This window comes from Loktanella sp. DSM 29012, from assembly GCF_900110705.1.
Classification (GTDB): domain Bacteria; phylum Pseudomonadota; class Alphaproteobacteria; order Rhodobacterales; family Rhodobacteraceae; genus Loktanella; species Loktanella gaetbuli.
This window is the reverse complement of record NZ_FOEJ01000002.1, coordinates 55,090-112,522: the sequence shown is the minus strand read 5'-3', so window position 1 is coordinate 112,522 and position 57,433 is coordinate 55,090. Positions and strand designations below refer to the sequence as shown.

The window sequence follows — 57,433 nt, the reverse complement described above, 5'->3', positions numbered from 1 at the left end:
TAGTCCGGATCTGGGAAAAAGAGGAGACCGGACATGAACAGACGCATGTTTATCGCAGCGGCACTGGCCGCCACGGCGGCCCCCGCCGCGCTGATGGCCCAGCAGTTCGAAGTGACCCGGACCGATGCGGAGTGGCGGGCAATGCTGACGCAGGCCGAATACAACGTCATGCGCCGCGAAGGCACAGAGAGGGCAGGGTCCAGCCCGCTGGATCAGAATACCGCCGAAGGTGTCTATCACTGCCGCGGGTGTGATCTTGCGCTCTATCCGTCGCGCACGAAATTCGACAGCGGCACCGGTTGGCCCAGTTTTTATGCGTCGTTCGAAAACGCGCTGGGCACCAAGGTCGACCGCAAGATCGGGGTGGCCCGCACGGAATTGCATTGTCGTCGCTGCGGTAGCCATCTGGGCCACGTGTTCAATGACGGCCCGCCGCCAACTGGGCAGCGGCATTGCATCAACGGTGTTTCGCTGGTGTTCCGCGCAGCATGAGCCGTATCTAGAAACAATCTGTTGACGCGTTTCAGATGGGTCATTTCCGGCCATCCGGTTAGGGTGGCCGGAAACATGGATCCTTGACTGTGATGCGCGACCGAATTCTTTATCCGCTGCGTCCTTCGGTGGGCGAACGCCGTCTGTTGACGGCGTGGATCGGCGTTGCCTTGCTGGGCGGGTTTTTGGCCCACATCCTTGTCAGCAACATTTCCTACGAACAATCGATGCTGCGCGTGTTCACCACGTCAGATGGCTGGTTCGTGCTGTGCGGCGTCTTTGGTGCCCTGGCAGGCCTCTATTTCGCGCGACGATGGATAGGATCGACGGGCCGCTTTGGGCCCTGTCGGGCGTTCTGCGGCATGATCATCGTCACCTTCATGGCAGCATTGGTCGGCGGATCGCTGATGTTGCCGCTTTACGGCACGATGTTCGGGCCGATGCTGTTCGTGCTCATGCTGATCGAAAAACCTGTTCTGGCCTTCACATGGATCGCAATGCTGTTGCTTGCGGACAAGCTAATCCGCGATTGGCGGCGAGAGCGCGAAAGCATTTTCGCGCTCTCGTCCTTTCAGGCGCAGAATTAGAGGGTTCCGCGCCTTTGCAGGCTCAGTCCTTTTCGCGGAAGTTGCGGCTGGATTTCAGTTGATCCCAGGCCCAGACGACCTCTGACAATTGTTCTTCCTGGCTGCGGTCACCGCCGTTCATGTCGGGGTGCAGCACCTTGATCAGCGCCTTGTAGCATTTGCGGATCTCGGCCTTGGACATGCTGTCCTTGGCGTCCAGAATTTCGATCGCGCGGCGTTCGGTCGGCGGCAGGCGCCGCGTGCCGCCCGCAGCAGCCACATTGCGACCGGGGTTTCGCGTGGCATTGTCACCCAGCACCTCGTGCGGGTCCTGTACGCCCAGACGCGCCCAGGCCCGTTCCTCGACCGATCGTTTCAACGGCTTGGTCGGCCGTTCCCAGGTGGCGCGGTCCTTGTCCATCTGCGCCATCAACTCGGCCTCTGACGTGCCGTCAAAGAAATTCCATTTCAGGTTATATTCCCGAATGTGTTCCTTGCAGAACCAGATGTAGTCATCCAGCGTATCTGGTGATTTCGGCGCGCGGTACTTGCCAGCCTCCTCGCAACCCTCGTGTTCGCACACGCGCGTCGATGTTTCGGACGCGCCTGACATCCCGCGACGTCCGCGCGGGTTCTTCTTCTTGCTGCTCGACACCGACATGTCGAAACCGAAGGGATCTTTCTTGTTCATGGTGGCCCTTTCCGACTCGGAGACAGCACTCTAAACCAATGGTTCGGCAGGTGAAGAGCAATGGAGAAAATAATGGCCCTTGACGCAGAAATCCGCGCGGCCCTGATGGCGGGATTAAGCCCCGAACGTCTGGATGTCGTGAACGAAAGCGCGCTGCATGCGGGGCATTCCGGTGACGACGGATCGGGCGAAAGCCACTGGCGTGTGGTCATCGCGGCATCTTCGCTGGAGGGTCAGTCGCGGATCGCGAAACACCGCGCCGTTCACGCAGCCCTTGGTCCCGCGATCATCGGTCGCATCCACGCGCTGGCAATCAGTTTCGACTAGGTCGCTGGTTTGGGGGCCTCGGTCGGGGCGTCTGCTGCCGGGGTGTCATCCACCGGGGCAGGGATGTCCTCGGTCTCCGGCGCGTCGTCTGTCAGATCTTCGATCAACGGCAGGGGTTCTGACGGCGTGTCGGGCGCGGGCTGTGAGGGGCGACGGAACACCATCATGTTCTGGAATACTGTCGTGCGGTTCATCATCAGCCCGTCGCGTTCGTCCGACGGCAGCGTGTCGGTACGCTGATATTCCCAGCCATCTGCGGCATGGGCGTTCATCACATCCGACAGCGCCTTGGCAAAGCGTGCCTCGGCACCCTTCAGACCCTTTGCCTTGAGCCCGCGACGCGGGGCGGGGACGACCAGATATTCGTAATGCATCATGTTATCCCTTGTGCCAGCGCCCGCGGTCGTCGGGGCTTACAGCCCCAGTTTTGCCGCGACAAGCGTGTTGACGGCGGCGGGGTTTGCCTTGCCGCCTGTCGCCTTCATGACCTGACCTACGAACCAGCCTGCAAGTTTCGGGTTTTGCTTGGCCTTTTCCACCTGCGCGGGGTTGGCGGCGATGATCTCGTCCACGGCGGCCTCGATGGCACCTGTGTCGGTGACCTGTTTCATACCTTCGGTTTCGACCACCTCTTCGGGATCGCGGTCCTGGGTGTAGGCGATGTCGAACACGTCCTTGGCGATCTTGCCGCTGATTGTCTCGGCCTTGATCAAGCTGACAATCTGGCCCAGCCGGGCGGCTGAAATCGGGCTGTCTGCGATGCTCTTGTCGCCATCCTTTTTCAGACGACCGAACAATTCGTTGATCACCCAGTTGGCGGCAAGCTTGCCATCGTTTCCGGCGGCGACCTCCTCGAAATACGCGGCGTTGGCCACGTCGGCGGTCAGCACGCTGGCGTCGTAATCGGACAGGCCGAATTCATTGATGAAACGTGCCTTTTTCGCGTCGGGCAGTTCGGGCAAGGAGGCTGCAATATCATCCACCCAAGCCTGTTCGATTTCCAGCGGCAGCAGGTCAGGATCTGGGAAATAGCGGTAATCATGCGCTTCCTCCTTGGACCGCATCGACCGCGTTTCGTTCTTGTCCGCGTCATACAGGCGGGTTTCCTGCACGACCTCCTTGCCGTCCTCGACCAGCGCGATCTGGCGGCGGGCCTCGACCTCGATCGCCATCTGGATGAACCGCATGGAGTTCATGTTCTTGATCTCGCAGCGGGTACCCAGGTGGCTGAAATCCTGTGTTTCCTGATATTTCTCGTAATCACCGGGACGGCAGATCGACACGTTGACGTCCGCACGCAGGTTGCCGTTCTGCATGTTGCCGTCGCAGGTGCCCAGATAGCGCATGATCTGGCGCAGCTTGGCGACATAGGCGGCGGCCTCTTCTGGGCCACGGATGTCGGGACGGCTGACGATTTCCATCAGCGCCACGCCGGTGCGGTTGAGATCCACGAACGACATGTTCGGGTCCATGTCATGGATGGATTTGCCCGCGTCCTGTTCAAGGTGGATGCGTTCGATCCGCACGCGCCGCGCGGTGCCGTCACCCAGTTCGACCAGTACCTCACCTTCGCCCACGATGGGGTGATACAGCTGGCTGATCTGATAGCCCTGCGGCAGGTCGGGGTAGAAATAGTTCTTGCGGTCAAATGCGCTGAACAGGTTGATCTGTGCCTTCAGTCCCAGACCCGTGCGGACGGCCTGTGCCACACAGCCTTCGTTGATGACGGGCAACATGCCGGGCATGCCTGCGTCCACGAATGCGACGTTGCTGTTGGGTTCCGCACCAAAGAGCGTCGATGCCCCCGAAAACAGCTTGGCCGAGGTGGCGACCTGTGCGTGGACCTCGAGCCCGATGACCAGTTCCCAGTCGTGTTTCGCACCGGCGATCACCTTGGGGGCGGGGGCTGTGTATTCCAGATCAAGCATGGGGCACCTCTTTCGTTCGCGGTGTTCTAAGCCAGCACAGTGGATGGAACAAGGGGCCGGGACACCCCGTTGATGCAGCAGATAGGAAATGCAGACCCCGACGAAAGGACCGCATGATGACACAGATGAGCGACGCCAAAATACTGATCATCGCAACCGATGGTTTTGAGCAATCCGAGCTGGAATTTCCGCGCGATCAATTGCGCGCCAAGGGTGCCACCGTCCATGTTGCCACGCTGGACGGCCAGCCGATCAAGGGATGGGAAGGCGACGATTGGGGCGATACCGCAGAGGCTGATCTCAGGATCGAGGACGTCAATATAGACGACTATGACGCCTTGGTCTTGCCGGGTGGCCAGATCAACCCTGACCTGCTGCGCGTGGAGGCAGCGCCGATCCAGTTGATCAAGGATGCCGTCAAGGCAGGGAAAATCGTTGCCGCAATCTGTCATGCACCATGGCTGCTTATCGAGGCAGAGGTCGTCGCCGGGCGCGAAATGACCAGCTTTGCGTCCATTCGCACGGATCTGAAAAATGCTGGTGCGCAGGTCGTCAATCAAGAGGTCGCAATCTCGAATGGAATCATCACGAGCCGAAATCCGACCGACCTCAAGGCCTTTGTCGCCAAGATCGTGGAAGAAGTGCAAGAAGGTCGACACCCGCGACCTGCAGCCTAAACCACTGTCATCACATAAGAAGCCGGTGCCAAAGGCACCGGCGGTTTCCGCTGTGGGCGGCGTATTGCCCACAGCTGCGATTCATTTCTTGTGCGATTGATCCGATCTGGGCAGTTTGACGGCCATGCTCAGGGGTGTTTTCATAACTGCGGGTCTGTTGGCCGGTGTCGTCGGGGGGGACGCGCGTGCAGCGACCGAGGCCGCTGTGCTTGCGGCCAGAATTGCCACGGTTGCGCCGATCACGTCAGAGGTGCGTCCCTTTGGTCGCGAGGATGCCGCGGCACAAAGGCAGGCCGCGCGGCTGACGGCATTGCAGTCGGTGCGCCCCTTGGCACGTCCCGTGCACATGATCCGCTATCCGGTAAATGTCATCGCCGGCGCACCACCCCTGCGTCCGGCGATCCGTCCGAATTTCATTCCCGACACCCGCTGGGGCAGCACCAATACGGCCCGCATGTGGACGCGCGCCACGATGGCGGCTGTCGCGACGCACGGTCTGGATACCCAGGTGCCACGCGATATCGCGGCCTGGTGCCCGGCCTATGCCCAGAACTCTCCGACGCTGCGGCGTGCATTCTGGGTCGGCATGATGTCGGCCCTGACCAAATACGAAAGCACACATAACCCCAACGCCGTGGGCGGTGGCGGGCTCTGGTACGGACTGTTGCAGATTCTGCCTGCAACGGCGCGTGGTTACGGTTGCAGGGCAACCACCGGTGCGGCTCTCAAGGATCCGATTGCAAACCTTGCCTGTGCTGCGCGTATCATGGGTCACACTGTTGCTCGCGACCGGGCTGTCGCCGTTCAGGATGGCCGCTGGCGCGGTGTTGCCGCGGACTGGGGCCCGATGAGCAATCGTGCAAAAATTGCCGAAATGTCGGCTTGGACGCGCAAGCAGGACTACTGCGTGGTCCAGACCCGGCCCCGGCCGATGTTGCGGCCCGAATCACGCGTGGTGGAAAACGCAGGCGCGCCGCGTCCCGTGTTACGGGATCTCAGCCCCACGATTTCGACAATGGATACCGTGACATCCGCACCAGACTGACGTTGGGTGCATCGACGCCGCCCAGATCCAGTGTCGCCTTTTTCAGCATCTCGATACCGTCCTCGCTGTTGCGATCGATCTGGTCGGCGGGAATGGGTTCACCGATCGTCACGCGATAAGGCTGGCGGTCCTTGTTCAGCGTTTCATGGAATAGAGTCACGTCGCGCAGTGTCGGGTGCAATTTGTCGAACAGGTAGAACAGTGACGAATTTCGCGCCTGCAGGTTCACGGGGATCACGGGTAGGTCGAATTTGCGCGCCAACATCGCAGCCGATGGCATCCATTCGCGTTCATGCAGTTTCAGCCCGATCCGCTTGGCCAATCGGCCAGAGGGAAAGATGACCCCCAGACGATCCGCGGCAGTTGCTTCGCGGACGTATTGCATGGTTTCACGGGTTTTTTCGCGGGACCGTTTGTCCATGCGCCATTCGACCGGGCAAATCATGTCGATCATCTGCGGCATGACACGCAGGATGTCGCTGTTGGCAAAGAAATAGAGGTCCGGCCGCACCCGTGAAATAAGGTGCCACAGGATGATCCCGTCTGCGATGCCCGTTGGATGGTTCGCCACGATCAGTGCGGGGCCACGCGTCGGGATATGTGACAGACCGGATACGGTGACCAGTTTGGCCAGCCGTTCACCCATCGCGTCCATGATCTGCTGCGATGTTGCATGTTCCAGCGACTCGCCGATCGCGACCGTCTTGTCGTAGGCCAACGCGAGGTGCATCAGACCGCGAATGTATCGCATGCCTGGTATGGGCCGATACATCCAGGGCGCACGTTCCACGATAAGTGGGGTAATGCGATCTCTGATCTCGGTCATGCGCAAACCCCGCAAATAAGCCGATGCCGTGTCGCGAGTGACATAGCCGTTGTGCGCGATTTGTCCACCGGTCAGTGGAACCTAGCCCAAGATCCGCGCGACCATCTCGGTGGTGTCGCGCGACAGGTTGGGGGTGCGTGCGATGCGCGTCAGGGCCGCACGCATCAGTTCCTGTCGGGTCGCGTCATAGCGGGCCATCGCGTCAAAGGCCGTGACCATGCGTGCCGTGGTTTGCGGGTTCAACGGATCGAGTTTGATCAGCCAGTCTGCCAACAGGTCATAGCCCGCCCCGTCCTGGCGGTGAAACCCGGCCATATGCCCGGCGAGGGCCCCAAAAACGCTACGGAATCGGTTGGGGTTTTTCCAGTCGAACGCCGGGTCGCGGGTCAGGGATTCCGCGCGTGTGACCGTCTCGGCCGGATCAGACCGGGCGATCTGCAGGCCGAACCATTTGTCCATCACCAGCCGATCACCCTGCCATTGCGCGCGAAAGGCCGCCAGCGCCTCTTGTCCGGCACCAATGTCCAGCAGACAATCCAATGCCGCGATTTGTTGGGTCATGTTGTCGGCACCCTCATACTGGGCCGCCGCGCGGTGCCCTGCGTCCAGCAGCGTGAGGTAGGACAAAACGGTATTGCTCAATGTCCGGCGGCCTGCGTCCTCGGCCCTTGGGTCATAGGGGCCGGGCACCTGCATTGTCGCAAAGACCGCATCCATCTGCGCATCCAAAGCTGTCGCGATGGCTTGCCGCACCTGCCGACGTGCGCTGTGGATCCTCTCAGGATCGGGCGTTTCGCCCGCGCGCACCAGTGCATCAGCGACGTCCTGTTCACTGGGCAGGGCCAGGATGCGGGCACGAAACGCCGGATGCAGCTGGTCATCCGTTAGTGTCGCGCGCAACCCGTCCAGATAGGCCGGATCGGGTGCCTTACCATCGCGCACGGCGGCCAGCAGCACATCGCGGGCCAGCATGCGTCCGGCCTCCCATCTGTTGAACGGATCGCTGTCATGCGCGAGCAGGACGCCACGGTCCGCTGCGGACTGCGTGTGGTTCAGGATGACGGGTGCGGAAAAGTCGCGCAAAACCGACGGGATCGGCCGCGCCGCGAGGTCTGCAAAGGTGTAGGTCTGCCGCGCCTGCGTCATTTCCAGCATCCGGGTCGGCACGACCTCGGATCCATCGGGTGCCAGCAGACCCACGGCCACGGGAATATGCAGCGGCTGTTTGTCCGGCTGCCCCGGCGTGGGGGGTGTCATCTGTGCGAGCGTCAGGTGATATGTGCCGTCCACGAAATCATCGGTCACGGTGATCTGCGGCGTGCCTGCCTGCGCGTACCACAGTGCGAATTGTGTCAGATCACGCCCCGTCGCATCGGTGAAACATTGCAACCAGTCTTCGATTGTGGCGGCCTGACCATCGTGGCGGTCGAAATACAGCGTCAGGGCCGCGCGGTAACCGTCGTCGCCAACCAGTCGTTTAAGCATGCCGACCAGTTCGGCACCTTTTTCGTAAACGGTCGCCGTGTAGAAATTGTTGATTTCGACAAAGCTGGCGGGCCGGACGGGATGCGCAAGGGGGCCGGCATCCTCGCGGAATTGACGGGCACGCAGGGTCAGCGCGTCGTCGATCCGTTTGACAGCATGGCCGCGCAGATCGCCGGTAAAGGTCTGATCGCGGAACACGGTCAGACCTTCTTTCAGGCACAGCTGGAACCAGTCGCGACAGGTGATGCGGTTGCCAGTCCAGTTATGAAAATACTCGTGTGCGATGATCGCCTCGATCCGTTCGAAATCCGCATCGGTCGAGGTGTCGGATTTCGCAAGAACGCAGCTGGAATTGAAGATGTTCAAACCCTTGTTTTCCATGGCACCCATGTTGAAGTCATCGACGGCGACGATGTTGAACAGGTCCAGATCATATGCGCGACCATAGACCTGTTCGTCCCAGACCATCGACGCCTTGAGCGCGGCCATGCCAAAGGCACATTTGTCCAGATCACCGGGGCGTACCCAGATGTTCAGGGCGACGTCGCGCCCCTCTGTCGTGGTGAAACGATCACTGTGCGCGACCAGATCACCCGCAACCAAGGCAAACAGATATGCTGGCTTGGGCCAGGGATCGTGCCATTCCGCCCAGCCATCGCCCGAGGCGACCGGGTTTCCGTTGGACAGCAGAACAGGCATGTCGCCTTCGATGCGGACGGAAAAGATCCCCATCACGTCAGGGCGGTCGGGATAATAGGTGATCTTGCGGAACCCTTCGGCCTCGCATTGGGTGCAATACATGCCGCCCGACATATAAAGTCCGTCCAGCGCGGTATTGGCGGCGGGCGCGATTTCGACGTCGGCCTCCCAGACGAACGGGCCGTCAGGGACAGGGCAGGTGAGACCCGTGGCGGTGATTTCGGGCGTGACGGGCTGACCATCGATCGTGGCCCCGATCAGTTTCAGGTTTTCACCGTCCAGATAGAACCGATCCTGCGTGCCTTCGGGATTCGGCCGGAACGCGATGCGCGACACCACCCGCGTGGTCTCAGGATCCAGCCGGAATGTCAGATGCACGCTGTCGACCAGCCAACCGGGTGCTGCGTAATCCGCCAGGTAGACGGTTTGCGGTGCGCTGTCTTTCATGACTTTGTCCTGATAATGGGCTGGGTTTTGCGGCCACGGTATGTTCAACATTGATTAGTCGCAAGACGCGCTATTTTCATGCAGAACACGGAATTGAAAGAAAAGGAGCCGGACCATGTCAGCCCCAAAGACGGATCTGGACAAACAAGAAAAACGCCATCGCGGTGCCCTGACAGGGATCGGCACCGTCGTCATCTTCGCGCTGCTGTTGCTGGCGACCTTACTGTTTTTCCTGTCCGCAGACGGAAACGAGCCTGAAGGCGCAGAGGTGCAGATTGATGGTCGCACCGGTACCGAGCTGCCGGCCGAAACCGAATAATGCCCAAGATGCGCAAGAAAACGGATCTGCCATCCAAGGTCTGCGTGACCTGTGGCAGACCGTTTGTCTGGCGCAAGGCCTGGGCCAAGGTCTGGGACGATGTGAAATATTGTTCTGACAAATGCCGTGCGATGCGGCGGACATCCGGCTGAATCCAGCCCAAACATGACAGGAGCTGCCATGACGCAGATCAGCCAGGCGCAGGCGCGCACGATCATCGACACCGCTTTTGCAAAAGGCGATGCCTTGGGGCTCAAGCCGCTGTCCGTCGTGGTGCTGGATGCCGGTGGGCATGTGCTGGCCTTTAGCCGCGCGGACGGTGCAGCACCCGGTCGTTTTGCGATCGCCCATGGCAAGGCCTACGGTGCCGTGATGCTGGGCATGGCCGGAACCGCCCAGATGAAACGGGCCGAGGATCAGGCCTATTTCATGGCCGCCGTGAACGGTGTTTTCGGCGGACAGGTCGTGCCTGTTCCAGGGGGCGTGTTGGCGCGCCATGATGGTGCAGTCATCGGGGCCGTGGGTGTGACCGGCGATACCTCTGACAATGACGCGATCTGCGCGGTGGCCGGTCTGGAAGCGGCAGGTCTGTCGGCCGAAATCTGACGCTGCAGGTCTCGCTTTGCAGTCGCAGCACAATCGCGTTACGCTTTGCAAAACCTGATCGAAAGGATTGCATCGCGTGTCCCGTCCCGTCATCGGCGTTATCGCCAATTCGCATTTGCTGAATGATACCTATGCGGTGCAGGCCGTGGGTGACATGAACCTCGAAGCGATTGCTGCGGTCTGCGACGCCTTACCGATTATCGTACCGGCCCTGCCGGACATCGTCGCCTTGCCTGACCTGATGAACAGTTTCGACGGGTTCATCTTTCCGGGTGGGCGTCCGAACGTACACCCCGAAGAATACGGCGAAGAACCCACCCCGGCGCATGGCGAATTCGACCGTGCGCGCGACAGGCTTGCGCTTCCTTTGATCCGCGCCTGTGTCGAGGCGGGTTTGCCGATCCTTGGTATCTGTCGTGGTTTTCAGGAAATGAACGTCGCATTCGGCGGCTCGCTGTATCCTGAAATTCGTGATCTCCCGGGACGCGACAACCATCGCATGCCGCCCGACGGCACCATCGCGGAAAAGTTTGCCATGCGGCATACCATCAGTTTCACGCCCGGGGGGGTGTTTCACCGGCTGATGGGGGCGGAACAGGTCGTCACCAATTCGCTGCACGGGCAGGGGATCAAGACACCTGGCAGCCGCGTCGTGATCGAAGGCTGGGCCCCGGACCAGACGCCAGAGGCGGTTCATATCGCCGACGCGCCCGGCTTTGCGCTGGGCGTGCAGTGGCACCCGGAATATCAGGCCGGGATCGACCCCGTGTCGCGTCCGCTGTTTGCGGCCTTTGGCGATGCTGCGACAAACTGGGCGAATGGCAAACGCAGTCCGGTCAGGCAGATCGCCTGACCGTCAATCGTTTTCATCTGCGTTTATCGCAGGTTGCCGGCCAAAAGCAGTTGTGCCTCGTGGCGTCGCAGGCAGCGCCGGGCCGTATCGCCGTAGTGATGCACATCAGCACGCAGATCAGGGAACAGGTCAAACAGTTCCGCGCGCGCGCGGTCCGTGATCCCGTTCATGCCGACGTCGCCGGGATGGAAACTTTCGGTGGCCGCGCCGTTGGCGAAAATCACCTCGTGGCAGTCGAACATCATGTGGATGTAGGTGACGTCGCCGCCTGTTTCCTGCGTGACATCGTGACCGTCCAACAAATGCTTGGCGGGGACCAGAACCTCTGACTCACCAAACAGCAGTTCCGCACGGTACCCTTGGAACAGCATCCGATGCTGCGGCGACACGAGCAGATCAGTCTCTTGGCCGGTCACCACCCCGGGACGGATGCGGATCGGCGCAAAACGGCCGCGCGCGGGCACGGTGCGGGACTGGATCCAGCGGATAGGTTGCAGGCCGTGATCGCGGGTCACGACCATATCGCCGACCCGCAGGGTTGCCACATCGCGCGCTCCGCGCGGCGTGGCAATCATCGCACCGGGGGTAAAGCAGATGATTTCCTCGATATCGCTAAAATTCAGCGTCGTGCCGTCGTCCAGCGTCGCGGTGCCGGAATAGCTGCCATTCGCATCGATGGTCGCATCGGCAAGGATCTGGTTGAGGTTGCCAAGGCGGCCCAGCACAAGCCGGTCGCCTGTCGTTTCGTCACCGCCGCCGCCAAAGATGTTGATCGTCTCGGTGCCGGGCTGGTCGGTAATGACAAACGTATCGTCGCCGTCGCCACCGCTGACGTTATCGCCTTCGCCGACGGTGATGATGTCGTTGCCGGCGCCCGCGTCGATGCTGTCACCTTCGGCACCGAGGTCGATGGTATCGTCGCCTGCACCTGTGCTGACCGTCTGGCTGCCAGCATCCCCCGTCACGGTGTCGTTGCCTGCGCCCGTGCTGACGGCCTCGACTTCGGCAAAGGTGGCCAGATCCGGGCCATTTGATACAGTGCCCGATTCCGCCCCGTCAAAGGCAACGGTCACATCCTGCGTCAGGCCGCTGCCGTCCAGGACGTCGCCGCGGGTTTCGCCAGCCTCACCGCCGACGAGGGTGTCGTTACCGAACACGTCGTTCAGCACCAGATCATCGTCGCCGTCGCCGCCAAAGATGCTGTCGTTGCCAGCGCCGCCATAGATTTCGTCGGCACCGTCCTCGCCATAGATTTCGTCGTCGCCCAGCCCCGCGAACACGGTGTCGTTTCCGGCCCCGGCCTCGATCAGGTCGTCGTCGCCTGTATCGCCCGGAATGATTGCGTCGCCTGCGTCCACGCGGTCGCCATCGGGGTCGCCGATATAGGCCGCGTCGATCGTATCATCGCCCGCTGTGCCGCTGACGGTGCCGTCAGGCAGGCGAATGCCGATGGCGGCCAGGGCAAAAGGCGATTGCAGTGTTACCGGATCGACACCCGACAGAAGAACGGTTTCACCGTTGGAGAACGTCAGCAGGGCGTTGCCGCCCTGATCGCTGACGGTCACGTCATTGGTATTGACGGGCAGGCCGTCCGGTCCGGTCAGGCCAGTCACATCCAGCAGATCGCGCCCGGTAAAGGTGCCGTCGCCGTTGTCGATAGGACCTTCGAAATCGAAAACGGTATCGTCCCCGCCACTGTCCTCGAGGACGATGGTGTCTTCGGCCCCGTCGGCGGCCCCAAGGCGGATGGTGTCGTTGCCAGCGCCACCTGCAACAGTATCGGCCCCGGTGCCTGCATCGATGCTGTCGTTGCCGGCACCTGCATTGATCGTGTCGTCGCCCGCACCTGTTGCGACGCTGTCGTCGCCAGCGCTGCCGCTGACCGTATCATTGCCAGCGCCGGTGCGGACCAGTTCCATTTGGGCAAAGGACGTCGTGTCGGTACCGTTTGTGATGCTGCCGCTTTCGGGGGTGGTCAGCGTCACGTCGACATCTTCGGTCAGGGCGCTGCCGTCCAGCACGTCGCCTGTCGTCTCAACGGCCTCGCCACCGGTGATGTCGTCGTTGCCAAAGCCGTTGAACAGCGCAAACACGTCGTCGCCCGCGCCGAGGTCGACGACGTCGTCACCTTCGCCACCAAAGACGGTATCGTTGCCGGACCCGAGGAAAAATTCCTCGATCTCGGTAAAGCTGACGTTGTTCGCGGCCTGCGTCAGGGTGCCGGTTCCGGTGCCGGTCAGCGACAGGGTCGTGTCAGCATCCACGGCAGTGGCATCCAGACGGTCGGCTGTCGTCTGTGAGCCGCCATCAATATTGTCCTGGCCGAAACCGTCATCAAAGACAAAGGTGTCGTCGCCAGCTTCGCCGGACAGGCTGTCGTTGCCAGCACCGCCCGTCAGCGTATCGTTGCCAGCCCCGGATGCGACGCTGTCGTCATCACTGGATCCAAGCACGGTATCGTTGCCGGATCCCAGACGGACGGCCTCGATTTCGGCGAATGTCAGTGTCTGGGCACCGTTCGACAGCGTCCCGCTTTCGCCGTCGGCAGCACCGTTCTGCGTCAGGTCCAGCGTCAGGTTCTGAGTCGTGGCTGTGGCATCCAGAACATCGCCTGTCACCTCTTGCGTTTCGCCACCGATTACCAGGTCGTTGCCGAAATCATTGTCCACAACAAAGGTGTCGTCGCCGCCGTTGCCGAACTGCTGGTCGTCACCGCTGCCGCCGACAAGCGTATCGTTGCCGTCGTCGCCGATCAGCTCGTCGTTGCCTGCGCCGCCGAACAGGGTGTCTGCGTCAGTCCCGCCATCGCCGCCGTCGACGATGTCATTGCCGTCACCGCCAAAGATTTCGTCGCTGCCAGCCTGACCAAAGAGACTGTCGTCGCCCGTGCCGCCGCGGATCGTGTCGTTTCCGGTTCCGGCCAGGACGTGATCGTTGCCATCGCCCGCATCAATGCTGTCGTTGCCGTCACCGGCCTCGATCAGGTCGTCGTTCTGCGTGTCGCCCGCAAGGATCGCATCGTCGGCATCGACGCGGTCGCCGTCGGGATCTCCGGTATAGGCCGCATCAATGATGTCGTCACCGGCGGTGCCGCTGACGGTGCCGTCGGGCAGGGGGATACCGATGGCCGCCAGCGCGAATGGCGAATTCAACTCTGCCGCGGTGACGCCGTCCAGCAGAACCGTTTCGCCATTGGCAAAGGTCAGCAACGCGCTGCCAGCCTGATCGGAGACGGTCACATCGTTGGTGTTGACAGGCAGACCGTCGGGGCCTTGCAGGTCCGAGACATCCAGCAGGTCGCGCCCGGTAAAGGTGCCGTTGCCGTTGTCGATCGGACCTTCGAAGGCGGTGATGACATCATCACCGGACCCGTCCTGCAAAACGACCGTGTCATTGGCGGCATCGTTCAGGCCCAGGTCGATCTGGTCGTTGCCTGCGCCACCGTCGATGGTATCGGCCCCAGCCTCGCCCGCGATCTGATCGTTGCCGGCACCACCGGCCATACTATCATCGCCCGCACCCAAGCTGACGTTGTCATCACCGGCACTGCCGATGACGCTGTCGTCGCCGGTGCCTGTCACGATCCGTTCAATCTGGCTGAACGTGAGGGTGTTGTCGGCGTCCGACAGCGTACCACTGCCATCGGGACCAAGGGTCACGGTCAGATCCTGCGTGACCGATTGCGCCGACAGCAGATCGCCCACTGGCAGCGTATTGTCGCCACCGGCAATGGTCGCATCCCCGAAATTGTCAGAGAGCTGGATCGTGTCGTCACCTTCGCCGGTATCGACGGTTTCGTCGCCAGCCCCGACGAAAACCACGTCGTCGCCGGATCCCAGCAAGATGTTCTCGATTTCGGAAAACGTGGTGACTTCGCCCGCGTAGGACAGGTCGCCGTCCTCGTTTCCGTCCAGAACAAGGGTGGCGTCATCGGTCAGGGCGGTGGCATCCAGCGTGTCACCAGCGGTTTCATCCAGTTCGCCGCCGACAATCGTGTCGTTGCCGCCACCTGCGGTCACGACAAAGGTATCGTCACCCGCGTCACCCGACAGCGTATCGTCGCCCGCACCGCCGTCCAGTGTGTCATTGCCGGAGCCGCCGAAGACCGCGTCATTGCCGAGACCGGCAAACACGGAATCGTCGCCGCCACCGGCCTCGATCAGGTCGTCGTTGCCGGTATCTCCAGCGAGGATTGCGTCGTTATCGTCAACCGTGTCACCGTCGGCGTCGACATAGCCAAGGCCGATCGTGTCGGCCCCTGCGGTGCCGCTGACCGTGCCATCGGACAGCGGAATACCCATCGCTGCCAGAAAGAACGGATTTTGCGCATCCGTGGGGGACACACCGGCCAAGAGCACGGCCTCTCCGTTCGGAAATGTCAGGCGCGCACTGCCGCCGTCGTCGGTCACCACGACGTCGTGATGGTTGACCGGATCACCACCAGCATCCAGCAGCCCCGCCACATTCAGCTGATCGCGCCCAGAGAATGTGCCGTCGCCATTGTCGAGCGGTGCCTCGAAACCCAGAATTGTGTCGTCGCCGCTTCCGTTGGTCAGAACCACGGTGTCGTCCATCAGGTCGGCAACACCCAGATCGATCAGGTCGTTGCCCGCGCCGCCTTGAACGCTGTCGGCGCCGATGCCTGCATCGATCGTGTCGTTGCCGCTGCTGCCGATGACGCTGTCGTCACCGGTTCCGGTTCCAATGCTGATGCCGCTGGCCGACGCCGAGGCATCGACCGTGTCGTCGAAGGAGGTTGTTTCCAGCCGCTCAATTTGTGTGAAATCGACGCTGGCTGTGGTGGCGTTGAAATCAACACGGCCTGCCTCTGCGCTGCTGTAGACAACGGTCACACCGTCGGTGGAGGACGTGTTGTACAGGTTGAGTGTATCGACATCGGTGTCGCCGACATGTTCGCCACCTTGAACCACATTGGAATCGTCTTGGTCGCCGACCGAAAAAAGATCGTTTCCGGCATCGCCATAAAGCGAGTCATTTCCACTACCGCCCAACAACACATCGTTGCCGGTGCCGCCAAAGAGGGTGTCGTTGCCGGTACCACCGGCCAAACCATCATCGCCGGCGTCGCCGTACAGAACGTCATCGCCCACTTCGAGTTCGATATCGCCGATAACGTCGTTGCCGTCACCGCCAAAGACGACATCGTTTCCTGCTTCGCCCAGAATGAAATCCGCGCCTGCGTCGCCGCTGATCGTGTCATCACCTGTGCCACCGGCCATGAGATCGTCGCCGCTGCCGCCGCTCAGCCGGTCATTGTCTTGGCCGCCGTCGAAAACATCGTTTCCATCGCCGCCGATCAGACTGTCCGCGCCGATTCCGCCGTACAGGCTGTCGTTGCCCAGGCCACCGTCAATCGTATCCGTGCCGGCGTCGCCAAACAGCGTGTCGTCGCCTTCCTGTCCATTGATAAAATCGTTGCCGGTTCCGCCATAAACCTCGTCCGCGCCACCACCGGCCCAAAAGATGTCACTGCCCGCGCCGCCGAAAAACGTATCGGCGCTGATACCGTCTTCAAAACCGGGTTCGTCGTCGATGAAGTCATCGCCATCGCCGCCGTAAATGGTGTCACTACCGGCGCGGCCCGTCAGGTTGTCATTGCCGCCGCCGCCATACAGAACGTCGTCACCAGCGCCGCCGTCGATCGTGTCGTCGCCGGGTGTCGGTGCGATGGTCGTGAATGTCACGTCGGACAGGTAAACCGCGTGATTCGTCGTGCCGCCATTCGCGTTGTTGAAGTTGATAACGATCGAGCTGACTGGTCCCGCAACCTGAAAATATGCCGCGCCGTCAGCTTCGTTCGCTTCATCGCTGTCCAGCGACGCCGTGACGGTCTGCCCGCTTTGCGTGTCGTTGCTGCCCGTTGGGCGCGTGATCGTGACAGGCACCTCGACGCCGTCGCTATTGTAGGCCGTGACAACAACCTGGTCATAGAAATTGTTGGTGCCGTCGGAAACGCCGTCGATGTCGGTGATCCAGAAACCGACATTGCTGACCGCATCCGTGACCCCGCTGTTGGGGTCGGCCGCGAAATCAATGGTTGTTGTGCCGGTGTTGCCTGCTTCGCCGCGCAAAAAGACCGAAGAGGTTGTAGAGATACCCGTCGTGCCGGTGAAGATCGGCACGTTCGAAGTCGTCGTTTCGACAAGGCTGCCGTCATCGCGAAAGCTGACAGAGACGTTGACCGACCCGGTGTCCTGAGTGAACCCGTTGCGCACGTTCGTTCCGGACGCAGCCTGTGTGGTCCAGCGTAGCGTTTCGGTCGCGACCGTGGCTGATGCCGGATCGTCGCCATAGAGCGTATCGTTACCGTCACCGCCCAGGATGGAATCGTTGCCAGCCTCGCCATAAACAGTGTCGTTGCCTGTTCCGGCATTGATGCTGTCGTTGCTGTCACCGCCATAGACGGTGTCGCTGCCACCGCCTGCGTTGATCGTATCGCGACCCGCGTTGCCGGACAGGGTGTCTGCGCCGCTGCCCGCGAAAATCGTATCGGCCCCGGTGCCGCCCATGACGGAATTGTTGCCTTCGCCCGCGTCGATGTAATCGTTGCCCGCGCCAGCATCGATGCGGTCATTACCTTGACCGCCAAACAGGCTGTCGGTGCCCATGCCGCCGAGCAGGGAATCGTTTCCGTCACCGCCATAGAGGACGTCGTTGCCACCGTTACCGTTCAGCCGATCGTCACCGGTTCCGCCGTAGATCAGATCGTTGCCCGATCCGCCGAAAACCGTATCGGCCCCGTCACCAGCATAGACGGTGTCGTTTCCACGTCCCGCATCAATGGTGTCGCTACCAGTTCCAGTCTCGTTTGGGGTAGTGCCACCGTAAATGTAGTCGCTTTGTGCTGTACCAATGAGGGCGGTGTCATTGTTAGCGGTGCCGTAATAAATGCCAACGTCTGGGGCCGTCTGAACCGTGGCGCTCTGGAGGCCGGCGGGAAAGGGCGTGTCAGGCACAAAATGTACGCCGCCGTTCGTGCCGATCTGGTAGCTACCCGTTCGCGTGCCGTTACCGCTTGTGGACGTATAGCTTACGGTACCGGATCCCAGAATTTGGGCCGTGTCAAATGTGCTGAACGCAGTTGCGAAATCGCCTGCGTTCAGACGATTTCCGCGAAGATCGAGAACTACGCCACTAGGCATGATAAACCTCAACTCGTACGGCCCAGAGACAGACCGCTTTTCCTTTGAGGAATGAATAATTTTGGGGTTTGTCTGATTTTGGACCCGGCCGTGTTTTATCCATGAACGTGACGGTGATTTTGGGGCAAAAGCCCTGAAACAAGGCGAGACCGACACATTTTCAGGGCGAAAACCGTGGAATTGCCATGATCCACCTGAACAACCGTCCGGTGTTTTCGGCATTGGCCTAAGATGAAAAATAGCTGCGACAATTTGAAACCGGCGATCGCGCGCTGCCGTCGGCTCTTGAAGCTGCTGGCCGGGCTGCATAGTGTCTGGGGGACTTTGAAAGACACCGCCCGCCGGTGTCCCCCAGATAAGGCCTTCCCATGCAAGATCCGATCGAAACCCACATGAACCTCGTCCCGATGGTGGTCGAACAGACCGCACGCGGTGAACGCGCCTACGATATCTTCAGCCGCCTGCTGAAAGAGCGGATCATTTTCGTCAACGGTCCCGTGCACGACGGCATGAGCCAGCTGATCGTCGCGCAGCTGCTGCACCTCGAGGCTGAGAACCCGAAAAAAGAGATTTCGATGTATATCAATTCCCCCGGCGGCAGCGTCGTCGCGGGCATGAGCATCTATGACACGATGCAGTATATCCGCCCAAAGGTGTCGACGCTGGTCTGCGGCCTTGCGGCATCGATGGGTTCGGTCATCGCCATCGGTGGCGAAAAGGGGATGCGCTATGCGCTGCCGAACGCCGAATTTCTGGTGCACCAACCGTCTGGCGGCGCGCGCGGCACGGCGGCTGACATCCTTATTTCGGCCAAAAGCATCGAAAACACACGCGAACGCATGTACAAGCTTTACCAAAAGCACACGGGCCAATCCTACAAGGAAGTCCAGAAGGCGCTGGACCGTGACAAGTGGATGTCCCCCGAAGAAGCCCTCGAATGGGGCCACATCGACGAAATCGTGACAAACCGCGATAAAGCCGAAGATTGATCACGCATCTCGGGTGCCATGATCACACAGACCTGAACAGGGTCACCGATTGCGTCTTTTTGGCGTTGTGACCCGGAACGCGCTGTCCTACTCTGACAAACCAAGGACAGCGCGACACCAAACTGGCCCCGGCGCCAAAGGATACGACATGGCAACCACCACCGGTAGCGACAGCAAGAACACCCTCTACTGCAGCTTTTGCGGCAAGAGTCAGCACGAGGTGCGCAAGCTGATTGCGGGCCCGACCGTTTTCATCTGCGATGAATGCGTCGAACTCTGCATGGATATCATCCGTGAAGAAACCAAGAGCGCATCGCTGAAATCGGGTGACGGCGTGCCGACCCCGCGCGAAATCTGCCAGGTCCTCGATGATTACGTCATCGGTCAGATGCACGCCAAGCGGGTTCTGTCGGTCGCCGTGCACAACCATTACAAACGTCTGAACAATTCCGACAAATCCGACATCGAGCTGGCGAAATCCAACATCATGCTGATCGGGCCGACCGGCTGCGGCAAGACGCTGCTGGCCCAGACGCTGGCACGTATCCTGGATGTGCCGTTCACGATGGCCGATGCCACGACCCTGACCGAGGCCGGTTACGTCGGCGAGGATGTGGAAAACATCATCCTGAAACTGTTGCAGGCATCTGAATACAACGTGGAACGCGCGCAGCGCGGCATCGTCTATATCGACGAGGTCGACAAGATCACGCGCAAGTCCGACAACCCGTCCATCACCCGCGACGTGTCGGGCGAGGGCGTGCAGCAGGCCCTGCTCAAGATCATGGAAGGCACGGTCGCATCTGTCCCGCCGCAGGGCGGTCGCAAGCATCCGCAGCAGGAATTCCTGCAAGTGGACACCACGAACATCCTGTTCATCTGTGGTGGTGCATTCGCCGGTCTGGACAAGATCATCGCGCAGCGCGGCAAAGGGTCCGCCATGGGTTTTGGTGCTGACGTCAAGGATACGGAAGACCGCGGTGTCGGTGAAACCTTCATGGATCTCGAACCCGAGGATCTGCTGAAATACGGTCTGATCCCCGAATTCGTGGGCCGTCTGCCTGTCATTGCGACGCTGACGGACCTGGACGAAGAGGCGTTGATGATCATCCTGACACAGCCGAAAAACGCATTGGTCAAACAGTACCAGCGCCTGTTCGAGCTGGAGGACACCAAACTGACGTTCACCGATGATGCGCTGACGGCCATCGCCAAGCGCGCCATCGAACGCAAGACCGGTGCCCGTGGCCTGCGGTCCATCATGGAGGACATCCTGCTGGACACGATGTTCGAGCTGCCCGGCATGGATACGGTGACAGAGGTTGTCGTGAACGAAGAAGCAGTTGGCCCCGATGCGAGCCCGCTGATGATCCACGACGACGGCAAGAAAAAAGAGAAAGAGACCGCCAGCGCCTGAGGGTTGGCTGGTTCTCGGGATCAGAACAGGGCCGCTGCGGATGCAGCGGCCTTTTTTCATGGGGGTCACATGACAGTCAGACATATCACCACAGGTAGCCCGTTCGAGGCGCAGATCGGCTATTCGCGTGCAGTCGTGGCCGATGGCTGGGTCTATGTTGCGGGGACCACCGGCTATGATTACGCAACGATGAAAATGCCCGACGATATCGTGGATCAGTGCCGCAATGCGCTGGCCACCATCGGGCGCGCGCTGGTCGAGGCGGGCAGCAGTCTGGATGACGTGGTGCGCGTCACATATATTCTGCCTGATCGCGCGGAATGGGAAAGCTGTTGGCCGGTGCTTGCCGAGGCGTTTCGTAACGCGCGGCCCGCTGCAACGATGTTCGTCGCCGGACTACAAAACCCCGAAATGAAGATCGAGATCGAGGCGACAGCGCGCCTGCCGCGCTGAACCTGCTGGACCTTTTCATGCGATTGCGGCATGACGGGATCAGCCACAGACCGGAGACGACCATGGGTATCGCCCGCAACATCGCACGCATTTTCACTTGGTGGGACGGGCAGACCTTTGCCACCCAGTTCTGGACATGGCGCAAGGGCGAGCGTGTTGGTGAGGACGCCGGCGGCAATATCTTTTACCGCAATGCGGACGACAGCCGTCGCTGGGTCATCTTCAACGGTGAGGCAGAAGCATCGAAGGTCGCACCGGAATGGCATGGCTGGTTGCACCGCACCTGGGACGAACCCCCGACCGAGGTGCCGCTGGTGAAACAGCCCTGGGAAAAACCGCATCTGCCGAACCTGACCGGCACGCCGCAGGCCTATGCGCCTGCCGGGTCGCTGCGCCGCGCAGACCCTCAACCCAAGAGCGATTACGAGGCGTGGACGCCCGAATGATCCGCGCACTGGCGTTCGTCTTGGCGCTGGTTCCGATGGGGGCCACCGCACAGCAGGCTGTGTCGCAGCCCGGCGCTGAACTGCGCGTGCTGGACAAGGTGACAGGTCAGGTCGCTGATGTTGCGATGCAGGTTGGTGATGCTGCGGTATCGGGGCTGGTCATGATCCAGCTGAACGACTGCCGCGTGCCTGCGGACAATCCATCGGGCGATGCATTTGCGGAAATGTCGGTCACTTATGGCGATGACGCAACGCCCGTGTTTTCGGGCTGGATGGTTGCGTCAGCCCCTGCACTGAATGCAATGGACCATCCGCGCTACGACGTCTGGGTCATCCGCTGCACAGCCGCCTGATCCAGCGGGATCGGTCCGGGCGCGCCGAAATCTGCGACAATCTTCAACGCGGCGGCCAGTCTTTCCTCATAGGCTTGGCGCGGAATTTCGATGGCGCCAAGCGTTGCGAGGTGGTCGGTCACGAATTGCGTATCGAACAGGATGAACCCACGGGACCGCAGCCTGTCGACCGCGCAGAGCAACGCGACCTTTGACGCATCCGTCCGGGTGGAAAACATGCTTTCGCCGAAAAACGCGCCACCGATGGTTACGCCGTAGACGCCGCCCACCAGCTTACGATCCTGCCAGACCTCGATGGAATGGGCATGTCCCTGAAGGTGAAGTTGACGGTAGACTTCGAAAATCGGGGTACTGATCCAGGTTTCCGCGCGATCAGCACATCCACGCACCACATCGACAAAGGCCGCATCCGCAGTGACCTGAAACTGTCCCCGTCGCAGGGTTTTGCGCAGCGAACGTGACGCGTGGAATTCATCCAGCGGCAGGACGCCCCGTTTTCTGGGCTGCACCCAGAACACGTCAGTCGCGTCGCGGTCCTCGGCCATGGGGAAAACACCGGCCCTGTAGGCATGCAACAACAGGTCCGGTGTCAGCTGTTCCGTCACGCAAGCTAGCCCAGGTTGGTTTCCAACCAGTGTTCGAGCCAGTGAATATTGTAGTTGCCGGTCTGGATATCATCCTCGGCCAGCAGGGCATCGAACAGCGGTACCGTCGTTTCCACACCGTCGATGATCAGCTCTCCCAGCGCGCGGGACAGACGTGCCAGCGCCTCTGGCCGGTCACGGCCATGCACGATCAGTTTGCCGATCAGGCTGTCGTAATAGGGTGGAATCCGGTAGCCCTGATAAAGCGCGCTGTCGATCCGCACGCCCAGTCCGCCCGGCGCATGATATTGGGAAATCGTGCCGGGGCTGGGCTGGAAATTGGGCAGTTTTTCCGCGTTGATCCGCACTTCGATGCTGTGGCCGTCGATCACCAGATCGTCCTGCGTGAACGACATGGGCTGACCCGCCGCGACATTGATCTGTTCGCGCACCAGATCGACGTTGAAAATCGCCTCGGTGACAGGGTGTTCGACCTGAAGTCGGGTGTTCATCTCGATGAAATAGAATTCGTCATTCTCGAACAGGAATTCGATCGTGCCGGCACCGATATAGTTGATCTTGGCCACGGCATCGGCGCAGACCTTGCCGATGCGCGCGCGTAATTCGGGGGTGATGGCGGGGCCGGGGGCCTCTTCCAGCACCTTTTGGTGACGGCGCTGCAGCGAACAGTCGCGCTCACCCAAATGGACCGCATTGCCCTTGCCGTCGCCAAAGACCTGAATCTCGATGTGGCGGGGCGTGGTCAGGTATTTTTCGATATAGACTTCGTCGTTGCCAAAGGCGGCCTTGCCCTCTTGGCGGGCGGACAAAAACGCCTTTTCCATCTCATCCGCGTTCTGCGCGACCTTCATGCCGCGACCACCACCGCCGGCGGTGGCCTTGATGATGACAGGATAGCCGATTTCCGCGCCAATGCGCTGCGCGTCTTTGAGCGTGGGCACACCACCGTCGGACCCCGGCACGCAAGGCACACCCAATGCCTTCATCGTGTCCTTGGCCGTGATCTTGTCACCCATCATGCGGATATGTTCTGCGGTCGGCCCGATAAAGGTCAGGCCGTGATCTTCGACCACCTGCACGAATGCAGCGTTTTCTGACAGAAACCCGTAGCCGGGATGAATGGCCTGGGCCCCCGTGATTTCACAGGCCGAGATGATGGCCGGGAAATTTAGATAAGAATTTGTCGACGACGGCGGGCCGATGCAGACGGCCTCATCGGCCATGCGCACATGCATAGCATCGGAATCGGCTGTCGAATGGACGGCAACGCTCTTGATGCCCATCTCGCGGCAGGCGCGCACAACCCGCAGCGCGATTTCGCCACGGTTCGCAATCAGGATTTTATCGAACATGGGACTGGCCTTTATTCGATGATCATCAGTGGTGCGCCGAATTCGACGGGACCGCCGTCTTCGACCAGGATACGTTTGACCGTGCCTGCGCGGGGGGCAGGGATATGGTTCATCGTTTTCATGGCTTCGATGATCAGCAGGGTATCACCTTCGGCCACGGTCTGACCGGCAGACACGAACGGCTTGGCCCCTGGCTCTGCGGCCATGTAGATCGTGCCGACCATCGGCGATGTCACGGCACCGGGGTGTGCTGCGGGGTCCGACACCGCGGCCACAGGTGCGGCGGCAGGAGCGGGGCTGGCGGCGGACGTGACCTGCACGGGGGCGGGGGCCGCTGCGGGGGCCGCTGGCGCTGTCATGCGGCTGACGCGCACGTTCAGGCTGTCGTTTTCCGCGTAATCCCGCTTGACCTGAAGCTCTGTCAGGTCGTTGGCACGCAAAAGCTCTGCCAAGGCCTGGATAAAGCTGACGTCGCTATCCTGAGAAGTCTTGTTGCCCATGACCAAACTGTCCTTGCCTAATTCTACTTGATCGCGTGACGTTCCGTCACTGCATTGGCAAGACGTATAGGGCAAGGCGCGCGAGGGGGAAAGCGCAAGTGAAACGCTGTCTGCCGTTATGTTGGATTAAAGACGGCGATCGGCGCAAAGACGCGCTGTCGCGGCCGCAAATCCAGTGACCAGCGCGAGCGAGAAGGACGACGAAAGCGCCCGCGCTGATGATCCTGCAATCATGAGCTTGCCTCTGCGGTTCAGCGCAGGCCCCGTTCAGATCGCGAGGTATTCCGCACGTAGTTTTTCGTCATCCAGCACTTGTTGGGCCGATCCGTCGAAAACAACGGTTCCAGTGTCCAGGATCACCGCGCGATCAGCCAGTTTCAGGGCTGCCACGGCGTTTTGTTCGACGATGACCGTCGTGATGCCCTGGTCACGGATGATGTTCAGCGTCTTGGCGATTTCCTGCACGATGACCGGAGCGAGACCCTCGTAAGGCTCATCCAGCAACAACACCTTGATGTCGCGCGCCAGTGCGCGGGCGATGGCCAGCATCTGCTGTTCGCCGCCTGACAGGGTGACGCCTTCTTGCTTGCGGCGTTCCCGCAGGCGGGGGAACAGGTCATAGATGCGGTCCAGCGACCAACCGATTGGTGGGGCGATCTGCGCCAGCTGCAGGTTTTCCTCGACCGTCAGGCCCGCGATGATCCGACGGTCCTCTGGCACGAGCGCGATCCCGGCGGCGGCGGCCTGGTGGCTTTTCATCTGGTGCAGGGGTTGGTGGTCCAGCCAGATTTCCCCGTGCTTCAGTTCGGGATTGTCCAGCCGCGCGATGGCGCGCAGGGTCGATGTCTTGCCCGCGCCATTGCGGCCAAGCAAGGCGAGGATTTCGCCCTCGTGGATGTCAAAGCTGACATTCTGAACGATATAGCTTTCACCGTAGTAGGCCTCGATTTCCCAGACACTGAGGAATTTCGGGCTGGTCGCTGCGTTGTTGCGGTTCTTGTCGAATGGGGCGTTCATCTCTGTTTCCTTCGCGGTGCCGCATTTTCGCGAAAATGCGGGCGGGTCCGATTTTTCGCGAAAAATCGGGGTGTCAGACCTGTGCTTCGCCCAAATAGGCTTCGCGGACCTTTGGGTGTCCCTTGATGTTTTCCGGGGTTTCCTCGACCAGTGGCGTGCCTTGCGCCAGAACGGTGATCCGTTCTGCCAGGCTGAACACGACGTGCATGTCGTGTTCGATGATGCACATGGTGATATCGCGCTTTTCCTTGATCTCTTTGAGCAGATCGATCGTGTTGTTGGTGTCGGCCCTCGCCATCCCGGCGGTGGGTTCGTCCAGCAACAGCAGCTTGGGTTCCTGCACCAGACACATCGCCATTTCCAGACGCCGCTTGTCCCCCCGTGACAGCGCAGAGGCCAGCATGTCGCGTTTCGCCAGCATGTTCACGTCGGCAAGTATCGCTTCGGCCTGCGCGATGATGTCGCCCTCGTTCCTGACGCTGCCGATGGCATGCATGCGGAACGCGCCGTCACGCCGGGCAAAACAGGGGATCATCACGTTTTCCATCACCGACAGATCGGCAAAGATTTCTGGCGTCTGGAACACACGACTGATGCCCATCTGGTTGATTTCGTGTGGTTTGCGGCCCAGCACGCTTTGCCCGTCGAACATGACAGAGCCGGAGTCCGGGATCAGCTTGCCCACCAACACGTTCAGCAGTGTGGATTTACCTGCACCATTAGGGCCGATGATGGCGTGAACGGTGTTTTCGGCCACGCTCAGGTTCACATCACCCAGCGCCTGCAAACCACCAAAGCGCTTGTTGACGCCTTTGACTTCAAGAATGCCCATGATCTTACTCCGCCGGGGTGTTGGTGTTGGCTGTGCCAGCCGTGGTCGCGTCGCTGTCGGATGACTTTGACTTGCGGCTGAACAATGCGCCCAGTTTCTGACCGCCCTGCACCAGACCACCAGGCAGGAAGATGACGACGACCATGAACAAAACGCCCAGTGTCAGGTGCCATCCCTTGCCAACGAACGGGTACAGGATGTTGACCAGCAGGTTGTCCATCCAATCGGGCATGAACGCGAACCAGTTGTGCAGGATGTCGCTGTTGATCTTGGAAATGATGTTTTCCAGATACTTGATGATGCCTGCACCCAGGACCGGACCGATCAGCGTGCCGACGCCCCCCAGGATCGCCATGACAACGATTTCACCGCTGGCCGTCCAGAACATCCGTTCTGCACCGGTCAATGGGTCCATCGCTGACATCAGGCCACCGGCCACGCCGGCATACATTCCCGAGATCACAAAGGCCGCGAGCATGTAGGGTTTGGTGTTCATGCCGGTATAGCTCATGCGGGTCTGGTTCGACTTGATCGCCCGCAGCATCAGGCCAAAGGGCGACCGGAAGATGCGGATCGAGATGTAAAACCCGATGATCATGCAAATCGCCGCAAGGTAGTAGCCGTTCTGGAACACGAACTGCCAGCCGCCGACGTTCCACGTGACGGAACTGTTCATTTCCCAGCCGAACAGGTGTGGCACGACGGGATCACCCGCACTCATCAATACCTGGGGGTCGTCAGCATAGACCTGAAGCCCGGTTTCACCGTTGGTGATCGGTGACAGCACCGAATAGGCGAGGGCATAGGACATCTGCGCAAACGCGAGTGTCAGGATCGAGAAATAGATGCCGGACCGACGCAGACAGACATAACCGATGACCACCGCGAACAGCGCCGCCACGATCACAGAGGCCAGCATGGCGGGGATGATGTTGTAGCTGAGCAGCTTGAACATCCAGACGGCGGCGTAGGAACCGACCCCCAGAAAGGCCGCGTGACCGAATGACAGGTATCCTGTGAGGCCGAACAGGATGTTGAACCCGACAGCCAGCAATCCAAAGATCACGAACCGTTGCATCAAGGCGGGATAGCCTGCGTTGAAACTTTCACCCAATGCGCTGTCCACGGGAAAGGGATTCAGCAGGATGGGCGCTGCGAGCGTCATGAAAATGACGATCATCAACAGTTTGAAATCGCGCGAATTCAGACCGAGCATGTCTTAGTCCTCCATCACGCCCTTGCGACCCAGCAGGCCGCGCGGACGCGTAAGTAGAATGATGATGGCAACGAGGTAGATGATGATCTGGTCGAGACCGGTGATCACGGTGCCAGCGAATGTGCCCTCGAGGCGCAGCAGTTCGACGAAATAACCCTTGAACGCCGGGTTCGAGAAAAAGCTTTGCGTGATGCCCAGCAGGAAACCGGCCAGCACGGCCCCAGGCAGCGATCCCATGCCGCCGACGACCACGACAACAAAGCTGAGGACGAGGAAATCCATGCCGATGTTGTAGTGAGGGGACAGGATCGGCGCATACATCATGCCGGCCAGACCCGCGACCGATGCCGCAAGGCCGAACATGAATGTAAACCGCTTGTCGATATCGATGCCCAGCATGCCGACCGTTTCGCGGTCAGCCATACCGGCGCGGACCACCATGCCAAAGGTCGTGAATTGCAGGAATGCAAAGACAGCGGCGATGATTGCAGCAGAAAAGAAGAAGTAGACCAGACGCCAGGTCGGATAAGCCACTGCGCCTTCGCCAAGGCCTAGATAGCGACCCAGATCGACGGTGCCGACGAATGCAGAAGGCATCGGCGTCTGGATCGGGTTGGCACCGTAAAATGCCTTGATGATCTCGCCGATGACAATGGCCAGACCGAATGTCACCAGGATCTGGTCAGCATGGGGACGCTTGTAGAAATGCTTGATCAGGCCGCGTTCCATGCCAAAGCCGACCAGCAGCATGACGGGGATCGTGAGGAAGATCGCAAGGGGAACCGCCCAGTCCTGAATCGCAGCGCCTGCGACAGGACCGAACCAGTCCTGCACATAGGGCACCTGCGTTTGCAGGGGGTTGCCCAGAAAATCGGTCTGCGTTTCATCCACGACGGTGCGCGACAAGCTGAGGATGCGCTGCATCGTGACAGCGCAAAAGGCCCCGATCATGAACAATGCGCCATGCGCAAAATTGACCACGCCAAGGGTGCCGAAAATGAGGGTCAGACCAAGCGCGATCAGCGCATAGGCAGACCCCTTGTCCAGCCCGTTCAAGATTTGAAGGATAAAGGAATCCAAGTCACCACTCCTCAATGGTTACAGCAGGCCAGAGCGCCGCGTCAGGACAGAATGTTCAGAAGGCCGGGCAGCGCAGACCTGCCCGTGGGAGTGGGGCGGCACGCAATGTGCCGCCCCTGATCGTGTGCTTATGCGCCCGGGTTGCATTCACCCAGCGAACCGCCGGCGAACATCGGGTGATCGGGCTCGTACTCGACCTGTGCGCGCGGTGTCAGCTCGACCAGGCTCAGCGTGTCGTAGCCGACCATGTTGGCGTTGCCGGATCCGGCGACACCCTGCATGACCAGAACGTCCTTGAAGCACTGGTGATCTGCGCCGCGATACAGCACGTCGCCGTTGCCCATGCCGGAGAATTCGAAATCCTCCAGCGCTTCGACGACTGCGCAGGGATTGAACGAACCGGCGCGCGTGACGGCATCCGCATAGAGCAGCGTCTGCACATAGCAGGTGTGCGCGGCGTTCGACGGCGGGAAGCCGTACTTTTCACCAAAGGATTTGACGAACGCCTTGGTGCCTTCGTCTTCGAGCTGCCAGTTCCAGTTCATGGAACCGTAGACGCCTTCGATGTTGGCGCCAGCACCCTTTGCCATCAGTTCCGAGTACAGCGGAACGACGATTTCAAAGTTCTTGCCGTTGACCTGCTTGTCCTTCAGGCCGAACTGAACGGCCTGCGTCAAAGAGTTGACCATGTCCCCACCGTAGTGGTTCAGAACCAGCACATCCGCGCCAGAGTTCAGGATCGGTGCGATATAGGACGAGAAGTCGCCAGCGCCGACCGGCGTCAGCACGTTCTGCGTGGTTTCCCAGCCCAGTGCCTCGGTCGCGGCTGCGATGGATTCCTGCTGCGTCCAGCCCCATGTATAGTCAGCCGTCAGGTGATAGGCGCGGCGGTCTGACCCGTAGGCGGTCTGCAACACAGGCGCGAGAGCCGCGCCGGACATGTAACCGTTGAAGAAGTGACGGAAACCGTTGGCCTTGCGGTCCTTGCCGGTCGTGTCGTTGGAGTGTGTCAGGCCAGCCATAAAGATCACGCCGGCGTCCTGACACAGACCCTGCACAGCCACAGCCACACCGGAGGACGAGCCGCCGTTGATCATGATGCAGCCGTCTTTTTGGATCATGGACTGTGCGGATGCACGTGCCACGTCGGATTTGGTCTGGGTGTCACCGGTGACGAACTGGACTTTCTTGCCCAGGATACCCGTGCCATCGAGGTTCTTTTGGCTAAAGGTGTTCAGCATGCCGCCGTCGCCTTCACCGTTCAGGTGCTGTACGGCCAATTCTTGTGCGCGCAGCTCGTCCAGGCCTTCTTCGGCGTAGGGGCCGGTCTGGGGTACGTTGAAGCCGATGGTGACGGTGTCGCCTGTCGGTGCGTTGGTAAAGCCCTCGTGGGCCGCCGCACGCAGATACGTGGGCATCATCAGACCTGCGGTGCCCGCAACGGCACCGGTTTTCAGGACCCGACGGCGTGAATACGTCGTTTTCGTCATTAGATTCCTCCCTATGAACGCTGTCCGGACCCTCCCGTCTGGACAACTGCACTTTGGTCGTGCTGCCGTCAGTTTGCAGAAGGCCAACCTGCCAAACAACATTCCCTTGCGTCGCCCGGACGAATTTGTAAATTTGTAAACAACGTCGCGCGTTGTTGTGTAAATTGCATTTGCCAGCAGCAGATTAGGAATGAAATGGCATGGATAGGACGGGTGACAGAATCCGGGCACGCCGGATGGATGCAGGCGTCGCACAACGCGACCTGGCGGCTGCGGTCGATATATCGGCCAGCTATCTGAACCTGATCGAACATGGGAAACGCCCCGTGGGCGGGCAGTTGTTGCGGCGGATCGCAGCGACCCTCGGGATTGATCTGGCCTTGTTGGAACGGCCTGCTGATCCGTCCTTGATCGACCGGTTGCTGGCGGCCTCGGCGCGGCTGCCGCAGGTTCCGACCGAAGTAGCCCAGGTCGAAGACCTTGCCGCCCGGTTCCCCGGCTGGACCGGCCTGATTACCGCGCAGGCGCAGGAAATCATGTCGCTGGATGACCGGCTTCAGATGTTGAATGACCGGCTGACCTACGACCCCGATCTGGCAAAGGCGTTGCACGGCGTCATCACCGCAGTGACGGCCATTCAGGCGACAGCGACGATTCTGACGGGCGACGGTCCGGTCGATGCGGATTGGCAGGCGCGGTTCCACGCCAACATTCGTGACGACGCAGGTAAACTGGCGGCCACGAGCCGTGCTCTCGTGGCCTATCTGGATGCGCCTGACGATCTGGAACGCACCCGCCTGTCGCCGCTGGAGGAGCGCGACACGATATTGAATGCGACGGGCTATCACCGGCCGCATCTCGAAGATCCGGCCCTCCTGGCTCCGGTGCCCCCCGCGCGACCAGGGGTCGCGGATTTGCTGGCCCGGTACGACGCCGTCTATGCGGCGGATGCAGAGGCCATGCCGATCGAATCCTTTGTCATGGCGGCCCGCGACCTCGATTGTGATCCTGTCGGATTGGCGGCGCATCTGGGTCAACCGCTGGATAGGGTGCTGCGACGTCTGGCAAGTCTGCCTGCCAAGGCGGGCCTGCCGGATCATGGGTTGATGCAGATCACTGCGGCAGGTGCGGTCCTGCTGCTGAAACAGGCTGCGGGTTTCGACATGACACGGGGCAGCGACTGCGCCTTGTGGCCTGTCTATACTGCCCTCGGACAGCCGGGCCGTTGTGTGACCGCGCGTGTCGCCGTGCACGGGCAGAACGATCGGCATCTGATTTGCCATGCTGTGGCCGTCGCCGCGCCAAGTCCGTTGGGTCCGCATGCGCCACCGGTCATGACGGCAACGATGCTGGTGCGGGCACTGCCAAAGCCGCCGGACCCGCTGTGTTTGCCTGTGGGATTGGCCTGTCGGATGTGCCCGCGTGCCGATTGCGCGGCGCGGCGTGAACCTGCGGTTCCGGCGACCCAGCTCTGACAGCAGGGCTTTGACATGTGACGGGGCGCGGACAATAGTGTGCCGCGTGGCGCATCGGGGAGGGTGGGTCACACACATGGCAAGCGACCAAAAGGGGGATGGGGCGTTGGCAAAACGTGTCTTGTTGATCGAAGACGAGCCAAACATCATCGAGGCGCTCAGTTTCATCCTCAGTCGTGCCGGTTACACGGTCCACACGCACGAGGACGGAACGACCGCCATGGACAAGATCCGCAATCAGCGTCCCGACATGATCCTGCTGGACGTGATGTTGCCGGGTCGATCCGGATTCGACATTCTGCGTGACTTGCGGGCGGACCCCGGCACCAGCGACCTGCCTGTCATGATGCTGACCGCGCGCGGTCAGGCCAAGGATCGGGCGCTGGCCGAGGCGCTGGGGGCAGACCAGTTCATGACCAAGCCCTTTGCCAATGACGAGGTCTGCGCGCAGGTCCGCGCGATGATCGGCGCATGACGGAGGACGGGCGCAAAGGGCAACGTGGATTGTTCCTTGCGCGGGAACGCTATCGGCAAAGACGCTTGCGCGATGGTGCACGCATGTTGCCGATCATCGGTTTCATCCTGTGGCTCCTGCCGATGTTGTGGGTGCGTGACGAGGGTGACACGGGCGGATTGGCAGGTACGGTCGTCTATGTCTTTGTCGTCTGGATGGTGCTGATCGCGGTGGCGTTCGTCGTGGCGCGGCGGATCGATCCCACCGATGATGTCGAACCGCCCCCCACGCGGGAAGGGTCCGACTGATGTCATTCAACGGACTGGTGTTGGCGGCTGTCGTCTATGTCGCCTTCTTGTTCATTGTCGCAGCCCTGGCCGAACGGCAGGCGCGCCGCGGCAAAGGCGATTGGCTTCGGATGCCGCTGGTCTACACGCTGTCGCTGTCGATCTACTGCACGGCCTGGACGTTCTATGGCGCGGTCGGTTACGCCGCGCGGTCCGGTCTGGAATACGTGACCATCTACCTTGGCCCTTCGCTTGTGATGATCGGCTGGTGGCTGGTCTTGCGTCGTCTGGTGCGAATTGGCCGGGCACAACGGATCACGTCGATTGCCGACCTGATTTCATCGCGTTTCGGCAAATCGACAACCTTGGGCATGATCGTGACGTTCATGGCGATCATCGCCTCGACCCCTTACATCGCGCTGCAATTGCAGTCCGTTGTCCTCAGCTTTCAGGTCTTTGCGCAGGCCGGCGGCCAGAACTGGGGAAGTGGTGAGCTTGGCCGCGCCGCGATCCTGGTGTCCACCGGCCTTGCGATTTTCACGATTCTGTTCGGCACCCGTCACGTCGATGCCAATGAACGCCAGCACGGCGTCGTGATTGCCATCGCCATCGAGGCCGTGGTGAAACTGGTGGCGCTGCTGGCCGTCGGTATTTTTGTCGTCTGGGGGCTGTCGGACGGTCCGGCTGCCACATTGGCCGCGATTGAGGCATCGCCGGTTGCGGACTGGACCCAGTCCGGCACGCGCTGGGCGGCGCTCATATTTCTGTCGGCTGCGTCCTTTCTGTGCCTGCCGCGCATGTTTCAGGTGCTGGTTGTCGAAAACGCGGACGAGCGGCATCTCAAGACGGCCTCATGGGCCTTTCCGTTCTATCTGGTGTTGATGAGCCTCTTTGTGGTGCCGATCGCCGTGACCGGATTGCAGGTCATGCCGCCGGGGTCCAACCCCGACCTGTTCGTGCTAACAGTGCCATTGGCCGAAGGGCAGACCGGTCTGGCGATCCTGTCGTTTCTGGGGGGGTTTTCGTCCGCGACCTCGATGGTGATCGTCAGCACCATTGCCCTGTCCACGATGGTGTCTAACCACGTCGTTCTGCCCGTCTGGATGCGCAGCCAGACCCAAGGGCGGGCGGTCATTTCCGGGGATGTGCGTTCCGTGGTCAAGATCACCCGCCGCCTGTCGATTGCAGGCATCCTCGCGCTTGGTTTTCTCTACTATCACCTGTCGGGTGGCGGCGCGGCGCTTGCCGCGATCGGACTGATCTCTTTTTCGGGGGTCGTGCAGGTTCTTCCGGCGCTGCTGGGCGGCATTTTCTGGCGCGGGGCGACGCGCACCGGGGCCATTCTGGGGCTGGTGTCGGGGTCGGTGCTGTGGCTGTGGACGTTGTTTCTGCCCAGCTTTGGTCCCGATGCCGTCCTGTCGGCGCAGGTTCTGACCGATGGCCCTTACGGGATCGGCTGGCTGCGCCCCGAGGCGATGTTCGGCATCGGCGGGATCGATCCGGTTCTGCACGGTCTGCTGTGGTCCTTGCTGGTGAATACCAGTCTGTTTTTTCTGGGGTCCGTTCTCAGCTTTCCGGCACCGCTGGAACGGCTTCAGGGTGCGCAATTCGTCAATATTTTCGAGGGGCCGGGTGGCGAACGGACATGGACGCGGTCCGCGGCCACCGCCGAGGACCTGCTGATCATGTCGCAACGCATCCTTGGCCCGCGAGAAGCGCAGGCGATTTTTCAGGCCGAGGCGGCGGCCCAGCAGAAAACCGGCTTCTTGCCGGACGTGTCGCCTGCATTTCTCGTGGCTCTGGAACGCGAACTGTCGGGGTCGGTGGGGGCCGCCACGGCCCACGCGATGATCGGACAGTTGACCGAAGGTGTCAGCGTGACCGTCGACGATCTGTTCGCGCTGGCGGATGAGACCGCGCAGATCCTCGAATATTCCGGCCAGCTTGAGGCCAAGAGCCGCCAGCAAGAGGAAACGGCGCGCGCCCTGCGCGATGCAAACGCCAAACTGATGGCGCTGTCGGTGCAAAAGGATGCGTTTCTGTCCCAGATCAGTCACGAGTTGCGGACGCCGATGACCTCGATCCGGTCGTTTTCCGATATTCTGATGCAACCGGACCTGAGCGATGAGGACAGCCAGCGCATGGCACGCATCATCAGTACCGAATCGCAGCGCCTGACACGTCTGCTGGACGATTTGCTGGATCTGGCGGTGCTGGAACACGGACAGGTCAACCTCAAGACCGACACGGGCGTGTTAAGCGACTTGTTGGATCAGGCCGTTGCATCCGCAGGGGGCGCCGGGGATGACCTGATCATCAGGCGCGACCGCAAGGCAGAGCAGATCGTTCTGACCACCGACCTTGACCGGTTGGGCCAAGTGTTCATCAACCTGATCGCGAATGCGCGCAAATACTGTGATGCGGCGCAGCCGCGTCTGACCATCAAGGTGTGGCAGTCGCAGCATGGTACGATTCTGGATTTCATCGACAACGGCAGCGGCATTGCACCCGCCGATGCGCAGGTGATCTTTGAAAAATTCTCGCGGTTGACGGATGCGGCGCGTGCAGGCGGTGCAGGTCTCGGCCTTGCGATCTGCCGCGAGATCATGACGCGTCTGGGTGGCGAAATCATGTATCTGCCCGGGCAGGGCGGGGCGGCATTTCGCGTGTCGCTGCCGGCACAGGTCGCCATCGCCGCCCAATAGGTGCACTGATGTTGAGGGAATGTTTACCTCTTCGACGTTAGCTGTGCGCAATGCAACGCGGGGTAGCCAGTATGACGGGCGTGTTGCACAGGATGGTCAGGCGACAACAGGCGGATGCGCCTGATGTGCCGCTGACGGCGTCACGCGCGGTCAAACTGTCGGTCACGCGGGTAGCGCAGTCTAGTGTGGGCCTGGTCGTCGATGTCACCGGGGTGGCGGATCGAACCTGTGATCTGGACAGTGTCACGACCGATCTTTCCCCCGATGTGCTGATGCTGGGCGTGGAACGCGATGGCACCTGCGTCGGCATGATGATTTGTGATGCCAGCCTGATCGCAGCCACGCTCGAGACGATCACGACCGGTGGGGTGTCAGCACAGCCTGCGCCTTTGCGTGCCATCACCGAAACGGATGCTGATCTGGTTCGTCCTTTGTTACAGGCGCTGCTGAATGATCTGGCCGCCACCACACAGGGAACAGTTCTGGACGGATGGGCCGTGGGTTGCAGGCTATCGGTACGGTTTTCCGATGCGCGTGCGGCGTGTTTTGCGCTGCGCGAACAATCTTACCGGGTGATCGTCATCACGGTTTCGGATCAGAAAACGGACCGTCTGCCCTGCGTGACGATTGCTTTGCCGGACACCGTCGGCCCGGTGCCTGAACATGTGCCGCAATCGCAGGTCGCGGCAGACTGGGCCGACCGGCTGCGCGCGGCGGTACTGGGTGCACCTGCGCGACTGGATGTGGTGGTGCACCGCATGCCCGTGCCACTGCGCCGACTGACTTCTCTCGCCGTGGGCGATTGCCTGCCGTTGACCGGATTTGCGGTCGGGTCTGTCCGGGTCGAGGCACCGGGCGGCCAGCTGATCGCCACGGGGCGCCTGGGTCATGTCAGCGGGCGTATCGCCGTCAGGATTGGTGGTGAAGCACCGCCGCACCTTATGGACCTACCCCACGGTGCGCTGGTCCAACTCGGGCGGGACGTGGCAATCAGTGATGCGACCTTGATTGCCTGACCGTCAGGACAGCGTTTCGAGCTGGCTCCGCATGCCGTTCAGATCGTATCCCGCCTGCGCTGCGGCTGCGATGATGTCATCGACCGGCATCTTGCCTGCCTGTCCCAGGGCCCAGACGATGGTCGACCGGGTGCCGGATGCACAATAGGCCAGCGTCTTGCCGGTGGCGGCGGCGTCGGACTGGGCATGCACCATGTCCATGTTCAGACCCTGGTGCGTCACCGGGTTGACGACAAAGGTCATGCCGGCGGCTTCGACCGCGATCTGGATGGCCTCGGCCTGCAAGGGCGGCGGCACCTCGGCATCAGGGCGGTTACAGATGACCGTCGTGAAACCCTGTTCTGCGAGCGTGGCCGCATCGGCGGGCTCGATCTGGGGGGCGGCGGAATAGGCGGGTGTGATCTGATTGATTTGCATGCGGCGCAGACTACGCGCGGCCTGCGGCGCGGTCCAGTGGCAACAGGTCTGGCGCAGGGCGGCATGCAGGTTTAGCGTCGCGGGCATGATCATGGACGAAAACGCACTTGCGGCGGCAGCGACCGTTCTGCACGAAATGGGGGGCACCGTGCGCCTGTTGGTGCTGTGTGCACTGCGTGGCGGGCCCCGGACGGTCAGCCAGTTGCAGGGGGCTGTCGATGTGCCGCAAGCGCTGGTGTCAAATCATCTGCGCCGTCTGCGCGCGGCAGGTCTGGTGCGGTCCGACCGCAGTCCGGATGACGCGCGCATCATTTTCTATTCCATCGCCGACGATCGGATCCATCGCGTGCTGGATGCGCTGTCGCTTTAGCCCAGCAGGATGCCGACCACGACCATCATCAGTCCCAGCATCGCGGAAAAGAACGCGCCGAGGTTGATCGGCATCATGGCACCGATGCGGGCGCGCAGTTCCGCGTCAGTCAGATCGGCACGTTTCGCCCGCGCCACTATGATGATGGAATAGACCACGCCACACAGGCCCAGCACCGATACGACTGCCCCGATCCAAATCAATGTTTGCATGACATACCCCATGATTGCGCCCCGATCCGCTAACCTGACACGGCGCACCTTGCAAGGGTTTGGCAGGCTCGCTAGGACGTGCCCCTGACCCAGCCGCAGGAGTGTTCCGATGTCCGACAACGCCACCAACCCGACCGAAAACGTAGCCGGCGAGGAGTTGCGCCAGTTCATCGAACGCTACGAGCGTCTGGAAGCCGAGAAAAAAGACATCGCCGACGGCCAGAAGGAAATAATGGCCGAAGCCAAAGGGCGTGGCTACGACGTCAAGGTGCTGCGCAAGATCGTGGCCATGCGCAAGCGCGACAAGGACGATCTGGCCGAAGAAGAGGCCGTGCTGGAAATGTACATGGCCGCGCTGGGCATGTCCTGAGGGCAAAACGCCCTATGTCTGACGCCAGATCAAAACTTGAGGCAGACCATGACAGCGACCAGTTCCTCCGGCCGGCAGTTGACCGACGCGAAAATCGCCCTTCTGGGTATCGGCAAGATCGCGCGCGATCAGCACATGCCCGCCATTTCGGGCAGCACTGCCTTTGACCTCGCCGCAACGGTCAGCCGTTCGGGCGGAGTGGATGACGTCGAAAATCACAGCGACATCGCGGACCTGATCGACGCAAGGCCCGATATCGACATCTATAGCCTGACCATGCCCGCGATGCCGCGGTTTGACATCGCGGTGAAATCGCTGATGGCGGGCAAACATACCATGTTGGAAAAACCCCCCGGTGCCACTGTCACCGAGGTGCAGAAGCTGGAAAAGCTGGCCCGCGCAAAGGGTGTGACGCTCTACGCCTCCTGGCACCTACGTCATGCGCCCGGTGTGGCTGCCGCCCGCGCCTGGCTGCGCGACCGCACGGTCAAGGGGATGCGGATCAACTGGCGCGAGGATGTGCACAACTGGCACCCCGGTCAGGACTGGATCTGGGAACCCGGGGGGCAGGGTGTGTTCGATACGGGTATCAATGCGCTGTCACTGATGACGGAAATCCTGCCGAACCCCGTGCATCTGCGCGACTCCGTTCTGAAATACCCCGGCAACCGCGATATGCCCATTGCGGCCGATCTGACCTTTGTGGGGGCAGGTGGCATGCAGGTGCAGGCCCAGTTCGACTGGCGCCACGAGGATCCGCCCACATGGGATATCGAGGTCGACACGACCGAGGGCACTTTGAAACTGCTGGATGCCGCAACCACGATGCTGGTCAACGGCCAGCCGCATGACGTGGCTGAACACGGTGAATACGAAGGTGTCTATCATCGCTTTGCCGAACTGATTGAAACCGGTCAGTCCGATGTCGATGTAGAGCCCCTTCAGCATGTGGCAGATGCGATGATGCTGGCCCGCCGCGAGATCGTCGCGGATTTTCATCAAAAGGATTGATCCCACCGGTTTGACATTCCCCGCGTTCCGGCGCTGCATGGCACCCGACGAAGAGGGAGCGAAACATGCAAGGCGGTCAGGCGCGACTGGGTGTCGATATCGGCGGCACCTTTACCGATGTGGTTCTGGAAACCGGTGCCGACCGGTTTTCGACCAAGGTGCTGACCACCTATGCGGCACCAGAGCATGCGATCGTCGAGGGAATGCAGCGGGTCTGCGCGGATGCGGGTATCTCGCCCGCGCGGATCAGCCAGATCATCCACGGCACCACGCTGGCGACCAATGCGCTGATCGAGCGGCGCGGTGCGAAAACCGCGCTGATCACCACCGAAGGGTTCCGCGACGTGATCGAGATGCGCAGCGAATCGCGGTTCGAACAATATGACCTGAACCTGACGCTGCCCGCGCCGCTGCTGCCGCGCAATCGTCGCTATGTGGTGCGTGAACGTATCGACGCGGATGGTGGTGTGCTGGTGCCGCTGGACGGCGACGCGGTCGCGGCCCTTGCGGATGAATTGCGCGATGCGGGCTATGACAGTGTCGCCGTTGGTTTGCTGCATTCCTATGTGAACGACACGCACGAAAGGATGATCCGCGACGTGCTGGCCGAACGCATGCCTGCGGCAATGGTGTCGCTGTCGTCAGAGGTCAGCCCCCAGATGCGGGAATACGAACGGTTCAACACCACCGTCGCCAACGCCTATATCAAGCCGCTGATCAAATCCTACCTTGGTCGCCTCGCGGACAGTTTGCGCGTCGCCGGTGCGGATTGCCCGGTGTTCCTGATGCATTCGGGTGGCGGGATCATCGATCTGGCCACCGCGGCCGAATTCCCGGTCAGGCTGGTGGAATCCGGGCCTGCGGGCGGCGCGGTCTTTGCCGCCGATATCGCGGCGCGGCATGGGCTGGACCGGGTCCTGTCATTCGACATGGGTGGCACCACGGCCAAGATTTGCCTGATCCGCGACCAGACCCCCAAAACGGCCCGCGTGTTCGAGGTCGCGCGAACCTACCGGTTCAAGAAGGGGTCGGGCATGCCGATTTCGATCCCCGTAATCGACATGGTCGAAATCGGTGCGGGCGGCGGATCGCTGGCCCATGTCGATGCGCTGCGCCAGATCCGCGTCGGTCCCGAAAGTGCGGGGTCCGAACCCGGCCCTGCCTGCTACGGTCGCGGCGGGCAGCGACCTGCCGTCACGGACGCCGACCTGATCTTGGGTAAACTTGACCCCGCGGGGTTTGCAGGTGGTCGCATCCCGCTGGACCCCGCGCAATCAGCGCAGGCGCTGAGCGATGCATTGGGTGCGCCACTGGACATGTCCGTTCAGGACGCGGCGCATGGGCTGGCCGAAGTCGTGGATGAGAACATGGCCAATGCCGCGCGTGTCCATGCCGTCGAAAACGGCGAGGATCTGGCAGGCTACACCATGATCGCCTTTGGTGGAGCAGCACCATTGCATGCCGCGCGATTGTGCGAAAAACTGGGCATTGACCGCTGTCTGGTCCCCAGTGGTGCGGGTGTCGGTTCCGCCATCGGGTTTTTGCGCGCGCCCTTCAGTTTCGAGGCGACGCGGTCAGTGTTCATGCGCCTGTCTGCGTTTGATGCGGATGCGGTGAAAGGGCTATTTGCTGATCTGACGGCGCAGGCGACGACCTTTGTCAGGTCTTGCGATGCAGACGCGCCGATCACCGCCGATTACAAGGTCTACATGCGCTACAGTGGGCAGGGCTGGGAAATCCCCGTGACGCTGCCCGCGCAGGATGCCGAACACCCCGATCCCGACCGTTTCCTTGCGCTGTTCGAGGCGGCCTATGCGGCCCTGTTCAGTCGGACAGTCGCCGGGATGGAGGTCGAGATCACGGTCTGGGCCGTCAATGCCACCACGCCCAAGGCTGCCGTCGATCCCGCAACGCCCGTGACGGTCGCATCGCCTGTCGCAGCGCGCAACCAGCGCGACCTGTTCGACGCGGCGCAGGGCATCAGCCAGATTGCCGGGGTGCATGCACGTGCAGACCTCGCATCGGGGACCACCGTCATCGGTCCCGCCGTCATCACCGAGGATGAAACCTCGATCATCGTGCCAGCCAGTCGCGACGCCGTGGTGCTGTCCGACGGCTGTATCGCATTGCAACGCAAGGAGTGATCATGCCCGGTCAGGTCGCCTATCAGATCATGTGGAACCGCCTGATTTCCATTGTCGAGGAACAGGCGCAGGCCTTGGTGCGGACAGCCTTTAGCACATCCGTGCGCGAGGCGGGAGATCTGTCCGCCGGGGTCTATGATGCCGCAGGACAGATGCTGGCGCAGGCCGTCACCGGCACACCCGGCCACGTCAACGCGATGGCCGACGCGGTGCCGCATTTCATCCGCGATATCGGGTTTGACACCATGCGCCCGGGCGATGTCTATCTGACGAATGATCCGTGGAAAGGCACCGGTCATCTTCACGATATCACGGTCTGCACGCCCGCGTTTCACAAGGATCGTCTGATCGGCTTTTTCGCCTGTACGGCCCATGTCACGGATATTGGTGGTCGCGGGTTTGGGGCCGATGCGGATGCGGTCTATGAAGAAGGGCTGCATTTGCCGATCATGCGGTTTGCATCCGCCGGAACAGTTGATCCGACCCTGATCCAGATCATCCGCGCAAACGTGCGCGCGCCCGATCAGCTGGTTGGTGATCTCTATGCGCTGGCGACCTGTAACGATATTGGCAGGGGGCGCCTGACCGAGATGCTGGACGAATACGGGCTGGATGATCTGGACGGCATCAGCGATTTTATCCTCGATCACTCGCGCCGGGCGACATTGGACCGGATCGCGGCGTTGCCGCAGGGTCAGGCGGCCGCGCATATGCGGATCGACGGATATACGCGGCCCGTCGACCTGCATGTCAGCGTGACCTTTGCCGGGGACCGGGTGCTGTGCGACTGGACCGGCACCAGCGGCCCCGATCCCAAGGGGATCAATGTGCCGATGGTCTATACCAAGGCCTATGCCTGCTATGCGCTGAAATGCGCCATCGCACCGGATATTCCCAACAATGCGGCCAGCCTTGCGCCGTTCGAGGTGACCGCACCGCCGGGCACGATCGTGAACGCATTGCATCCTGCGCCGGTGGCCCTGCGGCATGTGATCGGCCACTTGCTGCCGGATACGATCTTTGGTGCGCTTGATCAGTTGATGCCGGGCGTCGTTCCAGCCGAAGGCGCGGGCTGTCTGTGTAATTTCCAGATGTCGCTGCGCCCGCGCACGGGAACCGGGGGCGCTGGCGATGCCGAGGTGTTGGTGTTCAATTCCGGCGGCACGGGTGCGCGTCCGTCACTGGACGGGATGTCGGCCACCGCGTTTCCATCCGGCGTCATGACCATGCCGGTCGAGGCGACCGAGCAGGTCGGCCCGGTGATCATCTGGCGCAAGGAACTGCGTCCCGATTCCGGTGGGGTAGGGCAATATCGCGGCGGGTTGGGTCAAGTGATGGAGGTCGGGCCGCGCGCGGGCTATGACATGCATCTGTCGGCCATGTTCGACCGGGTCGAACATCCGGCACGCGGGCGACGCGGTGGTGCGGCGGGTGGGGCCACGACTGTCGCACTGAGTGATGGCACGCCACTGCGGGGCAAGGGACGACAGCATATTCCGGAAGGTACCCGCGCGGTGATGGGGTTCCCCGGAGGGGGTGGCTATGGTGACGTCGGTGCGCGCGATGCGGATGCAGTGCGCTGCGATCTTGCGCTGGGCTACATCACGCCAGAGATGGCTCGGCGCGACTACGGCCTGTCCGATCATGACGTGCAGGCCGTCTTGGCAGCCACTGCGCTGGGCGGTGAAGGAGCAAATTCATGAACCTGAAACCAAACGCATTTCTGGCCGCGATCCGGTCGGGCAAGCCGCAAATCGGTATCTGGGTTTCCCTTTGCCACGCCGGGGCCGCCGAGGTGATCGCCGGTGCGGGGTTTGACTGGGCCGTTCTGGACATGGAACACGCGCCCACGTCGCTGGGCGATGTGATGCATCAGCTGCAGGTGTTTGCTGGGTACGCCACGACACCGATGGTGCGCCCGGACTGGAATGACCCGGTCAAGGTCAAGCGGTTGCTGGATCTGGGTGCGCCTGCGTTGTTGTTCCCGATGATCCAATCGGAACAAGAGGCGCGCGCGGCCGTCGCCGCTTGCCGCTATCCGCCGAACGGGATCAGGGGCTTTGCTGGGGGCACGCGTGCGAACGGCTATGGCCGGATCACCGACTACCTTGACCGGGTTGAGGCAGAGACGGCCATCATCTTGCAGGTGGAATCGCGTCAGGCGTTGGCGGACGCTGTAGCAATCGGCACGGTCAAAGGTGTCGACGGCGTGTTTTTCGGGCCAGCGGATATTGCAGCGGATTTGGGTCTGCCGGGCCAGCCGATGGCCCCTGCCGTTTGGGACGCGATCAGACCGGCTGCAGCTGCGCTGATGGCTGCCGGTGTGCCCGTGGGAACATTGGTGCAGGATGTCACCTTTGCCCGGTCACTCTTGGCTGACGGGTTTACCTTTGTCGCTTGCGGCATTGACGCCACGCTGCTGGCCCGTGCGTCTGACAATCTGCTGGCCGGCATGCGCGCGCCGTGAAACCTGCCCTGTGGTCGTTTCGTCGTTGCCCCTATGCCATGCGTGCGCGTCTGGCGATCGCAGCCGCTGGTCAGGTCGTTGAAACGCGCGAGATATTGCTGCGCGACAAAGCCGACGCCTTTCTTGCGGTGTCACCTACGGCCACGGTGCCGTGCCTTGTCTTGCCCGAGCGGGTGATCGACGAAAGCCTCGACATCATGGTCTGGGCCTTGCAGCAGCGCGATCCGCAGCGATGGCTGGATATGCCGGCAGAGGGCCATGACCTGATTGCGCGCAATGACGGACCGTTCAAACAGGCCCTTGACCGCACGAAATACGCGGACCGCTACCCTGACAGTGACCCGGATCAGCAACGCGAAATTGCGGCAGCAATCCTGCATGACCTGAATACATGGTTGCAGGCTGGTTGGCTGTTTGGCCGGGTGACATTGGCTGACATGGCGATCCTGCCGTTCGTGCGTCAGTTCGCACAGATTGATCGGGCCTGGTTCGACGAACAGGATTGGCCCGATCTGCGTGGGTGGCTGGACAGATTTACAGAGTCGCAAGAATTTGCCCACATCATGACGCGCAGAACGCTCTGGTCGCCGGACGTCCAGTCCTGAACTGCGCACGGCCTCAGATCCGGGGTGCGTATCACGCTTGCGCGATCCGGGCGGGCCTCTATGGTGAACGTGAATACATGATTGCAAAGGGATTTGCCGTAATGAAGATGACGATCTTGGCCGCGACAGCGGCTTTCATGCTCCCGACCCTGGCACAGTCTCAGGGTCTGATCGTGACCGAACCCGCAGCACCGCCCGCGCCAGTGATCGATCCGACCACCCCGGCGCTGACGACGGGGCAGGGGCTGTCAACCGGTGCGATACTGGGAATCGGTGCTGGCATGGTGGGCTTTTTTGCGCTTCTTTCGTCGGACGACGATGAAGGTGCCGCGACGCCCGATACCAATTGAGAGGCTGTCTTGGATACGCAGGCTGCCTTGCATCTGGCCGTTTCCCCAGCCTTTGTGCCTTAATTTATGGCAGTTCGGGACTCTTGGCCAGATCGCAGTCTTTTGATGGCGGTGTCGGCACTACCCGAGATTAGTCTTGTAAACAAGGCGTGGAACCGGTAACCGATTGGTGATTGAAACCGTTGACGCTACGTCGTTTGGACTTGAACGCACGCTTTGCGCACACATGGGGAATTAAAACATGAAAAAAATCATTCTTGCACTGACCGTCGCTGCGACAATGCCGATGGCAGCATCCGCTCAGGACAGCATTGCCGTTCCTGGCCTGTCGACAGAAATCCCGAATGTCGTGCCTTTTCTGACGCTGATGGGCGCTGTTTTCATCATCGGCGCGACCAATGATGGCGACAACGACGGCGCAACGTCGGACACCACCACCAACTAATATCACGCTGGTTCCGGTTCACGCTGCCCGATACGGCATTACGCGCGGAACCAGCATGTCACACGCCTGTAATGCGGCGCGTGTTAAGTCCTGTTTGCGTAATGGTTTTGCTTGAGTTCTAGGGCGGTGATTTCACGGCCGTCACAATCCGTGTCTCGTGCCGATGGTGCTGGCATGGATAGTCGAAGTTTCGGGGGCAGTTTTGGTTGAAATCAGACAATTTACGTCTTTGCGGTATGAACAAGATGCCGCTTCAGAGACGAAACCTGTGTCCCCTAAGCTCGGATTTATCATCTTCAAGCGGTGCTTTGATATTGTAATATCATCCGTCCTTTTGGTGCCCTTGGTTTTGGCAGCCGTAGCGCTGTTAATCATCAACCGCTTCTATAATCCGGGTCCCCTGTTTTACGTGCAGGACCGCATGGGGCAGGGATGTGTCCCGTTTCGCGCCTACAAATTCCGGTCCATGCTTTGTGCCGAAAATATCCGGCGCGGCGCGTTTGACGATCTTGAGGTGTCGCGGATCACGCCATTGGGTCGCCTGTTGCGCAAATGTCGTGTGGACGAGTTGCCGCAGGTCTGGAACGTGCTGATCGGCAACATGAGCCTGATTGGCCCGCGCCCCGATTTTATCGACCATGCCTGCATCTATGTCGACACCGTACCGGGATACCGTGCACGCCACTCTGTCAAACCTGGCATCACCGGCCTTGCCCAGACCGAAGTCGGCTATGTCGACGGGCGCGAAGGCTTGGATCGCAAGGTTGCGGCTGACCTGGCCTACATCCGGGACCGGTCGATCGCGCTGGACCTGTGGATCACATGGCGCACTATCGTCACCGTGTTTACGGGCAAGGGCAGCTGAACCCGGCCAGACAAGGGTCTGGCGCGGGTCAATATCCAGCTATTTGCGGGCCCGCCTGCGTCTGCGGCCTTGATCATCGACACTTCCGCCACCCCCGAGGTTGAAACTGACGGATGGCAGCGTGGTCACGCTGGCCAGGTGCGGGAAGGGATCGGTGGCGTGCGGAATGGCGTTTGCGTTGACAAAATGTTCCTGAAATTTCGGCGCGATGGCGGTTTCGACCTTGGTGATCTGACGTACGATTGCCGCAATATCGCGGCGTGCGGTCACGGAACACAGTGCAATACGTGCGCCTGTGCCCGCAGCGTTGCCCGCACTACGCACATTCGCCAGCGGCGCATCGGGGATCATCCCCAGCACCATCGCGTGTTTCGGGCTGATATGCGCGCCAAAGGCGCCCGCCAGCGTGATGCGGTCGACATGATCGACGCCCATCTCATCCATAAGCAGCCGCGCCCCGGCATAAAGCGCCGATTTTGCCAGTTGGATCGCGCGGATATCGCCCTGTGTCACGGCAATCAGCGGTCCACCGTCGGCGGTGCCGTCGTGCAGGACATAGGAATGCGTGCGCCCGGCGACGATACAGCGTGACGTGCCGGTCTGGTCGGGCGAGCCGATCAGACCCTTGTCGTCCAGCAGGCCGGCCATGCGCATTTCGGCGACGGCCTCGATGATGCCGGAACCGCAGATGCCGGTGATCTGCGGTGTGCCGAAATCGGGGTCATCGGACCAGCTGTCGCTTCCGATGATCTTGAACCGGGGTTCCTTGGTCGCAGGGTCGATTTCAACGCGCTCGATGGCACCGGGGGCGGCGCGCTGACCGGAACTGATCTGTGCGCCCTCAAATGCGGGGCCTGTGGGGGACGAACAGGCCAGAACGCGGCTTTTGTCGCCCAGCAGGATTTCCGCGTTGGTGCCCACGTCGACGATCAGCACGAGGTCGTCGGATTTGCCCGGTTCCTCTGACAGCGCGACGGCGGCCGCATCTGCACCGACGTGACCGGCGATACATGGCAGGATGAACACCTGTGCTGCATCGTTCATCCGGTTTAGGTCCAATTCGCGGGCGGGCAGACCCATTGCATCTGATGTAGCCAGTGCAAACGGGGCCTGGCCCAATTCCACGGGGTCCACCCCGATCAGCAGGTGGTGCATCACCGGGTTACAGACGAACACGGCCTCCATGATCTGGTCGGGGGTAATGCCGGCCTCTGCCGCGATATCCACGGTCAGGTCATTGATGGCGGCGCGCACGGCGGCCGTCATTTCGACCTCTCCGCCCGGATTCATCATCGCATAGCTCACGCGGCTCATGAGATCCTCGCCAAAGCGGATCTGCGGGTTCATCACGCCCGCACTGGCGGCGACCTGACCGTTGCGCAGGTCGCACAGGTGGGCCGCGATGGTGGTGGACCCAAGATCGATGGCAAGACCATAGATCCGACCTTCGTGGAAACCGGGATAGACGTCGATGACCTGATGACGACCGTCCAGCGATCCGCGATGCAGGGCGACCGTGACTTCCCAGTTACCCTTGCGCAGAACCTTTTGCAGCTTGGTCAGTACGGGCAGGGGGGCATGTACATCCGTAATCCCCCATTCATCGCGCAAGGCCGCTGCCAGCCTCTCGAGATCGCCGGAGGGTTCGTGCATGTCCGGTTCCTGCACCTTGACGAACAAGAGCTTGGTTGCGGGGTCCATGACGATGTCGCGCACGGCGGCGGCCTTGCGGACGACCTGGCGGTGAACCTGGCTCTCTGGTGGAACGTCGATCACGATGTCGCCCTGGACGGTAGCCTGACAGCCCAGACGGCGACCGTCTTTTAGGCCGCGGATGTCGTCGTATCGCTGTTCCACGCTGTTCCAGTCCGACAGCGCGCCCTCGCGTACGGTGACACCATGTTTGGAAAATTCGCCGTAAGATGGTGCGACCTGGCATTTAGAACAGATGCCGCGTCCGCCGCAGACGCTGTCAAGATCGACACCCAACTGTCGGGCCGCGGTCAGAACGGGGGTCCCCACGGGAAACCGTCCGCGCTTGCCCGAGGGTGTGAAAATAACAAGTGGATCGGTGGTCATGTCCGGATGCCTTTGCTGTGTTGCGCGCACACTAGCCATTTTGCGCCGAGGGAAAAGGGCGCGGCGCGACGGCACAGCGTCGTAAGCGTCATTCTTTTGACCTTTTGCCCCGGTGGCTTTCGTGCAATACGGCACCGCCAAACGACCCTATCAGGAGAGACCGTGATGGAGATTCGCGAGGCACTGACTTTTGATGATGTTCTGCTGGTTCCGGCAGCATCATCCGTACTGCCTTCGACAGCAGACACCCGCACCTACGTCACCCAGTCGATCAGCCTGAACATCCCGCTTTTGTCGTCCGCAATGGACACCGTGACAGAAGGCCGCATGGCGATCGCGATGGCCCAATCGGGCGGCATGGGGATCGTACACAAGAACCTGGATATCGAGGCGCAGGCCCGCGAAATCCGACAGGTCAAGCGGTTCGTATCGGGGACGGTCTACAACCCGGTCACATTGCGCCCCGACCAGACGCTGGCCGACGCCAAGGCGCTGATGGAACGCTACCGCGTCACGGGATTTCCGGTGGTCAACGAAAACGGTCTGGTCGTCGGGATCGTCACAAACCGCGACATGCGATTTGCGAGCGATGACAGCACGCCGGTGAGCGTGATGATGACCTCTGATGATCTGGCCATGCTGCAAGAGCCCGCCGATCTGGACGAGGCACGGTCGCTGATGCAGGCCCGCCGCATCGAAAAACTGCTGATCACGGACGCAAAGGGCAAGCTGACGGGCCTGTTGACCCTGAAGGACAGCGAACAGGCGGTGCTGAACCCCTCGGCCTGCAAGGATGATCTGGGACGTTTGCGTGTGGGTGCTGCGACGGGGGTCGGGGATTCTGGTTTTGAACGGTCTGCTGCGCTGATCGATGCGGGCGTCGACCTGATCGTTGTGGATACGGCACACGGCCATTCCGAAGGTGTGTCCAAGGCGGTCGAGCGGATCAAGGCGCTGTCGAACCAGGTGCAGGTTGTGGCTGGAAATGTCGCCACCGCCGAGGCGACCCGCGCGCTGATCGGTGCCGGTGCCGATGCGGTCAAGGTGGGCATCGGTCCGGGTTCGATCTGCACCACGCGCATGGTCGCGGGTGTCGGCGTGCCGCAATTGACGGCCGTCATGGATTGCGCTGGGGCGGCGGGCGACGTGCCCGTCATCGCCGACGGCGGGATCAAATTTTCGGGCGACTTTGCCAAGGCGATTGCCGCAGGGGCGTCCTGCGCGATGGTCGGATCAATGATCGCAGGCACCGACGAATCCCCCGGAGAGGTCATCCTGTATCAGGGGCGGTCTTTCAAATCCTACCGTGGTATGGGGTCGCTTGGCGCGATGGCGCGCGGGTCTGCCGATCGCTATTTCCAAAAGGACGCGGCGAGCGACAAGCTGGTCCCCGAAGGCATCGAAGGTCAGGTGCCCTACAAGGGATCCGCCAGCGCGGTGGTCCATCAGCTTGTCGGTGGTTTGCGGGCCGCGATGGGCTATACCGGCAACGCGACCGTCGCCGAAATGCGCAAGAACGCGCAATTCGTCAAGATTACGGGTGCCGGCCTGCGTGAAAGCCACGTCCATGACGTGCAGATCACGCGGGAATCACCCAACTATCGCATCGGGTCCTGAGGGGGCTGTGACACCTGCCGCCCGCTTTGCCGCCGCGATAGAGGTTCTGGACGACGTTTTCGCGGGTGCACCCGCAGAGCGGACCTTGACCACCTGGGCACGCAAGAACCGCTTTGCAGGGTCCAAGGACCGGGCCGCCATTCGTGACCACGTTTACGATGTGCTGCGGGCCAGGCGGTCGCTCTGCGCGGCCGGTGGCGATACGACGGCCCGCGCGGCAATCCTGGGGCTGTTGCGCCGCGATGGCATCCCCGTGGACACCGTGTTCGGGGCAGGCGGCTACGGTCCTGCGGCACTCTCTCTGGATGAGGTCGGTTCGGCGCCCCTGCCACACTCGGATGCCGTATCGGCGGATCTGCCTGATTGGCTTTGGCCGCTGTGGCAAGAGTCTCTGGGTCAGGCGGCGATGGCCACAGCACAGCTGATGCGCCATCGTGCATCGGTCTATTTGCGGGTCAATCTGTCACGCGGCACGCGGGATGAGGCGGTCGCCGCATTGGCACGCGGCGGTATTGTGTCCAAACCTGTGGATCAGGTGAAGACCGCAATAGAAGTCATTGAAAACGAACGCAAGATTGCGGGTTCATCTGCCTATGCCTCGGGCCTTGTCGAGGTGCAGGATACAGCATCGCAGATCGCGATGGCGCAGCTGCGGTCCGTGGCAGGTCGCCGGGTGCTGGACTATTGCGCAGGCGGCGGTGGCAAGGCTCTCGCGCTGGCAGATCAAACCGATGCGGCCGTATATGCGCATGACATCGATCAGGCACGGATGGCGGATATTGGCCCGCGTGCGCAGCGGGCGGGGGTGCAGATCACAACGCTTCGACCGTCGGACCTGATGCGCCATTCGCCCTATGATCTGGTGCTTTGTGATGCGCCCTGTTCTGGCAGCGGCACCTGGCGGCGGACGCCGGATGCGAAATGGCGGCTAACACCGCAGGATCTGGACCGGTTCAGCGTCATGCAGGCCGAGGTTTTGGAAAACGCGAAACCACTTGTCGCACAGGGCGGCACGTTGGCCTACGCGACCTGTTCGGTGCTGAATTCGGAAAACGACGCGGTCGTCGATGCATTCCTCGCGAAACACGGCGATTTCCAACGGCAAGAGACGCTGAAGTTGGTGCCGCGCGCAGAACATGACGGTTTCTTTCTGACCACACTCCTCAAAATTCAACCCTGAGATGAATTGATCGATTTTAACGCCCTGTTTACCGTTTCCTCCCTAGGGTCGTCGTTGAAGTCAAAGCGCGTACGGGAGGGAATTTGCGTCGAACCATCTTTAGTTTCCCAGCCCCGCAAACGCGGCAGTCGCGGGCGATATGGCTGCTATCTGCGCTTGCAGCGGCATGCGGCATGTTTGGCCTGTTCGCCGGGGATCACGTCTTTCGTTTGACGGCGGTTTTTGCCGGCATCGTATTGATGTTCATGGCGTTTCTGACATATCGGCGCGGGTCACGCATTGTTCGGGACGATATCGCGGAAATCAGCCCGTTGCGCCGCGTGATACAGACCATGTTGCTCTATGATGGTGATATCGCCTTTTTGACCAGCGCGAACGGGGACATCCTGTATCGCAATCCCGCCGCCATCACGCGGTTCGGGGATATTTCGGACGGCCATCTGGGCTCTGCGATCGGGCAGATTGTTGCGACACCTGATCTGCTGCTGGCGCAAATGCGTGAACAGGCGACGGCATACGGTGCCGCCACCCAGGACGTCGCGACGCGGACCGGTCAATACCGGCTGACGCACATGATGATCGAACCTGATCTGGGGATGTGGCGGTTGAACGATCAGGGGCGCAACAGTCAATCCCTGGGCCGCGCCGCCGATATGCTGACATTGCCGATGCTGACAGCCGGCCCGTCGGATGCGGTTCTCTACATGAATGAAGTGTTCCGCAAGCTTTTGGGAAACAGGCCAAAATCGCTCTCGGAAATCTTTGGTGCGACGCCGCCTGTCAGCGGTCGCACCTGCGAGGTCAGAACCACCTCCGGTCCGCAGACGTTCATCGCGGGTGTTGTTGACAGGACCGCGCAACGCCGCGAAATCTATCTGTTGCCGACGGCGCGCGACGCGACGGGCCCAACCGGCACGGTGGGTCTGTCTGCCGGATGGGACGAAATCGAAGACTTGCCGGTGCCACTCCTCAAGATTTGCCGCGACGGCATGATCACGGCATCCAACCGTCAGGCCCGCGTGCTCTTGGGGTTCGAAAACAACGACGAACGCCGGGTACAGGATGTGCTGGACGGGCTGGGTCGACCGATTTCGGACTGGATCAAGGAGGCGATCGCCGGGCAGGGCGGGCACGTGTCACAATTCCTGCGGGGGCGCGGTGAAAATCAGGAAACCTTTGTGCAGGTGACCCTCAATATCGCCGACGGTCCCGAAGGTCGGCATCTGATTGCCGTGCTCAATGACGTGACCGAACTCAAAACCCTCGAAGCGCAATTCGTGCAAAGTCAGAAAATGCAGGCCATTGGTCAGCTAGCCGGTGGCGTCGCGCATGATTTCAACAACTTGCTGACGGCCATATCGGGACATTGCGACCTCTTGCTGTTGCGCCATGATGCGGGTGACCATGATTACGGCGATCTCATTCAAATCCATCAGAACGCGAATCGTGCAGCCAGCCTTGTGGGCCAGCTCTTGGCGTTTTCCCGCAAACAGAACCTTCAGCCTGAACGGATCGACCTGCGTGATACCCTGTCAGATTTGACCCATTTGCTGAACCGTCTGGTTGGCGAAAGGGTAAGCCTCATTCTGGAACACGATCCTGATCTGGCAGCGATCAAGGCGGACAAGCGGCAGCTGGAACAGGTCATGATGAACCTTGTGGTCAACGCGCGCGATGCGATGCCGCAGGGCGGGGAAATCCGCATCGTCACGGAAAACAGACAGCTGGATGTCCCATTGGTGCGGGGCAACGTTTCCGTCCCGCCAGGGGCTTATGTGGTGGTCCGCGTTATCGACGAAGGCTGTGGCATCGTGCCCGAACGCCTGCCCAAGGTGTTCGAGCCATTTTATACGACCAAACGCACGGGCGAGGGGACAGGGCTTGGGTTGTCGACGGCCTACGGCATCGTGAAGCAGACCGGCGGTTTCATATTTGCCCACAGTGAGGTGGGCAGCGGCACCGAATTTGAAATGCTGTTCCCCAGCCAGACCCGTCCCGTGGCCGACACGCGCCGCCCGCCCAACAAGGGGGGCGACCAGATCATCACCCAAGGCAGCGGCGTGGTCCTGTTGGTCGAGGACGAGGCACCGGTCAGGGCATTTGCCTCGCGGGCCTTGCGGCTTCGCGGCTATACGGTGATCGAGGCCGATTGTGCAGAGGCTGCACTGGACCTGTTGTCCGATCCGGACCTCAAGGTGGATCTGTTCCTGTCAGATGTCATCATGCCCGGATTGGACGGTCCTACCTGGGTAAAACAGGCGCGTGTCGCGCGGCCTGATACCAAGGTCATTTTTGTGTCAGGCTACGCCGAGGATGCGTTCAACGCCGACAACGACCGGATCGCAAACGCGGTTTTCCTGCCGAAACCGTTTTCGTTGAACGCGCTGACCGAAACCGTACAGGCCCAGTTGCTGCATTGATGCAGCCCTGTACCCTAGCCTTGACGTTCGAGCGTCATAAGTTGGCAGGCGCAACCGGTCAGCGCGGCATAATCGTCTTCGATGATCGTGACCGAGAAATTCGACATGAAACCGGCAAATCGTCCCTTGTCGCGGAACGCATCTCCGAATCCGTATTGTGCCAGATAGGGTCCAAAGGCCCGCGCAACGCCCCCTGCGAGGTAGACTCCGCCGAACGGAAGCTGGATCAGTGACAGGTTCCCGGCAACGGTCCCCAGAATGCGCACGAAAATCCTGGCGGCGGCTTCGGCCCGTGGATCACTGCCGTCGGCCAAGGCGGTCATGATTTCTTGAGCGAGGATCTCTTTGCGATCATCCGCTTCTTGCCCGAGAAAGGCATAGACCCGTTCCAGCCCACGGCCCGACAAAACGTCTTCGACCGCGGGAAAGCCATGTGCGTTGGACACGAACTGACACAGGCGCAGCTCTTGTTCGGTGCGGATCGGCAGGTTGGCGTGGCCGCTCTCGGATGCTGTGACGATGCGGCCCTGGTCCGTTTCGAAGACCGGGGCTGCGTTGAAACCTGTTCCGACGCCGATCACCAGTTTGGTTGCCTTGGCACCTGCCTCGGCACCGGTCAGGACCTGACGCAGATTTTCGTCGGCGATATGCCCAAGCGCATGACCCTGTGCCTGCAGATCGTTCAGGATGGCGACCTTTTCCGACCGGCTGGCGCGGGCCAGCGTTTCGGTATCGATTGTCCAATCCAGATTGGTCATGGCCGCACGTCCGTCACGCACGGGCCCCGCGACAGCGACGCAGGCGGCATAGGCATCCACGTCGCCCTCGTCCTCGCAGTAGCGGCGGATCACGCTTTCGAGGCCGGTAAAGTCGACATTGCGATAGCGCCGAACGGTCGCGGGCAGCACATCCGCCCCTTGGGCAAGCGCAATGCGCGTGTTGGTCCCGCCGATATCGGCGACAAGGTTGTAACTGTTGGCCTGTCGTTTGCTCATGAGTGGTCCTGCCGTGCGATCGCGGATTTCAGCGCGTGGTAGGATGATTTCGGCGTGCGGTCCAGCGTATCGAAATCGACATGGACCAACCCGAACCGTTTTTCGTAGCCAAAGGCCCATTCGTAGTTGTCCAGCAACGACCAGTAAAAGAAACCCTGAAGATTCACCCCGTCATTCACCGCCCCGTGCATGGCCTGCAGGTGCCGATCGATGAAATCGGTCCGCGCGTCATCCGCATGGTCTGGCTCCTCGGGCCAGGCCATGCCGTTTTCGGTGACGAAAATCGGCAGATTACCCACGTAATCACGCGTCATGCGGGTCAAGGTGCGGTGCAGCCCCTCGGGATAGATTTCCCAATCCATCTGCGTCTTTGGCAGCGGTCCGGCGATCTGGCGGGTGCCGGGCCAGGGCGCGCCATCCTCGGCCGCGCCGATCAATCCGCGCGTATAGTAATTGACGCCCAGAAAATCGATTGGCTGGCTGATTTCGCGCATGTGGTCCTGCCAACCCTGTGGCATGTGCGGCTCAAGTCCTGCGAGCGCCTCTTGGGGATAGCTGCCGCGCGTGATCGCCTCGATGAACCAACGATTATGTGTTGCATCCTGCGTTGCGGCAGCGGCGCGATCGGCTGCGCTGTCGCTTGCGGGTTCGGTTGCCTCGAAGTTCAGGACGATGCCGCAGTTGTCCTGTCCCAGATCGCGCAGCCGGGTCATGGTGCGTCCGTGGGCGAGGTTTACGTGATGCATGGCGCGGGCGGTTGCGCGAATATCGCGCTGACCCGGCGCGTGGTGACCCAGAAAATGCGACAGATAGCTGACACACCAGGGTTCGTTCAGGGTGGCGATGGAATGGACGCGATCACCGATCCGGCGCGTGATGACTTCGGCGTAATCGGCCATCCAGTCGGCCACATCCGGGTTGGTCCAGCCGCCCAGATCGGCCAGCGCGGACGGCATTTCCCAATGGTAGAGGGTCTGAAATGGCTTGAGCCCACGCGCGAGGCAGCCGTCGACCAGGCGGTCGTAGAAATCCAGCCCCTCCTGATTGGGCGTGCCGCGTCCCTCGGGCAGGACCCGCGCCCAGCTGGTCGAGAATCGATAGGCGTCCATGCCGGCATCGCGCAGCAGGTCCAGGTCAGCATCCATCCGGTGATAATGGTCGCAAGCGATGGCACCGTTTTCACAGCCCACGACATTCCCTGGAGTGGCCGAAAATGTGTCCCAGTGCGTGGATCCCGCCCCGCCAAAGCTGTGGCCCTCGATCTGATAGGCCGCGGTTGCAGCCCCGAATACGAAATCTTGCGGGAAATCCTGGCGGGTCAGTTTCATCGGGGCCTCCGGTCATTGGGTTGTTCAGATCAAGCGGCATCACACAGCCGATGGCAAGCCACAAGACCTGCGGGGCGTTGCCAATTGCACGGTCCGACGCTAGTCGGTGTGCAACGTTATCGCTACCAGAAACCGGGGGACCGTCAGACATGACCGCCGACAATGCACCACGTATGGACAACGCAGCAAACCCCGATTGGTGGCGCGGTGCGGTCATCTACCAGATTTATCCGCGCAGTTTTCAGGACAGCAACGGCGACGGTATCGGTGATCTGCTGGGGATCGTGAACCGGATCCCCTACATCGCGTCACTGGGTGTCGATGCGATCTGGATTTCGCCTTTCTTTACCTCACCGATGAAGGATTTCGGCTACGACGTCAGCGATTATTGCGACGTGGACCCGATGTTCGGCAGCATCGCCGATTTCGATGCGGTGGTCGAAACGGCGCACCGCTTCGGCATTCGCGTGATGATCGACCTTGTGCTCAGCCATACGTCCGACCAGCACCCCTGGTTCAAGCAAAGCGCATCCGACCGCAGCAACGAGAAATCCGACTGGTATGTCTGGTCGGACCCCAAGCCAGACGGCACAGCACCGAACAATTGGCTGTCGATCTTTGGCGGCAGCGCGTGGCAGTGGTCGTCGCGGCGCGAACAGTATTACCTGCACAATTTCCTGACCAGTCAGCCCGACCTGAATTTTCACAATCCAGATGTGCAGACTGCCCTGCTGGATGTGGCGCAATTCTGGCTGCACCGCGGGGTGGATGGTTTCCGCCTGGATACGATCAACTTTTACACCCATGACGCCGAACTGCGCGACAATCCGCCCCTGCCCAAGGAAAAGCGCAACGCCACGATCGCGCCGGCGGTGAACCCCTACAACCATCAGGAACACCTCTACGACAAGAACAGGCCCGAAAACCTCGACTTCTTGCGCAAGTTGCGCGCGGTCATGCAGCCCTTTGGCGCTGCCGCCGTGGGCGAGGTGGGCGACGCGCAGCGCGGTCTGGAAATCATGGGTGAATACACCCGCGGCGATGACCTGATGCAGATGTGCTATGCGTTCGAATTTCTGGCGGCCGATCAGCCGACGGCGCAGCGTGTGGTCGAGGTAATGAAGCAGGTCGACAAGGTCGCATCCGACGGTTGGGCCTGCTGGGCGTTTTCAAACCACGATGTTGTGCGCCACGCTACACGCTGGAACCTGTCGCCTGCCGCCCAGAGGATGTTCGTGACCATGATCATGTGCTTGCGCGGATCAGTCTGCATCTACCAGGGCGAAGAGCTGGGCCTGCCCGAGGCCGACGTCGCGTACGAAGAGTTGCAGGACCCCTACGGCATCGAATTCTGGCCGGAATTCAAGGGCCGCGACGGATGCCGTACCCCGATGGTCTGGGATGACGCCGAACATAATGCAGGTTTTTCGTCCAAGCCGGTGACGTGGTTGCCGGTGGCGTCCGAGCACCGCAATCTGGCCGTGGCCGGGCAGGAACGCGATCCCGGGGCGATCTTGCACCATTATCGACGTGCCATTTCGTTCCGGCATCACAACCGCGCGCTGCGGGTCGGGACGCATGACGGGCTGAAATCGTCAGGCAACGTGGTCTATTTCACGCGGACCGACGGCGATCAGACGATTTTCTGCGTATTCAACATTTCCGATCAGCAAAGCGTGTTTGACATGCCAAAGGGCGACTGGCGCACCATCGGATCGGAACTGGGAAGCGCCAATGTGTCCGATGACGGCAAACTGCACCTCGGACCGTGGCAAGTCTGCATGGCACTGGACAAGTCGGGCCGCTAGAGCCCGCCGATTTTTCGCGAAAAATCGGGACGTTCCAAATTTTCGCGAAAATTTGGGGCGTCAGAACAACAGACGAACAGCGCCCGGGTGGCATATGATGACCAGATGCCACCCGGTTTCGATCAGGTGAAACCCGCGTTTGCGGACCTCTTCTTCGAAACGGGCGCGGCCGATTTCCCGGTCGACCCAGTCGATGCGACGACGGATCACGCCGCCGGTCCGGACTGATTTTGCGGCAAAAACCTGATCAATCCAGGCGTCGGGTGCGGTGATGCGAGTCATTTCTGTCATGACCCGCATCTTGAACCCCAAGCGGTAAAGCCCGCGTTAATTGCGGCGACGACGTCCGGTGCGTGCGCGCCCCTCGCCCTCTTTGACGGGCGCGCGATTGAACCGGATCCATTCACCGCCCGAAGGGTCGTTGTCGGTCAGGAAATTGGCCGCGCGGATCGCCTCCATTTCCGATCCGGCGCGCGGTTTCGTGGACCCAAGGCCGGTCAGGTTGGCCAGCAGTTCAGGGTCGATATCGGCGGGCACGATGATGCCTGCTGCGGCGAGCGCGTCCAGTTTTTCCTGCAATTTCTTGGGTCCGACGGGCAGGGCGACCGGGTTCATGATCGCGCTGGTCATGCCCGATGCGATTGCCATGGGCAGGAATGCGTTGTTGATGCCGTGACGGTTTGGCAAGCCAAAGCTGATGTTGGACGCGCCGCAGGTCGTGTTGACGCCCAGTTCCTCGCGCAGGCGGCGCACCAGCGTAAAGACCTGCAAACCGGCCGTCGACATTGCACCAATCGGCATGACCAGCGGGTCGACCACGATGTCATGGGCGGGAATGCCGAAATCGGCCGCGCGCTCTACGATCTTTTTCGCAACGGCAAAACGGACCTCTGGATCCTCGGAGATTCCTGTGTCGTCGTTCGAGATCGCCACCACGGG

At 61.2% G+C, this 57,433-nt stretch carries 54 protein-coding genes (1 of these 54 cut by a window edge); 33 read left to right on the top strand and 21 right to left on the bottom strand.

Annotation, left to right across the window (positions count from 1 at the left end; genetic code table 11):
• Positions 1-33 precede the first annotated feature (33 nt).
• Positions 34-492, top strand: a complete 459-nt coding sequence (gene msrB, locus BMX27_RS05230; protein WP_090158848.1) for a peptide-methionine (R)-S-oxide reductase MsrB — start codon at positions 34-36, stop codon at positions 490-492.
• Positions 493-584: 92 nt separating this feature from the next.
• Positions 585-1,079 (top strand): hypothetical protein, encoded by a 495-nt coding sequence (locus tag BMX27_RS05225; RefSeq protein ID WP_090158847.1) that lies wholly within the window; start codon positions 585-587, stop codon positions 1,077-1,079.
• Between the two features lie 22 nt (positions 1,080-1,101).
• On the opposite strand, the gene BMX27_RS05220 is transcribed toward BMX27_RS05225, so the two are convergent.
• Positions 1,102-1,749, bottom strand: a complete 648-nt coding sequence (locus BMX27_RS05220; protein WP_090158846.1) for a J domain-containing protein — start codon at positions 1,747-1,749, stop codon at positions 1,102-1,104.
• Positions 1,750-1,821: 72 nt separating this feature from the next.
• Between BMX27_RS05220 and BMX27_RS05215 the strand changes: the two genes are divergently transcribed.
• On the top strand, positions 1,822-2,076 hold the full coding sequence (locus tag BMX27_RS05215) for a BolA family protein (protein ID WP_090158845.1): 255 nt from the start codon (positions 1,822-1,824) through the stop codon (positions 2,074-2,076).
• Here BMX27_RS05215 and BMX27_RS05210 read toward each other — a convergent pair.
• A complete protein-coding gene (locus BMX27_RS05210) occupies positions 2,073-2,453 on the bottom strand; it encodes a DUF4177 domain-containing protein (RefSeq protein WP_090158844.1) in 381 nt (126 codons plus the stop codon). The genes BMX27_RS05215 and BMX27_RS05210 overlap by 4 nt on opposite strands.
• Positions 2,454-2,489: 36 nt before the next feature.
• On the bottom strand, positions 2,490-4,004 hold the full coding sequence (gatB, locus tag BMX27_RS05205; RefSeq protein WP_090158843.1) for an Asp-tRNA(Asn)/Glu-tRNA(Gln) amidotransferase subunit GatB: 1,515 nt from the start codon (positions 4,002-4,004) through the stop codon (positions 2,490-2,492).
• 116 nt (positions 4,005-4,120) lie between these two features.
• Between gatB and BMX27_RS05200 the strand changes: the two genes are divergently transcribed.
• A complete protein-coding gene (locus BMX27_RS05200) occupies positions 4,121-4,681 on the top strand; it encodes a type 1 glutamine amidotransferase domain-containing protein (RefSeq protein WP_090158842.1) in 561 nt (186 codons plus the stop codon).
• Positions 4,682-4,805: 124 nt separating this feature from the next.
• Positions 4,806-5,726, top strand: coding sequence for a transglycosylase SLT domain-containing protein (locus BMX27_RS05195; protein WP_090158841.1), 921 nt, complete (start codon positions 4,806-4,808; stop codon positions 5,724-5,726).
• On the opposite strand, the gene BMX27_RS05190 is transcribed toward BMX27_RS05195, so the two are convergent.
• Positions 5,677-6,552, bottom strand: coding sequence for a lysophospholipid acyltransferase family protein (locus BMX27_RS05190; protein WP_090158840.1), 876 nt, complete (start codon positions 6,550-6,552; stop codon positions 5,677-5,679). The two genes, BMX27_RS05195 and BMX27_RS05190, sit on opposite strands and share 50 nt — an antisense overlap.
• 81 nt (positions 6,553-6,633) lie before the next feature.
• Positions 6,634-9,183, bottom strand: a complete 2,550-nt coding sequence (gene pepN, locus BMX27_RS05185) for an aminopeptidase N (RefSeq protein ID WP_090158839.1) — start codon at positions 9,181-9,183, stop codon at positions 6,634-6,636.
• Positions 9,184-9,298: 115 nt separating this feature from the next.
• On the opposite strand from pepN, the gene BMX27_RS05180 reads away from it, so the two are divergent.
• From BMX27_RS05180 to BMX27_RS05165, 4 genes are all read left to right on the top strand, one after another.
• Positions 9,299-9,502, top strand: a complete 204-nt coding sequence (locus BMX27_RS05180; RefSeq protein ID WP_090158838.1) for a hypothetical protein — start codon at positions 9,299-9,301, stop codon at positions 9,500-9,502.
• Positions 9,502-9,654, top strand: a complete 153-nt coding sequence (locus tag BMX27_RS05175; protein ID WP_090158837.1) for a DUF2256 domain-containing protein — start codon at positions 9,502-9,504, stop codon at positions 9,652-9,654. The genes BMX27_RS05180 and BMX27_RS05175 overlap by 1 nt, the downstream gene beginning before the upstream one ends.
• A gap of 28 nt (positions 9,655-9,682) precedes the next feature.
• Positions 9,683-10,108 carry a GlcG/HbpS family heme-binding protein gene (locus BMX27_RS05170; protein WP_090158836.1) on the top strand — a complete coding sequence of 142 codons (426 nt, stop codon included), beginning with the start codon at positions 9,683-9,685 and terminating at the stop codon, positions 10,106-10,108.
• 76 nt (positions 10,109-10,184) lie between these two features.
• Positions 10,185-10,961 carry a gamma-glutamyl-gamma-aminobutyrate hydrolase family protein gene (locus tag BMX27_RS05165; protein ID WP_090158835.1) on the top strand — a complete coding sequence of 259 codons (777 nt, stop codon included), beginning with the start codon at positions 10,185-10,187 and terminating at the stop codon, positions 10,959-10,961.
• A 23-nt stretch (positions 10,962-10,984) separates the two neighbouring features.
• On the opposite strand, the gene BMX27_RS05160 is transcribed toward BMX27_RS05165, so the two are convergent.
• Positions 10,985-18,124 carry a Hint domain-containing protein gene (locus tag BMX27_RS05160; protein ID WP_177172656.1) on the bottom strand — a complete coding sequence of 2,380 codons (7,140 nt, stop codon included), beginning with the start codon at positions 18,122-18,124 and terminating at the stop codon, positions 10,985-10,987.
• Positions 18,125-18,492: 368 nt separating this feature from the next.
• On the opposite strand from BMX27_RS05160, the gene BMX27_RS05155 reads away from it, so the two are divergent.
• From BMX27_RS05155 to BMX27_RS05135, 5 genes are all read left to right on the top strand, one after another.
• The gene (locus BMX27_RS05155) at positions 18,493-19,113 is read left to right on the top strand and encodes an ATP-dependent Clp protease proteolytic subunit (protein ID WP_090158833.1); all 621 of its coding nucleotides are present in this window, start codon (positions 18,493-18,495) and stop codon (positions 19,111-19,113) included.
• Positions 19,114-19,261: 148 nt separating this feature from the next.
• On the top strand, positions 19,262-20,530 hold the full coding sequence (gene clpX, locus BMX27_RS05150; protein ID WP_090158832.1) for an ATP-dependent Clp protease ATP-binding subunit ClpX: 1,269 nt from the start codon (positions 19,262-19,264) through the stop codon (positions 20,528-20,530).
• Between the two features lie 69 nt (positions 20,531-20,599).
• Positions 20,600-20,983, top strand: coding sequence for a RidA family protein (locus BMX27_RS05145; RefSeq protein ID WP_090158831.1), 384 nt, complete (start codon positions 20,600-20,602; stop codon positions 20,981-20,983).
• 62 nt (positions 20,984-21,045) lie between these two features.
• Positions 21,046-21,429 carry an NADH:ubiquinone oxidoreductase subunit NDUFA12 gene (locus BMX27_RS05140; RefSeq protein ID WP_056031171.1) on the top strand — a complete coding sequence of 128 codons (384 nt, stop codon included), beginning with the start codon at positions 21,046-21,048 and terminating at the stop codon, positions 21,427-21,429.
• Positions 21,426-21,782: a DUF2155 domain-containing protein gene (locus BMX27_RS05135; protein WP_090158830.1), complete on the top strand. Its 357-nt coding sequence runs from the start codon at positions 21,426-21,428 to the stop codon at positions 21,780-21,782. Before BMX27_RS05140 ends, BMX27_RS05135 begins: the two co-directional genes overlap by 4 nt.
• On the opposite strand, the gene aat is transcribed toward BMX27_RS05135, so the two are convergent.
• From aat to BMX27_RS05095, 8 genes are all read right to left on the bottom strand, one after another.
• The gene (gene aat, locus BMX27_RS05130) at positions 21,746-22,387 is read right to left on the bottom strand and encodes a leucyl/phenylalanyl-tRNA--protein transferase (protein WP_218144647.1); all 642 of its coding nucleotides are present in this window, start codon (positions 22,385-22,387) and stop codon (positions 21,746-21,748) included. The genes BMX27_RS05135 and aat overlap by 37 nt on opposite strands.
• Positions 22,388-22,392: 5 nt before the next feature.
• A complete protein-coding gene (gene accC, locus BMX27_RS05125) occupies positions 22,393-23,739 on the bottom strand; it encodes an acetyl-CoA carboxylase biotin carboxylase subunit (RefSeq protein ID WP_056031180.1) in 1,347 nt (448 codons plus the stop codon).
• A gap of 11 nt (positions 23,740-23,750) precedes the next feature.
• Positions 23,751-24,239 (bottom strand): acetyl-CoA carboxylase biotin carboxyl carrier protein, encoded by a 489-nt coding sequence (gene accB, locus BMX27_RS05120; protein ID WP_056031185.1) that lies wholly within the window; start codon positions 24,237-24,239, stop codon positions 23,751-23,753.
• 267 nt (positions 24,240-24,506) lie between these two features.
• Positions 24,507-25,256, bottom strand: a complete 750-nt coding sequence (locus BMX27_RS05115) for an ABC transporter ATP-binding protein (protein ID WP_090158828.1) — start codon at positions 25,254-25,256, stop codon at positions 24,507-24,509.
• 73 nt (positions 25,257-25,329) lie between these two features.
• Complete coding sequence (locus tag BMX27_RS05110; protein ID WP_090158827.1) at positions 25,330-26,088, bottom strand: ABC transporter ATP-binding protein; 759 nt, start codon at positions 26,086-26,088, stop codon at positions 25,330-25,332.
• A 4-nt stretch (positions 26,089-26,092) separates the two neighbouring features.
• Positions 26,093-27,304: a branched-chain amino acid ABC transporter permease gene (locus BMX27_RS05105; RefSeq protein WP_090158826.1), complete on the bottom strand. Its 1,212-nt coding sequence runs from the start codon at positions 27,302-27,304 to the stop codon at positions 26,093-26,095.
• A gap of 3 nt (positions 27,305-27,307) precedes the next feature.
• A complete protein-coding gene (locus BMX27_RS05100; protein ID WP_090158825.1) occupies positions 27,308-28,384 on the bottom strand; it encodes a branched-chain amino acid ABC transporter permease in 1,077 nt (358 codons plus the stop codon).
• 128 nt (positions 28,385-28,512) lie between these two features.
• Positions 28,513-29,874 (bottom strand): substrate-binding protein, encoded by a 1,362-nt coding sequence (locus BMX27_RS05095; RefSeq protein WP_090158824.1) that lies wholly within the window; start codon positions 29,872-29,874, stop codon positions 28,513-28,515.
• Positions 29,875-30,074: 200 nt separating this feature from the next.
• Between BMX27_RS05095 and BMX27_RS05090 the strand changes: the two genes are divergently transcribed.
• The 5 genes from BMX27_RS05090 to BMX27_RS05070 all read left to right on the top strand — a co-directional run bounded on the left by BMX27_RS05090 (position 30,075) and on the right by BMX27_RS05070 (position 35,811).
• Complete coding sequence (locus tag BMX27_RS05090; RefSeq protein ID WP_090158823.1) at positions 30,075-31,349, top strand: helix-turn-helix transcriptional regulator; 1,275 nt, start codon at positions 30,075-30,077, stop codon at positions 31,347-31,349.
• Between the two features lie 106 nt (positions 31,350-31,455).
• Positions 31,456-31,824 carry a response regulator transcription factor gene (locus BMX27_RS05085; RefSeq protein WP_090159191.1) on the top strand — a complete coding sequence of 123 codons (369 nt, stop codon included), beginning with the start codon at positions 31,456-31,458 and terminating at the stop codon, positions 31,822-31,824.
• 83 nt (positions 31,825-31,907) lie between these two features.
• The gene (locus BMX27_RS05080) at positions 31,908-32,111 is read left to right on the top strand and encodes a hypothetical protein (protein WP_256212402.1); all 204 of its coding nucleotides are present in this window, start codon (positions 31,908-31,910) and stop codon (positions 32,109-32,111) included.
• Positions 32,108-34,795: an ATP-binding protein gene (locus BMX27_RS05075; protein ID WP_090158821.1), complete on the top strand. Its 2,688-nt coding sequence runs from the start codon at positions 32,108-32,110 to the stop codon at positions 34,793-34,795. Before BMX27_RS05080 ends, BMX27_RS05075 begins: the two co-directional genes overlap by 4 nt.
• Before the next feature lie 71 nt (positions 34,796-34,866).
• Positions 34,867-35,811 carry a FliM/FliN family flagellar motor switch protein gene (locus BMX27_RS05070; RefSeq protein WP_177172655.1) on the top strand — a complete coding sequence of 315 codons (945 nt, stop codon included), beginning with the start codon at positions 34,867-34,869 and terminating at the stop codon, positions 35,809-35,811.
• Positions 35,812-35,814: 3 nt separating this feature from the next.
• Here the strand turns inward: BMX27_RS05070 and BMX27_RS05065 are convergent, their stop codons facing one another.
• On the bottom strand, positions 35,815-36,321 hold the full coding sequence (locus tag BMX27_RS05065; RefSeq protein ID WP_371260085.1) for a protein tyrosine phosphatase family protein: 507 nt from the start codon (positions 36,319-36,321) through the stop codon (positions 35,815-35,817).
• Between BMX27_RS05065 and BMX27_RS05060 the strand changes: the two genes are divergently transcribed.
• A complete protein-coding gene (locus BMX27_RS05060; protein WP_177172654.1) occupies positions 36,320-36,598 on the top strand; it encodes an ArsR/SmtB family transcription factor in 279 nt (92 codons plus the stop codon). The genes BMX27_RS05065 and BMX27_RS05060 overlap by 2 nt on opposite strands.
• Here BMX27_RS05060 and BMX27_RS05055 read toward each other — a convergent pair.
• The gene (locus BMX27_RS05055; RefSeq protein ID WP_090159190.1) at positions 36,595-36,810 is read right to left on the bottom strand and encodes a hypothetical protein; all 216 of its coding nucleotides are present in this window, start codon (positions 36,808-36,810) and stop codon (positions 36,595-36,597) included. The genes BMX27_RS05060 and BMX27_RS05055 overlap by 4 nt on opposite strands.
• Before the next feature lie 109 nt (positions 36,811-36,919).
• Between BMX27_RS05055 and BMX27_RS05050 the strand changes: the two genes are divergently transcribed.
• The 9 genes from BMX27_RS05050 to BMX27_RS05010 all read left to right on the top strand — a co-directional run bounded on the left by BMX27_RS05050 (position 36,920) and on the right by BMX27_RS05010 (position 45,067).
• A complete protein-coding gene (locus BMX27_RS05050; RefSeq protein ID WP_056031219.1) occupies positions 36,920-37,180 on the top strand; it encodes a DUF2312 domain-containing protein in 261 nt (86 codons plus the stop codon).
• Between the two features lie 48 nt (positions 37,181-37,228).
• Complete coding sequence (locus tag BMX27_RS05045) at positions 37,229-38,191, top strand: Gfo/Idh/MocA family protein (protein ID WP_090158817.1); 963 nt, start codon at positions 37,229-37,231, stop codon at positions 38,189-38,191.
• Between the two features lie 65 nt (positions 38,192-38,256).
• Positions 38,257-40,335, top strand: coding sequence for a hydantoinase/oxoprolinase family protein (locus BMX27_RS05040; protein WP_090158816.1), 2,079 nt, complete (start codon positions 38,257-38,259; stop codon positions 40,333-40,335).
• 2 nt (positions 40,336-40,337) lie between these two features.
• On the top strand, positions 40,338-42,038 hold the full coding sequence (locus tag BMX27_RS05035) for a hydantoinase B/oxoprolinase family protein (RefSeq protein WP_090158815.1): 1,701 nt from the start codon (positions 40,338-40,340) through the stop codon (positions 42,036-42,038).
• The gene (locus BMX27_RS05030) at positions 42,035-42,802 is read left to right on the top strand and encodes an HpcH/HpaI aldolase family protein (protein ID WP_090158814.1); all 768 of its coding nucleotides are present in this window, start codon (positions 42,035-42,037) and stop codon (positions 42,800-42,802) included. Before BMX27_RS05035 ends, BMX27_RS05030 begins: the two co-directional genes overlap by 4 nt.
• Positions 42,799-43,407 carry a glutathione S-transferase gene (locus BMX27_RS05025; protein WP_090158813.1) on the top strand — a complete coding sequence of 203 codons (609 nt, stop codon included), beginning with the start codon at positions 42,799-42,801 and terminating at the stop codon, positions 43,405-43,407. The genes BMX27_RS05030 and BMX27_RS05025 overlap by 4 nt, the downstream gene beginning before the upstream one ends.
• A gap of 101 nt (positions 43,408-43,508) precedes the next feature.
• A complete protein-coding gene (locus BMX27_RS05020; protein ID WP_090158812.1) occupies positions 43,509-43,757 on the top strand; it encodes a hypothetical protein in 249 nt (82 codons plus the stop codon).
• Positions 43,758-43,998: 241 nt separating this feature from the next.
• Positions 43,999-44,202 (top strand): hypothetical protein, encoded by a 204-nt coding sequence (locus BMX27_RS05015; RefSeq protein WP_090158811.1) that lies wholly within the window; start codon positions 43,999-44,001, stop codon positions 44,200-44,202.
• Between the two features lie 163 nt (positions 44,203-44,365).
• Positions 44,366-45,067 carry a sugar transferase gene (locus tag BMX27_RS05010; RefSeq protein ID WP_090158810.1) on the top strand — a complete coding sequence of 234 codons (702 nt, stop codon included), beginning with the start codon at positions 44,366-44,368 and terminating at the stop codon, positions 45,065-45,067.
• Positions 45,068-45,106: 39 nt separating this feature from the next.
• Here the strand turns inward: BMX27_RS05010 and BMX27_RS05005 are convergent, their stop codons facing one another.
• Complete coding sequence (locus tag BMX27_RS05005) at positions 45,107-47,146, bottom strand: ASKHA domain-containing protein (RefSeq protein ID WP_090158809.1); 2,040 nt, start codon at positions 47,144-47,146, stop codon at positions 45,107-45,109.
• A 165-nt stretch (positions 47,147-47,311) separates the two neighbouring features.
• Here BMX27_RS05005 and guaB point away from each other — a divergent pair, with 165 nt between their 5' ends.
• From guaB to BMX27_RS04990, 3 genes are all read left to right on the top strand, one after another.
• A complete protein-coding gene (gene guaB, locus BMX27_RS05000) occupies positions 47,312-48,763 on the top strand; it encodes an IMP dehydrogenase (protein WP_090158808.1) in 1,452 nt (483 codons plus the stop codon).
• Positions 48,764-48,770: 7 nt separating this feature from the next.
• Positions 48,771-49,943: an RsmB/NOP family class I SAM-dependent RNA methyltransferase gene (locus tag BMX27_RS04995; protein WP_090158807.1), complete on the top strand. Its 1,173-nt coding sequence runs from the start codon at positions 48,771-48,773 to the stop codon at positions 49,941-49,943.
• A gap of 173 nt (positions 49,944-50,116) precedes the next feature.
• Complete coding sequence (locus BMX27_RS04990) at positions 50,117-52,363, top strand: ATP-binding protein (RefSeq protein ID WP_090158806.1); 2,247 nt, start codon at positions 50,117-50,119, stop codon at positions 52,361-52,363.
• 14 nt (positions 52,364-52,377) lie between these two features.
• Here BMX27_RS04990 and BMX27_RS04985 read toward each other — a convergent pair whose 3' ends face one another.
• Positions 52,378-53,358, bottom strand: a complete 981-nt coding sequence (locus BMX27_RS04985) for a glucokinase (RefSeq protein WP_090158805.1) — start codon at positions 53,356-53,358, stop codon at positions 52,378-52,380.
• Positions 53,355-54,686: a GH1 family beta-glucosidase gene (locus tag BMX27_RS04980; RefSeq protein WP_090158804.1), complete on the bottom strand. Its 1,332-nt coding sequence runs from the start codon at positions 54,684-54,686 to the stop codon at positions 53,355-53,357. The genes BMX27_RS04985 and BMX27_RS04980 overlap by 4 nt, the downstream gene beginning before the upstream one ends.
• Before the next feature lie 149 nt (positions 54,687-54,835).
• Between BMX27_RS04980 and BMX27_RS04975 the strand changes: the two genes are divergently transcribed.
• Positions 54,836-56,494, top strand: coding sequence for an alpha-glucosidase (locus tag BMX27_RS04975; protein WP_177172653.1), 1,659 nt, complete (start codon positions 54,836-54,838; stop codon positions 56,492-56,494).
• 60 nt (positions 56,495-56,554) lie between these two features.
• Here BMX27_RS04975 and BMX27_RS04970 read toward each other — a convergent pair whose 3' ends face one another.
• Together BMX27_RS04970 and BMX27_RS04965 are read right to left on the bottom strand one after the other, a co-directional pair.
• Entirely contained in the window at positions 56,555-56,785 is a 231-nt protein-coding gene (locus BMX27_RS04970) for an N-(5'-phosphoribosyl)anthranilate isomerase (RefSeq protein WP_090159189.1), read from the bottom strand.
• Between the two features lie 36 nt (positions 56,786-56,821).
• Positions 56,822-57,433, bottom strand: partial view of a methyltetrahydrofolate cobalamin methyltransferase gene (locus BMX27_RS04965; protein WP_090158802.1) — the 3' portion only. The gene runs 456 nt beyond the window's last position; the window shows 612 of its 1,068 coding nt (coding positions 457-1,068); its start codon lies beyond the right edge, outside the window — the gene reads right to left on this strand; the stop codon is at positions 56,822-56,824.

Coding starts and splice junctions, on each gene's coding strand:
- BMX27_RS05065 (WP_371260085.1), bottom strand. CDS start 36,321: ATGATCATGCCCGCGACGCTAAACCTGCATGCCGCCCTGCGCCAGACC.
- BMX27_RS05170 (WP_090158836.1), top strand. CDS start 9,683: ATGACGCAGATCAGCCAGGCGCAGGCGCGCACGATCATCGACACCGCT.
- gatB (WP_090158843.1), bottom strand. CDS start 4,004: ATGCTTGATCTGGAATACACAGCCCCCGCCCCCAAGGTGATCGCCGGT.
- msrB (WP_090158848.1), top strand. CDS start 34: ATGAACAGACGCATGTTTATCGCAGCGGCACTGGCCGCCACGGCGGCC.
- BMX27_RS05080 (WP_256212402.1), top strand. CDS start 31,908: ATGTTGCCGATCATCGGTTTCATCCTGTGGCTCCTGCCGATGTTGTGG.
- clpX (WP_090158832.1), top strand. CDS start 19,262: ATGGCAACCACCACCGGTAGCGACAGCAAGAACACCCTCTACTGCAGC.
- BMX27_RS05015 (WP_090158811.1), top strand. CDS start 43,999: ATGAAAAAAATCATTCTTGCACTGACCGTCGCTGCGACAATGCCGATG.
- BMX27_RS05030 (WP_090158814.1), top strand. CDS start 42,035: ATGAACCTGAAACCAAACGCATTTCTGGCCGCGATCCGGTCGGGCAAG.
- BMX27_RS05020 (WP_090158812.1), top strand. CDS start 43,509: ATGAAGATGACGATCTTGGCCGCGACAGCGGCTTTCATGCTCCCGACC.
- BMX27_RS05210 (WP_090158844.1), bottom strand. CDS start 2,453: ATGATGCATTACGAATATCTGGTCGTCCCCGCCCCGCGTCGCGGGCTC.
- BMX27_RS04970 (WP_090159189.1), bottom strand. CDS start 56,785: ATGACAGAAATGACTCGCATCACCGCACCCGACGCCTGGATTGATCAG.
- BMX27_RS05070 (WP_177172655.1), top strand. CDS start 34,867: ATGACGGGCGTGTTGCACAGGATGGTCAGGCGACAACAGGCGGATGCG.
- BMX27_RS05160 (WP_177172656.1), bottom strand. CDS start 18,124: ATGCCTAGTGGCGTAGTTCTCGATCTTCGCGGAAATCGTCTGAACGCA.
- BMX27_RS05095 (WP_090158824.1), bottom strand. CDS start 29,874: ATGACGAAAACGACGTATTCACGCCGTCGGGTCCTGAAAACCGGTGCC.
- BMX27_RS05115 (WP_090158828.1), bottom strand. CDS start 25,256: ATGAACGCCCCATTCGACAAGAACCGCAACAACGCAGCGACCAGCCCG.
- BMX27_RS05200 (WP_090158842.1), top strand. CDS start 4,121: ATGACACAGATGAGCGACGCCAAAATACTGATCATCGCAACCGATGGT.
- BMX27_RS05215 (WP_090158845.1), top strand. CDS start 1,822: ATGGCCCTTGACGCAGAAATCCGCGCGGCCCTGATGGCGGGATTAAGC.
- BMX27_RS05110 (WP_090158827.1), bottom strand. CDS start 26,088: ATGGGCATTCTTGAAGTCAAAGGCGTCAACAAGCGCTTTGGTGGTTTG.
- accC (WP_056031180.1), bottom strand. CDS start 23,739: ATGTTCGATAAAATCCTGATTGCGAACCGTGGCGAAATCGCGCTGCGG.
- BMX27_RS04975 (WP_177172653.1), top strand. CDS start 54,836: ATGACCGCCGACAATGCACCACGTATGGACAACGCAGCAAACCCCGAT.
- BMX27_RS05225 (WP_090158847.1), top strand. CDS start 585: ATGCGCGACCGAATTCTTTATCCGCTGCGTCCTTCGGTGGGCGAACGC.
- BMX27_RS04985 (WP_090158805.1), bottom strand. CDS start 53,358: ATGAGCAAACGACAGGCCAACAGTTACAACCTTGTCGCCGATATCGGC.
- BMX27_RS05055 (WP_090159190.1), bottom strand. CDS start 36,810: ATGCAAACATTGATTTGGATCGGGGCAGTCGTATCGGTGCTGGGCCTG.
- BMX27_RS05010 (WP_090158810.1), top strand. CDS start 44,366: ATGGTGCTGGCATGGATAGTCGAAGTTTCGGGGGCAGTTTTGGTTGAA.
- BMX27_RS04990 (WP_090158806.1), top strand. CDS start 50,117: ATGTTTGGCCTGTTCGCCGGGGATCACGTCTTTCGTTTGACGGCGGTT.
- BMX27_RS05155 (WP_090158833.1), top strand. CDS start 18,493: ATGCAAGATCCGATCGAAACCCACATGAACCTCGTCCCGATGGTGGTC.
- pepN (WP_090158839.1), bottom strand. CDS start 9,183: ATGAAAGACAGCGCACCGCAAACCGTCTACCTGGCGGATTACGCAGCA.
- BMX27_RS05045 (WP_090158817.1), top strand. CDS start 37,229: ATGACAGCGACCAGTTCCTCCGGCCGGCAGTTGACCGACGCGAAAATC.
- BMX27_RS05140 (WP_056031171.1), top strand. CDS start 21,046: ATGGGTATCGCCCGCAACATCGCACGCATTTTCACTTGGTGGGACGGG.
- BMX27_RS05220 (WP_090158846.1), bottom strand. CDS start 1,749: ATGAACAAGAAAGATCCCTTCGGTTTCGACATGTCGGTGTCGAGCAGC.
- BMX27_RS05175 (WP_090158837.1), top strand. CDS start 9,502: ATGCCCAAGATGCGCAAGAAAACGGATCTGCCATCCAAGGTCTGCGTG.
- BMX27_RS05145 (WP_090158831.1), top strand. CDS start 20,600: ATGACAGTCAGACATATCACCACAGGTAGCCCGTTCGAGGCGCAGATC.
- guaB (WP_090158808.1), top strand. CDS start 47,312: ATGGAGATTCGCGAGGCACTGACTTTTGATGATGTTCTGCTGGTTCCG.
- BMX27_RS05180 (WP_090158838.1), top strand. CDS start 9,299: ATGTCAGCCCCAAAGACGGATCTGGACAAACAAGAAAAACGCCATCGC.
- BMX27_RS05040 (WP_090158816.1), top strand. CDS start 38,257: ATGCAAGGCGGTCAGGCGCGACTGGGTGTCGATATCGGCGGCACCTTT.
- BMX27_RS05105 (WP_090158826.1), bottom strand. CDS start 27,304: ATGCTCGGTCTGAATTCGCGCGATTTCAAACTGTTGATGATCGTCATT.
- BMX27_RS05060 (WP_177172654.1), top strand. CDS start 36,320: ATGGACGAAAACGCACTTGCGGCGGCAGCGACCGTTCTGCACGAAATG.
- BMX27_RS05195 (WP_090158841.1), top strand. CDS start 4,806: ATGCTCAGGGGTGTTTTCATAACTGCGGGTCTGTTGGCCGGTGTCGTC.
- BMX27_RS05135 (WP_090158830.1), top strand. CDS start 21,426: ATGATCCGCGCACTGGCGTTCGTCTTGGCGCTGGTTCCGATGGGGGCC.
- BMX27_RS05035 (WP_090158815.1), top strand. CDS start 40,338: ATGCCCGGTCAGGTCGCCTATCAGATCATGTGGAACCGCCTGATTTCC.
- BMX27_RS05050 (WP_056031219.1), top strand. CDS start 36,920: ATGTCCGACAACGCCACCAACCCGACCGAAAACGTAGCCGGCGAGGAG.
- BMX27_RS04980 (WP_090158804.1), bottom strand. CDS start 54,686: ATGAAACTGACCCGCCAGGATTTCCCGCAAGATTTCGTATTCGGGGCT.
- BMX27_RS05090 (WP_090158823.1), top strand. CDS start 30,075: ATGGATAGGACGGGTGACAGAATCCGGGCACGCCGGATGGATGCAGGC.
- BMX27_RS05190 (WP_090158840.1), bottom strand. CDS start 6,552: ATGACCGAGATCAGAGATCGCATTACCCCACTTATCGTGGAACGTGCG.
- accB (WP_056031185.1), bottom strand. CDS start 24,239: ATGGGCAACAAGACTTCTCAGGATAGCGACGTCAGCTTTATCCAGGCC.
- BMX27_RS05005 (WP_090158809.1), bottom strand. CDS start 47,146: ATGACCACCGATCCACTTGTTATTTTCACACCCTCGGGCAAGCGCGGA.